This is a genomic window from Mycobacterium sp., from assembly GCF_965230835.1.
Taxonomy (GTDB): Bacteria; Actinomycetota; Actinomycetes; order Mycobacteriales; family Mycobacteriaceae; genus Mycobacterium.
The window spans coordinates 1,211,104-1,268,774 of sequence record NZ_CBDDLW010000002.1; the positions used below are offsets into that span (position 1 = coordinate 1,211,104).

Below are 57,671 nucleotides of genomic sequence, written 5' to 3' on the forward strand. Positions count from 1 at the left end.
CGCCCTTGTTCGCGGAACCGCGGCAGGCCGCCAATGTAGTAGTCCGTGACTATGAGGGAATTTCTGAGACCGTCAGTAATATGCGGCAAGTTGTTTCTCGGTCCGAGTCGGCATTGGATCAGATCGGCCAAGCTCAAAATGCCCTGGCCGAAAGCGCGGAAGGGCAGACTAGGGCCGCTTCTCAAGCGCTACTGACCCAACTAACACAAACAAACCGCCGCATTATCGATGTGACCTTACGTACTCTGGGCTACCTCGACCTAGCGAATACCGAATTCAGAGGCTTCGAGGGCGACCTCGCTCAACGATTCTTCGCCACGTAGCACCCATCAAAAAACTTGGTTTCGAACACATCCTGCGACGCGCAGCCGCAGCGTAACGACAACGCGGTCCTGCCCTGGAAACTCAAGCTAGAAAACATCGCACCGTCTGCAACGCAGGCCATCCTCGCCCAAGGCGAAGGAAATTCAATCACCTGCCGGATCATCGTCGATGACAAAGTCAAAACCGAGAGGACCGTAACCGGCGTGAACGGGTGTTACTCGCGATTATCAAGTCGTGTTGTGTATACCCCGACGCAGGGGTCGGAAACCCTTGATTGCAGTAGCGTTTGGGTAAACATTCAGCTGTGGCGTGGCGGTTTTTCTTCTTAAATCCGGAAAAGGGTTTGTTTTTCGCTGTCTGCCGGTGGTGGGGTGTCGATTCTATGCGGGCATCTTGTTGTGGGGTTTTCAGGGGTTTCTCGCAGTCTGGTTGGGTTGGCGGTGGGCGGGCGTCTGTGGTTACGCTGCAGGGTATGGTGGGCGCGTCTGTGGTGTCGACGCCACCCACTCGTGGTGACCGTGGACTGCTTGAGCAGTTGACCCGCCCAGAGTTATGTGTCCGCGTTCGCGAACAAGCTCAGCACATTGTTGCGTTGTCTGCGCGGATTGATGACCTGACCGCCCGCAATACGGACTTGGCTGCTAGTAACGCGCATCTGGGGGCAAAGCTCGATGCGGTGACTGCGCGCAACACCGATTTGGCGACCACAAATGCGGCTCTGGTCGCCACGAATGCGCAGCTGGTCTCCACGAATGTGGAGTTGACTGCGGCTCATGAGGACCTGTCTGCCCGGTTGGCCCGGTACAAGTATCTATTTTCGCGGAACAGTGGGAATTCGTCGCTGCCGCCGTCGAGTGATGACATGGTTGGCCGCACACCGCCAGTCAAACCCACACCGCCGCTGATCTGGAAGCGGCATCGCGGCAAACAGCCTGGTGCTGCGGGTAAACATTTGGGCTGGACCGATAAACCTGACCGGTTCGTGGATCGGTTCCCGACCGGGGTGTGTGGCTGCGGTCGTGACCTGGGTGAGGCGATGGATGTGGGAATCACCGATTCCTATCAGCAGCATGATATTCCCCGGGTTACGGTGGCGATCACCCAATACGACCAGCATCGGGTGTGTTGTGGCTGCGGGAGGGTGCACATCGCCGCCCGGCCCGAGGGGCCTGGGGGTGGGCTGGTGGGTTATGGGCCGAACCTGCAAACCTTGGCCGGCTATCTGCTGGTTTATCAGCATCTTCCGGTTAGCCGTGTTGCAGCGGTGTTGGCGGCGCTTACCGGTAGGTCCCCGAGTGTGGGGTTCATCCACGGGCTGTTGGCGCGCATCGCTGCTGGTCTGGAGGGCGCTGAGGCGCGTATCCGCGCGTTGATCACCCACGCCGATGCGGTGTGTGTTGATGAGACCCCGATCCGGGTCGGCCCAGCTCAACCGGCGCCGGGGCGTAAAAAAGCGCAGAAGTATCTTCTGGTGGCGGCAACGGAGAAATACACCAGCTATGTGGTGGGGGATCGTGACCTGGACACGTTTACGCATACGGTGATTCCCGATCTGGGCGTGAACACGGTCATGGTCCATGACCGGTATGCAAACTATGACTCCTCGGTCTTGGGGTTGCATACCCACCAGTTGTGTATCGCCCATTTGTTGCGGGATCTTGCTGGGGTTGGCGAGGTTTACCCCGCGCAGAAGTGGCCGTCACAGATCGGTTGGGCGCTGCAAGCGTTGGTTCATCAGGCGAAATTGGCTCGCACCGCCGGTGCGGAAAGTATTGATGCTGCGGTCCGCGACAGGTGGGTGACAGTGTTTCGTGATGGTGTGCACATGGGTCTTCACCACACCACCACGAAAGCCAACCGTGGTGGCCGACACCGGCCTGGGGTGCGTAAGGCGCGGCTGCTGCTGGAAGTTTTGCGTGACCGCGAGGTTGATGTGCTGCGGTTTGCCCACCATCTTGGAGTGCCGCCGACGTCGAATCAGGCTGAGCGTGACCTACGCCCGGCCAAAATCCAGCAGAAGATTTCGGGCCGGTTAACCAGTCTGGCCCGCACTCGCGAGCGTTACCGTATCCGTGGTTACCTGTCCACCGCAGCCAAACACGGACACAACCCCTACGATGTGCTGTATCAGGCGATTACCGCAACACCCTGGATTCCGCCTGATCCAGCCCCGACCTAATCGCTTACCACCAGCACAACGTTTTCCGGCGAGGAGCCGCGTTGATGATCACGCCATCGAGCCTCGGTTCAACATCCCGATGGAGTATTTATAAGTCCGTCATCCCTTCAACGACTATGAGGGGCGTGGACAGAAATCGTCGGTTAACGGTTACCCGTGCTGGATTCATCAGGATAAACGTTCTGAATCATGATCGACGGTGGTAGGACGAGGCGGGCATGGCGACACATGACGGGGATGTAGCCAGGGCCACTAGTGGTGCGATAAGCGATGCCAGCGGCTCTTCTCACGGCCCGTCCGGTAAGGGCAGCTTTTTTCAGAGTCTCGACGGTACGGGCGGTGGTCTTGCCGATCAGGCAGCCCGCGACACTCTTGACGGTGGTGGCAGCTTTTTTCAGGGTATCGGCGGTATGGGCGGTATGGTCCCTGGCATGGTCGGCGGGATGGCCGGCAGTATGGCTGGCGGCGCCATCGGAAATGAGATCGGCGGTTCCACTGGTTCCATGGTCGGCAGCATGGTGGGCATGATCGGCGGTCAAATGGCCGGAGAGGCGATTGGCCGCTATTTTTTTGGAGGTTCTCCTGATAGCGGGGCTTCCACTAAAAAGCCGCCCGCCACGCCCGGTTCCGGTGGTGGCACACAATCTGCCAATAGTGGTGAAACCGAAGTTAAAATGCCTGTCACCGCCTCGGGTTCCGGTGGGGACACACACTCTGCCAGCAGTGACGAAACCGCCGCTGACAGGCCTGCCGGTTCCGGTGGTGGCACACAATCTGCCAGCAGTGGTGAAACCGAAGTTAAAATGCCTGTCACCGCTTCGGGTTCTGGTGGGGACACACACTCTGCCAGCAGTGACGAAACCGCCGCTGACAGGCCTGCCGGTTCCGGTGGTGGCACACAATCTGCCAATAGTGGTGAAACCGAAGTTAAAATTCCTGTCACCGCCTCGGGTTCTGGTGGGGACACACACTCTGCCAGCAGTGACGAAACCGCCGCTGACAGGCCTGCCGGTTCTGGTGGGAAAGCTGTGGATCAACTGTCACCAGGGACGGTAAATATAGTGGATCAGCACGGAAACTCTATTGGAACCATACAAATAGAGAGCCCGCGTGCTTCAGATACGGTGGGGTTGGGTGCTGGTGGTCAGCCTGACGGAAATATGATGACCTATGATTATCAGGGAATTTCCAATGCGGAGAATGGCATGCGGAAATCGGTCTCACGTTCAGAATCAATATTAGGTGAGATCCGTAGCGCGCAAAGCTCTCTGGCGGATATGTCCCAAGGGCAATCTTCAGCAGCTGCCCAAAATCGTCTAGCGTATCTGATGCTCGCTAATGAAAAAACCATCAGTGCTACCAGTAAGGCCTTGGACTACCTCGATTTAGCATCAACGCAAATGCGGCACACCGAGCATCAGCAAGCCGTACAATTCGGGATATAACTATCGCAAAAATGCATCGTATATGAATACAGATACTTATTCAGGAACTGGGGGAAACAGGGTCGTTGGACCCGGCTTTAGAGTAGACAAGATAGCAGGCTAGAGGTGAATTCTAGGAATAGCGTATAAACAACTTTGAATAAGCCCCGATGATGAAAAGATGTCGCGCATATCCCGATGATCTACTCCGCATCCCGACTATTTTGCGTTAGAAACTGTTGCCGTTGATGCGGATCTTGAAACATTACGCGCCGCCTTTCACGTAAATAGCAGCGGCTTAAACCTGACTTTTATCACCGTCGGTGGTCCGCTGATTATGCAGGTCTGTGACCTGTGCATTCGCTGGATTCCTGGTGCGGATTTGTGCACTAGCCGGCGACCCGTAGGGTGCCGGCGTGGCCTATGTGCGCACCGTGAAGACGTCCTCGGGGGCGACGGCGGTGCAGGTCGTGTGGTCCTCGCGACGGGGGTCACGCAAGATCGAGCACCTGGGTTCGGTACACGACGAGGCCGGGGTCGCCGCTCTGAAAGCCGCCGCTGCTCAGCGGTTGGCCGCCGGGCAGACTCAACTCGACCTGGGCCTGGCCGAACGCTCAGCCTCGGAGCCGTTGCCGATCACGTCCTCGAAATCGGTGCTGCTGTGGGAGGCACTGTGCGCTGCCTATGCGCATCTCGGGTTCGCTGCTGCCGCTCATTTGAAAGTGACCACTCCTGCTCATCGAAAGTGACCACCTGTAGGCGACTCGCTATTTGAAGTCTGCCGGTTATAGGTGGGCCCCTTCCAGGCTCTGGGTGTCTAAGTACCAGAAGCCATAGGAAGGGGCCGTGCCTCGATGCTCGCATGGGAGTCAGTCGTGGAGATAGAAGCATTACGCAGTCAGGGATGGACGATCAGTGCGATCGCCCGCCACCTTGGAGTGACACGGGTAACGGTGCGCCGTTACCTGTCTAGCAAACAATCACCGGGGGTACGAGCCCCGTCGGGGCCGGATCGGTTCGCCGAATACGCGCAGTATTGCCGGTTACGGTTGGCCGCTGACCCGCACCTGTGGGCCACCACACTGTTCGACGAAGTCACCGCACTGGGCTATGGCGGTTCGTATTCGTCGTTTACCCGCGCGATCCGCCAACGAAACCTTCGCCCGGTCTGTGAGACCTGCAAGCAGTCCCGAACCGCTGATCGGGCCGTTATTGAGCACCCGCCCGGGCAGGAAACGCAGTGGGATTGGCTCGAACTTCCTGATCCACCGACAGGTTGGGGTTGGGGTGATAAAGCCTATGTGCTGGTTGGGGTGTTGGCGCACTCGTCACGTTGGCGTGGGTGGCTGGCCGAATCTACCGATCAACCCCACCTGATCGAAGGCCTGGACGCGGTTGCGCACCGGCTTGGTGGGCTCACACGCCGGTGGCGGTTTGACCGGATGTCGACGGTGGCCCAACCGAAAACAGGGCGCCTACAAGTGTCGTTCGGGCCGATCGCGCGCCACTACCAGGTGGGTATCGACCTGTGCCCGTCCTATCACGCCTGGCGCAAAGGAGCGGCCGAAAAAGCGGTCGGGGTAATCACCGGACGCTGGTGGCGCACCCTCGGTGACGACGTGACCCAAGCTCAAGCCCAAGACAGGCTTGATCGGCTCTGCCGACGCCTAGATGGGCGTAAACGTGTGGTCGGCGGTATCGCCACCACAGTGGGGGCGCTGGCCGACGCTGAGGCGCTACGCCCGGTCCCGTCTGCTTATTCCGCCGACCTGCAGGTGATACGTACGGTGAGTAATCAGGCGCGGATAGCGTTTCGTGGCAACATCTATTCGGTGCCGCCTGGCCATACCGGCCACCGGGTGCTGATACGCCACCGTCTTGGTGGGCTGGACCTACAGATCGTTACCGAGACCGGGGTGGTGCTGGCCGCTCATCGCCGCGCACCCGATGGGGCCGGTACGGTCGTCTGCGACCCATCCCATGTGGACGCGATGCGCAAAGTGGTGCTAGCCAACTTCGCCGATAAACCCCAGTGCAGCGGCAAACACCGCCGCCCACCAACCGCAGAAGCCCTCGCTGAAGCGCAACGTCTTCGCCACGCCAACCAGCAACACAGCCCCGGTGAGCAGGTGGTGGCTGATTTCGCCCGCTACGCTGCAGCAGCCCGCCTGCTGGGTTCCGGGGACCACGAACAGGGGGCGGCTCGATGACCAGCAGTCCTACCAGCCAAGCCGCTACCTACCAGCGGCTACGCGCTCACCTGAGTTTCTTGAAGCTGGCCGCTGCCGGTGAAGCTCTCTCCGGTGTGCTTGATGCCGCCCGCACTGGCGAGCACACCACCGTCGATGTCCTCGAAGAACTGCTGGGGATCGAAGTCACCGCCACCACACAGCGTCGGCTTGCCACTCGGCTGCGGTTTGCGTGTCTGCCCACCCACGCACGCTTGGAGCAGTTCGACTTCACCGCACAACCCGGCGTCGATGCCAAACTCATCACCGAGTTGGCGTCGCTGCGGTTCCTCGATGATGCCGGCAACGTCATGTTCGTTGGCCCGCCGGGCACCGGAAAAACGATGCTGGCGATCGGGTTGGCCCGCGCAGCTGCCGAAGCCGGGCACCGGGTGTACTTCACCACCGCCGACGATCTGGCCCACCGCTGCCGCAAAGCCGCCACCGAAGGCCGCTGGGATAGCTGTATGCGGTTTTTGACCGGGCCGAAATTGTTGGTGATCGACGAATTCGCCTACGCACGAACCCATCCCGACCCTGAAGCCAACACCGCCCTATTCGAGGTGATCACACGGCGCTACCTGAAATCCTCGACGATCATCACCACCCACACCGGGATTGCCGGATGGGGCGAACGCCTCGGGGACCCGATGCTGGCCGCGGCAATCCTTGATCGTCTGCTCCACACCGGAGTTGTGGTCTCTATCGACGGGCCGTCCTATCGGATGCGGGCCCATCAACAACGCAGCGACTCCCTACGGCGTGCGTTACACCCCACGGACCAGCCATGAACACCGACACCACCTGCCACACGTGTGGACAAGCGATCACCGTCACGACTCGCAACCCCAACCGACGCTACTGCTCGCCCCGCTGCCGCAAAGCCGCCTGGCAAACACAACAACGCAACAGAAAAACTGTCGAAAAGCGCCCTGATACAGCCCCCGTCGCCGTCGCCAACGACGTCGGCGCCGCCGTTGGTGCCGCCAACGGAACGACCCGATGCCCGAACTGCCGACACGAACTCGCCGTCATCGCCGTCGTCATCCCCGCCGACGCCGCCCACGTCCACACCCCGGAGGTGATCACATAGCGCTACCCTGAACACACCGCCAGGGTGGTCATTTTCAATGAGCAACTCTGGTCACTTTCGGTGAGCGCCAGCATCGCCACGGCCGCCGATGAGGATGAGGCGTTTCGCCAGCTGGTGCTGGCGCGGATCATCGAACCGACCAGCAAGGCCGACTCACTGCGGGTCATCGACGAGACTGGCGTGGCGCCGGTGTCCTACCCGACTTTGAATCGTCGCCTGCCAGTATTCGCCAAACCCGCTTTCCGGCAGGCACTGTCGACCGCGTGTGCGATGCATGCGCAGCTGGGTCCAGCCAGCCTGGTGCTCTACGACGTGTCGACGCTTCACTTCGAGACCGATGCCGGTGACGGCTTCCGTGAGCCCGGATTCTCCAAGGAAAGACGGCTGGACCCGCAGATCACGCTGGGGTTGTTGACTGATGCTGCTGGGTTCCCGCTGACGGTCGCGGCCTTCGAAGGCAATAAGGCAGAGACCGCGACCATGGTGCCGGTCATCAACGCGTTCAAGACCGCCCACCAGCTCTCCGAGGTCACCGTCGTTGCCGATGCCGGGATGATCTCGGAAGCCAACCAGATCGCCCTGCAAGCCGCAGGGCTGTCCTACATTCTCGGCGCGAGGATTCCGTTGCTGCCTGATGTGGTGCGCGAGTGGTGCGACAAACACCCCGATGAGGCGATCCCCGACGGCCTGATACTCACGCAACCGTGGCCATCGACCAGCGGCGAGAAGGCCCGCGGTGTCCCCGATCGGGTGATCCACTACCAGTACCGCCACGACCGGGCCCGGCGCGCGCTACGCGGAATCGACGAACAGATCGCCAAGGCCCAACGAGCCGTCGACGGTCACGCCCCGGTCAAACGCAACCGCTACATCCAGCTCACCGGTGCCACTAGGACCGTGAACAGGCAGTTGGAGACCAAGACCCGCGCCCTGGCCGGCTGGAAGGGTTACACCACAAACCTGGTCAACCAGCCTGCGTCGTTCGTCATCGATGCCTACCACCAGTTGTGGCGCATTGAGAAGGCCTTTCGGATGTCTAAGCACGACCTGCAAGCCCGCCCGATTTATCACCGCACCCGCGACTCCATCGAGGCCCACCTCAGCGTCGTCTTCGCTGCGACGGCCGTCTCGCATTGGATCGAGCACCAGACTGGTTGGAGCATAAAGAAATTCGTGCGCACCGCGCGCCGCTACCGCACCGTCACCATCCAAGCCGGCAACCACACCCTGACTGCCGCCGAACCCCCACCACCCGACCTCGCCGAAATCCTCGCCAAGACCCACGACCTACGTGCGCACTAGCCTGATAAAAGTCAGGTTAAACGGCCACCTGAATTATTACGCGTTTGGGGCGCGTTGACCCGCCAAGGCCAATTTCAGGTCACGGGTCTTGTCGCCTCGGGTTGGACGTGCTGAATCCGGGGATGCTTCTGGGGAAAGCGAGATGTGGCTTCCCTCCAGATCATCGAGGTGAACTGCCCTGGTTCTGGTGGAGGCTCGTGCTATTGAATTTCGACCAGGGGTTGGCCGGTCCGTTTTGGAGCGTAGAACGTGGAGTCGAACTCTGCAGATGGTAGGTCGCCGAGGCAACTGTGCAGTCAGCTGGTGTTGTGCCAGTGTATCCACCCGAGCGTGACCAACTCGACATCGGCGATGGTTTTCCACGGGTCGGTTTGTCTCGGCCCGTAGATGAGTTCGGACTTGCAGGCCGGCCACTTGCAGCGGACTCTGAAATCATCCAGTAGCAAACTAGCCACCAACCTCAACCGGGCCACGGCCAAGTCCACCTACCCCGTGTGGACGATGAACGCCATTGGCGACATCAGTTTCCACCATGCTGGTGCTGATCCGCTGCCCCGTTGGTATCAGGCGGTTGGGCGGCTGTTCGATCAGTTCCTCGGAGCCGCCGAGACCGATCCCGCTCTCGCCGAGTGGCTTCTGCGCCGCTTCTCGCTTCTCGACAGCCTCTACCTAGCGCCGTCGGCCCCGATGATCAGTCGCGCCATCGCTCACAATCTGCGGCTCTGGCTGAAAGAGCTGCGCAACCACCAGCGCGATCGACGAACCGCTATAGCCCGACAGTAGCCCTGAACAACTTGGCCGGCCGCCGCGCGACCAGCCGTATCGGACCGTCGTCAGCCGCCACCCAGGCAGCCGCACCACGTTCCAGCGTGAGCGACCCGGACTTGCCATGCACTGTCGTCGAACCTTCGGTGCATAACAAGATCTGCGGGCCCTGACACAGACCAGAGCCCGGCGACGCGTCCACCTCGTGACCAAGGCGATCACCATCAAGCACCAACAACGCGACCGCAAACTCGTCGGTGGGGGTCTCATAAACCAGCCCCAGCCCGTCCCGGCGGACCGGCGGGCGCAGTGCCGCCTCCGCAGTCGGAGTGAAGTCCAACACTCGCAACAACTCGGGTACATCGACGTGTTTCGGGGTAAGCCCACCACGTAACACGTTGTCAGAGTTGGCCATTACCTCTAAGGCGAAGCCACGTAGATACGTATGCAAGTTTCCGGCCGGTAGGAATATCGCCTCGCCGGGCGCGAGGCTGATGCGATTTAGTAACAACGCGGCGAGCACACCCGCGTCGCCGGGATAACGTTCGCCAAGCTCCAGCACGGTTTTGGCTTCGGCCGCAAATTCCGTTGCGCCGGAGCTGACATACTGGATGGCGCCGTCTAGGACTGCGGGCACGAGCACATCAATGTCGGGCTGGGGCGCGGTGATCCACGTCGTGAACAGAGCGCGCAGACCGTCGGCATCGGACTGGTCACTCAGCAAGTCGATGAACGGGTCGAGGTCAGAGACCGCCAACGCCTGCAACAGCTCGGCGGTGCGGGCTGCCTGACGAAATCCGGCCAGCGCTTCGAATGGCTGCAGCGCCACCAACAGCTCAGGTTTGTGGCTCGTGTCGCGGTAGTTGCGGACCTGAGAAGACACCGGAATTCCCAAGCGTTCTTCACGTAGATAACCCTCGACCGCCTGCGCGGCGCTCGGATGAGCCTGCAGCGACAGCGGCTCGTCGGCTGCTAGCACCTTAACCAGGAACGGCAACACGTCACCGAACCGCGCTCGAGAACCGGAGCCGAGCTGGCCATCCGGATCAGCGACCAGCGCCTCGAGCAGCGAGATCTTCCCAGTCGTCGTTTCCAGCCAGGCCGGGTCGCCCGGATGCGCTCCGAACCAAAGTTCGGCCTCAGGGTGCGCGGCCGGCACTGGCCTCCCGGTGAACTCGGCGATTGCGGTGCGCGATCCCCAAGCGTACGTGCGTAGCGCTCCGCTGAGCAGTTCCACCGTCTGTCTATCCCCGCATTAGTCGCAAATACACCGCAGCCATCTCCAGCCGAACGGCCAATACTGCCAGCTGCAACTCAGCGCGTTGGACGCCGGTGGAGGTCATTAATCCGACCGACCCAGTCAAGCCCCCGCGCGAGTCGAGCGCCTTCGGCGCGTCGGCTGCGACCAAGCTAGCGTCGTCCAGCCCGGCGATCCGGGCGGCCACCACCGTCCGGTCACCGGCCAGTGCCAGCGCCAATACCCGAAGCCGCTCGGGCAGCGGTCCATCGATTTCCTCGTCGTGGAAGAGAGCGTCCTCCGAAGAGGAGGCGTAGCCGGCATTGTGTGGGCCACCCGGCAGCCTGGTACGCAGGGCCACAATGGCATCCACCAACCCGGTGGCGGCGGCCACTCGTTGCGCGACCCGCAGCAGCACCGAACTACCATGTCGGGCCAGCGCCAGCGTCGCGGCATTATCACCAGCCAGAACAAGGCGGCTACCGGACACCCGCGAAGCTAGTGTCTTGGCGGGATTGGTAAACACCTCGCGACCAGCACTGTTATGCAACACCTCGGCGTCCAACTCGTCGGCAAGCGACTCAAGGTCGATGCTCAACCTGGGGTCTACGGCTTGCAAAGTGGCCAGACCCGCAGCCAGGTACCGGCACAATCCGAACTCGTCGGGGACGAGCAGCCTGGGCGCCATCACCGCCACCCGCCCTGCCGTGGAATCGCGCAGCGGACCCTCAAACGGTGCCACCACAACAACTCGGGCGCCCCGGCGCACTCCAGTCGCGGCAGCGCTGACCAGAGTGGGATCTCCGGGGTCGTCGCCAGCGACGATCAGCACGTCCAGCGGCCCAACCCATGGAGGCACATCACTGGCGACAGCTATCGGCGTCGAGGCCGCCGACCCCAACGTCGCGGCCAGCATGACCCCGGCAGTCTCGGCTGTTCCCCGGCCTGCCACCCAGGTCACTGTTCGCGGGCGACCAACGCCGCTCAGCGCATCTAGCTCACCCTCGTCCCGGCCCGCCGCAACAGCGCGCACCTGTGCACCAGCAGTCGACGCGGCACGAAGCAGGCCGTCCCTATCGGCAACAATCAAGCCGTCGCTGTCTTCGAGATCGACCGCCTGTGTCGCCTTCACGGTCCCGTCTCCTCCCGCGCCGCGAACCGTTCGTCCTGACCGTCAGTGTGGGCTGCGATTTGAGCACTAACCTGAGCGACGACCGCATCGACCTCCTCGGCACTGCGTGCTTCCACATTAAGCCGCAGCAGCGGCTCGGTGTTGGAGCTGCGCAGGTTGAACCAACTGTCGTCACCCAAATCCACGGTTACCCCGTCCAGGTGATCAATGGAACGAACCCGCCCACCGAACGACGTCAGCACAGCTTCCACGCAACGCGAAGCGTCGGCGACGGTGAAGTTGATCTCGCCAGACGATTCATAGCGCTGATAGTCGACCGTCAACTCAGACAGCGGCCTGCTCTGCTCCCCAAGTGCGGCCAATACATACAGTGCCGCCAGCATTCCAGAATCGGCGCCCCAGAAGTCGCGAAAGTAGTAGTGGGCCGAATGCTCACCACCGAAAATCGCCCCGGTTTCGGCCATCAGCGCCTTGATATAGGAGTGTCCGACCCGCGAGCGCAGCGGGGTGCCGCCACGCTCGGTGACCAGCTCCGGTACCGCGCGGGAAGTAATCACGTTGTGGATCACAGCAGCACCGATCTCGCGTTTGAGTTCCCGGGCGGCCACCAACGCAGTCACTGTCGACGGCGAGACCAGCAAGCCACGCTCGTCGATCACAAAACACCGGTCGGCATCCCCGTCAAAAGCCAGCCCGATATCGGCACCCGTCTCACGGACGTAAGCCTGCAGGTCCACGAGGTTCGCCGGGTCAAGCGGATTCGCCTCATGATTGGGAAATGATCCGTCGAGCTCGAAGTACAAGGGCAACAAGGTAATCGAGTCAATCACGCCGAGCACTGCCGGCGCGGTGTGGCCTGCCATGCCGTTGCCGGCGTCCACCGCCACTCGCAACGGACGCAACTCGTTTGTGTCCACCAGCGATCTCAGGAACTCCCCGTAATCACCCAGCACATCCCGATCTGTCACCGTCCCCGACTGACCCTCATATCGGGAGGAAGACCCGACTCCTTCGATCAGGTCGTCGCGGATGGCTATCAACCCGGTTTCCGCGCCCACCGGCTTAGCGCCCGCGCGGCACAACTTGATTCCGTTGTATGCGGCCGGATTATGACTTGCAGTGAACATCGCGCCGGGGCAATCCAACAGGCCCGAGGCGAAGTACAGCTGGTCGGTGGACGATAAGCCGATTCGCGTCACGTCGAGCCCTTGGCTGGCTGCCCCGTTCGCAAAAGCGGCGGCCAGCGACGGCGAACTGTCCCGCATGTCGCGGCCGATCACCAACTGCCGGGCACCCTCAGCACGCATCAGCCTAGCGAAAGCAGCGCCGAGGTCGGCTGCCAACGACTCGTCGATCTCCTCGCCGACCAGACCGCGTACGTCGTAAGCCTTGATGACACGGCGGACGGCCGCGGCGGGCCAAGACATGCGGGCGCTCCTGACGACCTAGATTGTTTTTCTACTCTCTAGCCACAAGCCTATCGGTCCCACGAAGCTGCGCTCCGCAACGGTCGTCGACGACCCTCAGACCGAGGGCGCGGCGTTAGTCGGCGGGATCGGGCAGCACCCGCAGATGTCCGCGCCGACGCCCGGAGCGATGATCGGGCGGCGCAAGCAGGTCACCGCTGGGCGCGGTGGCATGGGCCCCGGAGTTGTAGCTGCCCGAATCCGCGGGAGCACCGCCTACCTGCTGTGGGAAGCCATTCAGCACGGCGCCGGTCGCGGCCGCACAAGACACGTCCGGCGCACCTGGACTGCCCTCGCGGACCGCGTCCGCCAGAGCGACCAAGTCGTCCTCATCGGGGTGGCTAGGTAGCGGCCCGGCGTAACGCACGAGTTCCCATCCGCGCGGCGCGGTGATACGGCCGGCATGGCCGACACACAAATCCCACGAATGCGGTTCCCGCGCAATAGCCAGCGGCCCGACGACCGCCGTCGAGTCCGAGTAGACGAAGGTCAACGTCGCCACGGCATAGTGCGGACACCCGGGCCGGCAACAGCGACGCGGTACGTTCACGCTCGAAAGGCTATCGCGCGGAACGCCGCCGAAGCGCCGGACACGCGCAACCAATCAAGTCGGGATGTCCAACCGTTACCATCGGCACGTGAGCGATTCCCACAACTTCCCCGGGAACGGTCCGCTGGGGGGGCGCCGGGCAACGCGCCGGGGCCGCGGAATGCGCGGTCCGCTGCTGCCTCCGACAGTGCCCGGGTGGCGCAGCCGGACCGAGCGGTTCGACATGGCGGTGCTGGAAGCATACGAACCAATTGAGCGGCGCTGGCAAGAGCGGGTGTCCGAACTGGACATCGCGGTCGATGAGATCCCTCGCATCGCCGCCAAGGATCCCGAGAGCGTGCAGTGGCCGCCCGAGGTTATCGCCGACGGACCGATCGCGCTCGCCCGTTTGATCCCCGCTGGCGTCGACGTCCGAGGAAGTGCGACACGAGCGCGAATTGTTTTGTTTCGGAAGCCAATAGAGCGACGGGCAAAAGACACCGTCGAACTTGGCGAGCTATTGCACGAAATCCTGGTGGCCCAGGTGGCCACGTTTCTCGACGTCGAGCCTTCGGTTATCGACCCGACACTTGATGACTAGCGTATCTAGCCGCGCCGAGTCAGTCAGATAATGCCGCGCTTAAGACGGCGACGCTCGCGTTCCGAAAGGCCGCCCCAGATGCCGAAGCGTTCGTCGTTGGCCAAGGCGTACTCCAGGCACTCGTGCCGCACCTCGCACCCCAGGCAAATCTTCTTCGCCTCCCGGGTGGAGCCGCCCTTTTCCGGAAAGAACGCCTCGGGGTCCGTTTGCGCACACAGCGCGCGGTCCTGCCACTGGTCAGCGGTTTCCGCCAACGGTTCGGGTTCGATTGCGAGGTACGCATCGGAAACCAAACTCAAATGCGGACGCTCGGTTGCCACTTCCGGCAATATTGCCGCCTCGGCAGCGATGTGCGGTGCGCCTCCCATTACGCCCCGAAGGTGCTCATAGGACATGCCTCCGCCTCCTCATCTACTACTATCTAGATAGTGAATGGTTTCCCACTGTTTTGATGTACGTTCCACGCAATTCGAACAGGTGATCGAATCTCGGCCTGCGGTACCGGAACCGGCGACCAACCGGGAAATGACACTGATGTGATTAGACACGGGTCGCGCACCCTGGTCAAGCATCTTGGCGCATTTCAATACCATCTTGTGATCAAATTCCGGCGTTTCTGTTGCAGTTGGATACTGGCGTGTCACATGCGACTCATCGCGACGTGTTGACCCAAGACTTTCGCCAGCCCGCGGCCAGTCGTTGGGCGTAATCCATTTCTGTGACGAACACCCATGCGCGCCACCGAGGCCTACCCCACAACTGCCGCGCTGTACTGTCCTGCGATGTGAAGGTCACCGTTCTGGTCGGCGGAGTCGGCGGCGCCCGCTTTCTACTCGGGGCCCAGCGACTACTCGGCCTGGGGCAGTTTGGTGCAGACGAAAGCCACTCGAATCACGAACTCACCGCAATAGTCAACATTGGCGACGATGCCTGGATTCACGGGCTGCGTGTCACCCCTGATTTGGACACCTGCATGTACACCCTGGGCGGCGGGGTCGACCCGCAACGCGGGTGGGGCCACCGCGACGAAACCTGGCACGCCAAAGAGGAACTCGCACGCTATGGTGTGCAGCCGGACTGGTTCGAACTCGGCGACCGGGATCTGGCTACTCATTTGGTACGCACCCAGATGCTGCGGGCCGGCTATCCACTGTCGCAGATCACCGCGGCCCTGTGCGACCGCTGGCAACCAGGTGCGCGGCTGCTACCCGTCAGCGACGACCGCTGCGAAACCCACGTGGTGATTACCGATCCAGTCGACGACGCTCGACGAGCGATCCATTTCCAGGAATGGTGGGTACGCCATCGTACTCAGGTACCGACTCACAGCTTCGTCTATGTCGGTGCCGAAAAAGCCAGCGCTACAACCGAAGTAGTAGAAGCAATCACCGACGCCGATATTATTATTCTGGCGCCGTCCAACCCGATAGTCAGCATTGGGGCCATCCTCGCCGTCCCCGGCATTCGCGGAGCGCTTCGCGCAGCCAGCGCCCCGATTGTCGGCTATTCACCCATCATCGGCGGAAAGCCGTTGCGTGGCATGGCCGATGCATGTCTTGCCGTGATCGGCGTGGATTCCACCGCAGAAGCAGTAGCTCGCCACTACGGCGCGCGCCGCACCACCGGCATACTGGACTACTGGCTGGTGCATGAGGGCGATCACGCTGAGGTTGATGGGATCACAGTGCAGTCGAGACCGCTGATAATGAGCGAACCGCAGGCAACCGCCGAGATGGTTCGGGCCGGTCTGGATCTTGCGGGTGTGCCGGCGTGAACGACCGCAGGACCCGCAGACCCGGATCGCCGGTCGCTGAGCATGGCGCCGCCTCAGCAATCGAAATCCTGCCCGTTACCGGCCTTCCCGAGTTCCGGCCCGGCGACGAACTAAGTGTTGCACTCGCCGAGGCGGCCCCCTGGCTGCGTGACGGCGATGTCGTGGTCGCTACCAGCAAGGTTTTTTCCAAATGCGAAGGCCGCCTCGTCCGAGCACCGGAAGATCCTGAGCAAAGAGATCAGTTGCGCCGCAAATTGGTAGATGACGAGGCTGTGCGGGTGCTGGCGCGCAAGGGCCGAACATTGATAACCGAAAACCGGCTCGGACTGGTTCAAGCAGCTGCCGGAGTGGACGGCTCCAATGTTGGGCGGACCGAACTGGCACTGCTCCCCCTCGATCCCGACGCAAGTGCTGCAGCGCTGCGCACCGGACTTCGGGAGCAGCTCGGCGTCACCGTTGGCGTGGTCATCACCGACACCATGGGGCGGGCCTGGCGAAATGGGCAGACCGATGCCGCTGTTGGTGCCGCCGGTCTGCATGTACTGCACAACTATTCCGGGGCGGTAGACCAATACGGCAACGAATTGGTCGTCACCGAAATCGCGATTGCAGACGAGCTCGCTGCGGCGGCCGATCTCGTCAAAGGAAAGCTGACAGCGATGCCGGTGGCCGTGGTGCGCGGGCTCTGCAAATCGATGTCCGACGACGATGGCTCCACCGCCCGGCAACTATTGCGGCCAGGCAAAGAAGACCTGTTCTGGCTTGGCACAACAGAGGCCCTCGACCTCGGTCGCCGCCAGGCCCAACTGTTGCGAAGGTCGGTGCGCCGGTTCAGCCAAGAGCCAGTACCGTCCGACCTCCTTAGGGCCGCGGTCGCTGAGGCGCTCACCGCTCCTGCTCCGCATCACACGCAGCCGGTCCGCTTTGTGTGGTTGCAAACCCCCACCACTCGCACCCGGCTGCTGGACCGAATGAAAGACAAGTGGCGTTCCGATCTCGCCGGCGACGGCAAATCAGCCGAATCCATCGAACGTCGAGTGGCTCGCGGCCAGATCCTCTACGAAGCACCCGAAGTCGTCATCCCAGTGTTGGCCCCAGACGGCGCACACACCTACTCCGATGCCGCCCGCACAAACGCCGAGCACACCATGTTCACCGTTGCGGTTGGAGCAGCCGTGCAAGCTTTACTCGTTGCGCTGGCAGTGCGCGGTGTGGGCAGCTGTTGGATAGGCTCGACGATCTTCGCCGCCGACCTGGTCCGCGAAGAGCTAGAGCTGCCGACCGATTGGGAGCCCCTGGGAGCCATTGCGATCGGCTACGCCGAAGAGCCGGCCAAGCCACGCGACCCAGTACACGTGGCGGACTTGTTGATCAACAAATGAGACCACGCTCACCGAAGCTACGTGGCCCCAAGACGTTCGCGGGTAAGACCGCCGCGTCACCTGACAAAATTCGTGGCGGCTATTACACCCCGGTGCCCGTTGCCCGCTTTCTGGCCGGTTGGGTTCGGTCGGCCGGAGAAAAGATCCTAGAGCCGTCCTGCGGCGACGGCCGGATCCTTAGGGAACTGGCCGCAATCGGCACCCACGCACACGGGGTGGAACTCGTCACGCAGGAGGCCGCGAAATCGCGCGAGTTCGCACCGGTCGATGCGGAGAGTCTCTTCGACTGGCTAAGTAAGACCCAGACCGCGAGCTGGGATGGTGTAGCCGGCAACCCTCCCTACATCCGGTTCGGGAACTGGGCATCGGATCAGCGAGCACCCGCCTTGGACCTGATGAGACAGCAGGGATTACGCCCCACCAAGTTGACCAATGCATGGGTCCCGTTCGTCGTGGCGGCGACAACTCTGGTACGCGACGGCGGCCGGGTTGGCCTGGTGCTGCCGGCCGAACTGCTCCAAGTCACATATGCCGCGCAGCTGCGCGGCTATCTGATAAGCCGCTTCCAAGAAATCACCCTGGTGACTTTCGAACGATTGGTGTTCGACGGCGTCCTGCAGAATGTCGTGTTGTTTTGCGGTGTCGTCGGGGCAGGCCCGGCGCGGATCCGCACGGTCCACCTCAACAGCGCGGACGATCTGCCCGGTGCCGAACTCGACGTCGAATCCGCTCCGGCGCTGCTGCACGACAAGGAGAAGTGGACTAAGTACTTTCTCGACCCCGCTCAGATTCATCTGCTACGAACACTGCGAGAGTCACACACCATGACCCGGCTCGGCCAGCTGGCCGCCGTGGATGTAGGCATCGTGACCGGCCGCAACAGCTTCTTTACTTTCACCGACGCCCAGGCACGGGAATTGGGGCTGACGGCGCACTGCGTCCCGTTGGTATCGCGCAGCGCCCAGCTTGGTGGCGTCGTTTACGACATGGATTGCCGAGCAAGCGATGTCGCCACCGAGCACCGCACCTGGCTCCTTAACGCTCCACACACCCCCACCGACCCATCGCTGCTCGCACACATCAACGCGGGTGAGTCCGCCGGGGTCCACCAGGGCTACAAGTGTTCTCTCCGCAAACCGTGGTGGAGCACGCCGTCGCCGTGGATACCCGACCTGTTCATGCTGCGCCAAATTCATCGGGCGCCGCGCCTAACCGTCAATGCCGCGGCCGCTACCAGCACTGACACGGTCCACCGAGTAAAAATTGCGCCCAACCGAAACACCCAAATAGACCCGATCGCGCTTGCTACCGTATTCCACAACAGCGCGACTTTCGCGTTCGCTGAAGTGATGGGCCGCAGTTACGGAGGCGGCCTCTTGGAGCTGGAACCCGCCGAGGCCGAGCAACTGCCCATCCCGCCACCGGCATGTGCGCGCGCCAGCCTTGCCCAGGAAGTCGATCTGCTGCTGAAAGCCAACAAGATCGACAAGGCGCTCGACGTGGTGGATCGTCATGTGCTGATCGACGGCCTCGGTTTATCGCCGAACGTGGTAGCGCACTGCCGATCAGCGTGGACCACGCTGCGGGACCGCAGGACGAGGAGGTCCTCCCATTGAGCATCCCGCACCAATGAACGTTCGAGCCTCGGTGATCGAAATCCTGACCGACTGGCATGCCCCCGACCCAGCCCAGGAATCATTGCGCCATGCTGTTCTGGCTTTCGTGCACGGCCGTATCGATGCCTGCCGGCGGGAGTGCGCACCTGGCCATGTCACCGCCTCCACCCTCGTGCTGGACCACGCCGGCGATCACGTGCTCCTCACCCTGCATCCACGGCTTGGCCGCTGGGTGCAATTGGGGGGCACTGCGAAGCAGAGGACGAGACCATCCTTGCTGCCGCACTGCGCGAGGCCCGCGAAGAGTCCGGTATCGCCGATCTGCGTATCGCATCCGAGCTGGTTGCCGTGCACGTCCATCCGGTGACCTGCTCGCTGGGCATCCCGACCCGCCATCTGGACTTGCAGTTCGTGGCGTGGGCACCACCCGGCGCCCACGCCACGATCAGCGACGAATCAGACGACCTGCAATGGTGGCCAGCCCATGAACTGCCGCGTGGGACAGATGACGCGCTCGCTCAGTTGGTCGCTCGGGCCATGAACAAATGAGGCGGCACATGTGATGTTCGATGCGGGGCGTGCCTAAACGTCGCTGGAATAGCGGATCCCACCGTCCGGAAGTGCGACGCCCGGCCAGACCCGCGCCCCACGCAGTAGTTCGCAACGCGCCCCGATATCGGCGCCGTCTCCGATCACGCCATCACGAATCAACGCCCGTGGGCCGATACGGGCGCCGAAGCCAACGATCGAACGCTCGATGACGCTGCCAGCCTCGACCCGCACACCGTCGAAGATAACCGCGCCATCCAGTCGCACACCAGGTCCGATCTCGGTGCCACGCCCGACGACCGTGCCCCCGATGAGCACCGCGCCAGGCGACACCGCCGCTCCATCATGGACCAGCTGCTCACCGCGGTAACCATGCAAGGCCGGCGACGGGGCGATTCCGCGCACCAGATCCGACGACCCGCGAACGAAGTCCTCTGGTGTTCCCATGTCACGCCAATAGGAGGCATCGACATAACCGCACACCTTTGTATCGGCGTCGGAGAGCAGCGCCGGGAACACTTCCCGCTCGACCGATACTTCGCGCCCGCGGGGAATCCGGTCGATGATGTTGCGGTCGAATACATAACACCCTGCGTTGATCTGGTCGGTCGGCGGATCTTGGGTCTTTTCGAGAAAGGCGGCAACCCGGCCGGTCTCGTCGGTCGGCACACAACCGAATGCCCGCGGGTCGCCCACCCGCACCAGGTGCAGGGTCACGTCAGCCTGGCTAGTCGCGTGAAAGTCCAGTAGTTGGCCCAAATCAGCGCCGGACAGCACATCGCCGTTGAACACCATCACGGTGTCGTGGCGCAGCTTGCCAGCGACATTGGCGATACCACCACCGGTCCCCAACGGAGTCTGCTCGGTCACGTAGTCAATCTGCAGGCCGAGCTTGGAGCCATCACCAAACTCGGCCTCGAACACTCCCGGCTGGTAAGACGTGCCAAGAATCACGTGCTCGATGCCCGCCGCGGCGATCCGCGACAGCAGATGAGTCAGAAACGGCAGCCCAGCGGTCGGCAGCATAGGCTTGGGGGCCGACAATGTCAGCGGCCGCAGCCGAGTGCCCTTCCCGCCGACCAAGACCACCGCGTCGACTTGTGGCGGCGCCAACTCAGTATCGCCCTTCTGGCAATTTCAGCTCTCCCCTTCGCAATCTGCGTAATGAACTGCGCACCATCAGGTGCGAACGCACCGCCAACGATCCCCGCAGCAACCAGCGCAGCGGAGCTCGCCACCAACCCGTATGCCGGTCAGCGAGGAAAATGTAGGTGCTCCGATGATGTGCGGCCAGGTGACTCGCCGGGTCGCGTCCGGTCGAGTGACCCTTGTGATGCAGAACTTCGGCTGACGGTACATAAACGCTGAGCCAGCCGGCTTTGCCGAGTCGGTCGCCGAGGTCGACATCCTCCATGTACATGAAGTAACGCTCGTCGAACCCGCCCACCTGGTTGAAAGCCGACCGTCGCACCAGCAGACACGAACCCGACAGCCAGCCCACCGGTCGCTCGGTGGGCTCCAGCCGCTCTTGGCGGTAAGCCGTCGTCCAAGGATTGTTGGCCCAGATCGGCCCGAGCACCGCATGCATGCCGCCCCGGACCAAGCTCGGCAAGTGACGCGCCGACGGGTACACCGACCCGTCGGGATCGCGTACGAGCGGGCCCAACGCGCCGGCGCGCGGCCAGCGAGCCGCAGCGTCCAGCAAGGCGTCGATGCTGCCTGGGCCCCATTGAACGTCGGGGTTAGCCACTATCACCCAGTCAGCCACCCAGCGCGCTTCTTCAGCGCGGTCAGCAGCTCCGCCATCCTCATAGAGCTGGGCAAGTGCGCGGTTCACGGCGGTCCCATACCCCAGGTTTGCCCCAGTAGGGAGCAGCCGCACATTGGGGTAACGCTGCACTGCGGCCTGCGGTGTCCCGTCGGTGGAGCCATTGTCGGCTAACAGAACGGTGACCGGCCGCTCGGTAGCCAGCGCCAACGAGGCCAGGAACCGCTCCAGATGCGGGCCCGGCGAGTAGGTCACCGCTACAACCGGCAGAACGTCAATCACGCGTCGAGGGTAACGGTCGATCGGTGGGAGTTCGGTTCTGAGTTGTCGTCAGCGCTGCGGCAAGCGCACGGCGCCAGGGCCGTAGCGGTGTCAAGCCCGCCGCAGCCCATTCACGCCCAGACAGCGCCGAATAACACGGCCGCGGCGCCGGCCTTGGAAAATACGCAGTACTGACAGGGCGCAACCGCTGCGGATCGGCGCCGCATTCTTCGAACACCGCGCGGGCTTGCCCGAACCGAGACACCTCGCCCTCGTTGGCGGCGTGCAAGACGCGCCCATAAACATCAGCATCGGCCAGCTCAAGCAATGCCGCAGCCAAATCGGCAACGTATGTCGGCGAGCCGATTTGGTCGTCGACCACATTCACCGGTCCTTCGCCGGCGGCCAGCCGGCGCATCACCGCGACGAAATCCTTCCCAGTACCGCCGGTGTAGACCCAGGCGGTGCGCACCACCACGGCCTCGGGTAGCGCCGCCAGCACGGCCACTTCGCCGGCACGTTTGCTACGGGCGTAGACGCCCTGCGGCCCGGTCTCATCGCTGGGCTCGTAGGGGCGGGGCGTCGTTCGGCTCGAACCCGAGCCGAACTGGCCACTGAACACATAGTCGGTCGAGACATGGATTAATCGCGCACCGACGCGGGCGCATGTGCGCGCGATGTGTTCAGGCCCGACTGCATTGACCGCATACGCCGCCGCCTCGTCGCTCTCGGCACCGTCGACATCGGTGTAGGCCGCACAGTTGACCAGTACATCGCCGCTTCGAATAATCCGCTGGGCGGCACTCGGATCAGTGATGTCCCACTCCGATGACGTCAATACCAGCGCATCGCGGTCCCAACGAGCGACTTGCGCGGCCACATGGCTACCCAGTTGCCCGGCAGCACCGGTGACAACGATCCTGCCCGACATGTCTCAAGTCTGGCACGTCTCAATCAGGTCTCGGGCACGCCGGCGCCGGCTAAGCACAAAACAGGTGTGTCGGAAGTAATCTACTGAGATGCCTGTGCAACGTGTGGTTCGTGCGGTCAGCACAGCGATGGCCGTAGCGATCATCTTCGGCACTGGACTGGCATGGAGCAACGTCCGCTCATTTGAAGGCGGCATCTTCCACATGTCCTCGCCATCGCTCGGGCAGGGCGCCGACGACGGCGCCATCGACATTTTGCTGGTGGGCCTGGACAGCCGTACCGATGCGCACGGCAACCCGTTGTCGGCTGAGGAACTGGCAACACTGCGAGCCGGCGACGAGGAAGCGACCAACACCGACACCATCATCTTGGTCCGAATACCAAACAACGGTAAATCGGCAACCGCAATCTCGATTCCGCGCGATTCCTACGTCGCGGCTCCCGGCCTGGGCAAGACCAAGATCAACGGAGTCTACGGCGAAACCAGAGAGACAAAGCGAGCTCGGTTGGTCCAGGCCGGCGCCTCCGCCGCCGAAGCCGAAGCGGCTGGCACCGAGGCTGGGCGCGAGGCGCTGATCAAGACAGTCGCCGACCTGACCGGAGTCACCGTGGACCACTACGCGGAGATCGGGCTGCTCGGTTTCGCGTTGATCGCCGACGCGCTCGGCGGCGTCCAAGTATGCCTCAACGATCCTGTCTACGAACCACTTTCAGGTGCCGATTTCCCGGCCGGCCAGCAGAAACTCAATGGTCCGCAGGCGCTCAGCTTTGTCCGCCAGCGTCACGAGCTGCCGCGCGGCGACTTGGACCGGGTGGTACGCCAGCAGGCGGTGATGGCGTCCTTGGCCCACCGGGTCATCTCCAGCAAGACGCTGTCGAGCCCAGCCACCTTAAGGCGTCTTGAACAGGCCGTCCAGCGCTCGGTGGTGCTGTCCTCCGGCTGGGACATCATGGATTTCGTCAAGCAGCTGCAAGAGCTTTCCGGCGGTAACGTCGCATTCGCCACCATCCCCGTGCTCGACCGGGCCGGTTGGAGCGACGATGGCATGCACAGCGTGGTGCGAGTCGACCCACGCCAGGTTCAGGAGTGGGTTGCGGGACTGCTTCATGAGCAGAACCAGGGCAAGACCGAGGAATTGGCCTACACCCCAGCCAAGACAACTGCCAGCGTGCTTAATGACACCGACATCAACGGGCTCGCGGCCGCGGTGTCAGAGGTGCTGACATCCAAAGGATTTGCCACTGGCTCTGTCGCGAACAACGAGGGGCCTCATATCGAGGGCAGCCAGGTGCGAGCGGCCGCGACTGACGACCTGGGCGCGCAGGGAATCTCACAAGAGTTGGGCGGGCTGCCGGTCGTCGAAGACTCATCTCTACCGGCGGGAGCGGTCCGAGTTGTGCTGGCCGAGGACTACAGCGGCCCGGGCTCCGGACTCGGCGGCGGATCCGTCACGCCAGCCACCTCGTCATACGCTGAACCCCATGACAGCACCGGCCAGCCCCCGTCGCCCATCCTTACCGCCGGCTCCGACAAGCCCGAGTGCATAAACTAACCACGCTCAGCGCAGCGATCCTGGATCCGATGCTGCGGGCCGACCCGGTCGGCCCGCGCATCACCTACTACGACGACGCAACGGGCGAACGGGTCGAGTTGTCTGCAGCCACCTTAGCCAACTGGGCCGCAAAGACCGGAAACTTGCTGCGCGACGAGCTGGCCGTTGGGCCGGCCAGCCGGATCGCAATCTTGCTGCCGGCCCACTGGCAGACCGCCGCGGTTCTATTCGGGGTGTGGTGGGTTGGCGCCGAGGCGGTGCTGATCGCAAACGAACCGGGCAACCCTGCCGATCTCGCTGTTGATCTTGCTTTGTGTACCGCTGAACGGCTGGATGAGGCCGACGAGGTGGCCGGCGGCGAAGTGGTAGCGCTGTCGTTGGATCCGTTTGGCCGGCCAGCACCCGGCATGCCGGTGGGGGTCACCGACTATGCGACCGCGGTGCGGGTGCATGGCGACCAGATCATTCCCGAACGCCATCCAGGCCCCGCGTTGGCCGGCCGATCGGTTGACCACATCCTCGCCGACTGTGAGAGGTCCGCATCGGCGAGAAGCATCACATCAGCAGACCGGGCACTGTCCACCGCATCGTGGTCTGGACCCAACGAGTTGGTGGATGGCTTGCTGGCAATCATGGCCGTCGGCGCGTCGTTGGTGCAGGTCGCCCACCCTGATTCCAACCGCGATCAGGGTGTATGGGAACGCCGGATTCAGGCCGAAAAGGTCACCCAGGTCCTCTAGGGCGGGCGGCTATCGTCGATAGCGCACGATGGATAATATATGTTGATATCGCGATATTTCAATGTTAGCCTGGCGGCAGCGCAGTGCGGCGTGCCGACAACAGACCCAGAAGGAAGGTTCGGGCGATGGCCTTGTACGGACTCTTGGCAAAAACAGCAACTACGGTAGTAACCGGCCTGGCCGGAGTAACCGCCTACGAGGTGCTGCGCAAGGCCGCCGCCAAGGCGCCGCTCCGTGAGACCGCGGTGGCGACCGCGGAACTGGGACTACGCGGAACCCGCAAGGCTGAGGAAGCCGCGGAATCCACCCGACTCAAGATTGCCGACGTGATGGCCGAGGCCCGCGAGCGCATTGGCGAAGAGGCGCCCACGCCTGCGGTCAGCGATCTCCACGACCACGATCACTGATTCACCGAGACATGGTCCTCGCTATCGCACCAGACGCGGCCCAGCTAGACGAACCTTCGCTCCATGTGGTTTCAGATGCAGCCGGCCGCATGCGGGTCCAGGTCGCGTGGGTCCGTAACGATTGCCGCCGCGCGGTAGCAGTCGAAGAGGCCGTCGGCCAGCAAGACGGTGTTCGGGCGGTACATGCCTACCCGCGCACCGGCTCAGTCGTCGTTTGGTACTCCCCCAGACGCTGCGACCGCTCATCGCTGCTGACCGCAATCCGCGGCGCCGCCCACGTTCCCGCGGAGCTGATTCCAGCGCGAACGCCACATTCGTCCGAGATCCGCAACACCGACGTGCTCCGCATGGTCATCGGAGGCGCAGCGCTGGCCCTGCTCGGCGTGCGCCGATACGTATTCGCCCGGCCGCCCCTACTCGGACCAAGCGGCCGGCTAGTGGCCACCGGCGTCACCATCTTCACCGGCTACCCGTTCCTGCGCGGCGCACTGCGCTCGCTGCGCTCCGGCAAAGCCGGCACCGACGCGCTGGTGTCGGCGGCAACAGTCGCGAGTCTCATCTTGCGCGAGAACGTGGTCGCGCTCACGGTGTTGTGGCTGCTCAATATCGGTGAGTACCTACAGGACCTGACGCTGCGACGCACCAGGCGGGCGATCTCCGAATTACTGCGCGGCAATCAAGACACAGCCTGGGTCCGCTTAACCGACGGCGCGGACGCGGGAACCGAAGTCCAGGTGCCGATCGATACCGTGCAGATCGGAGACGACGTGGTCGTCCACGACCATGTCGCCATACCGGTCGACGGGGAGGTTGTCGAAGGTGAGGCGGTCGTCAATCAATCTGCCATCACCGGCGAAAATCTCCCGGTGAGCGTCGTTCCCGGAACACGGGTACACGCCGGTTCGGTTGTCATGCGTGGACGCCTGGTGGTGCGCGCCCACGCAGTGGGCAATCAAACGGCTATCGGCCGCATCATCACCAGAGTCGAGGAGGCACAGCACGACCGGGCTCCGATCCAAACGGTCGGCGAGAACTTCTCTCGCCGTTTCGTCCCCACCTCGTTCATCGTCTCGGCGATCGCACTAGCGATCACCGGAGATGTCCGACGCGCAATGACCATGCTGTTGATCGCCTGCCCTTGCGCAGTAGGCCTCTCCACCCCGACCGCGATCAGCGCGGCGATCGGCAACGGCGCCCGCCGCGGCATCCTGATCAAGGGCGGATCCCACCTCGAACGGGCCGGCAGGGTCGACGCAATCGTGTTCGACAAGACTGGAACGCTGACGGTAGGGCGCCCGGTGGTCACAAATATCGTCGCCATGCACAAGGACTGGGAGCCCGAACAGGTACTCGCCTATGCCGCCAGCTCGGAGATCCACTCGCGGCACCCGCTAGCCGAAGCAGTGATCCGCTCGACCGAAGAGCGTCGCATCAGCATCCCGCCGCACGAAGAGTGCGAAGTTCTTGTCGGATTGGGCATGCGGACCTGGGCCGACGGTCAGACTCTGCTGTTGGGCAGCCCGTCGCTGTTGCGCGCCGAGAAAGTGAAGGTGTCCAAGAAGGCGTCGGAGTGGGTAGACAAGCTGCGGCGCCAGGCGGAGACGCCGCTGCTCCTCGCGGTGGACGGCACGCTCGTCGGGTTGATCAGCTTACGGGACGAAGTACGCCCCGAGGCGGCAGAAGTGCTGACGAAGTTGCGGGCCAACGGCGTCCGCCGGATCGTCATGCTCACAGGAGACCATCCGGAGATCGCCCAAGTCGTCGCGAGTGAGCTGGGGATCGACGAGTGGCGCGCCGAGGTGATGCCGGAGGACAAGCTCGAGGTGGTACGCGGACTACAAAGTGATGGTTTTGTCGTCGGGATGGTTGGCGACGGCATCAACGACGCCCCCGCACTGGCAGCCGCCGATATTGGGATCGCCATGGGCCTAGCTGGAACCGACGTCGCCGTCGAGACCGCCGATGTAGCGTTGGCCAACGACGACCTCAACCGGTTGCTTGACGTACGGGACCTGGGCTCGCGCGCAGTGGACGTCATCCGACAGAACTACGGCATGTCCATCGCTGTCAACGCCGCCGGCCTGCTCATCGGCGCGGGGGGTGCATTGTCACCGGTGCTGGCCGCGATCATGCACAACGCCTCGTCAGTAGCGGTGGTAGCCAACAGCTCCCGCCTCAGCTAAGAGCTGGCCCACAGCTGCATTCGTCGCCACGCCACGCTCGAAAGCCCTGCCAGAATGCGATACCGGCAACGCCTAAGCCGATCATCGGGTCGAGCCACCAACCCTCCGGCCAGGCAGCCATAGCCGCAAGCCCAATCAGAACTCCGGCAGCCTGGATAGCGCAGAGATAGTTCTGGGTGCCTTCACCTGCGGTGGCCCCCGAGCCCAGACGCGCGCCAAGCTTGTGATTCGCCCAGCCGAGGAGGGGCATCAGCAGCAAGGCAATCGCCGTCAAGCCGATGCCGATCGCCGAGGTCTCGGCCCGATGTTGGTGCGCTAGGTGACGAATGGACTCGACGGCGATGTACGGGGCAGTAAGCCAAAACGACACCGCGACCCCACGTTGCGCCCGCCGCTCGGCAGTCTCCGACAGCGTGCGATCTCCGGTAAAACGCCAGAGCACCATCGCGCTGGCCAGGCCTTCCGATGCGCCGCCAAGCGCCCAACCGGTCAACGCGACGGACCCGACTGCCAAACCCTCCCACAAACCCACGGCACCCTCGGTTAGCAGCATGGCCAGGCTGATCCAAGCCAGGCGTCGCGCCCACCGGACATTCCGGTGCCACTCGGCATCGCGGGTAACCGACCTCGACGCAGCCAGTATGGATCCGTCGGATTCGCCGGTCATCGTCTCCATCCCGCCGATGGTAGAGCCATGACGCGCCGACGCCGAATCTCTCCAGTTCAGACGGTGCGCCGCGACCGTCATATGCTCGGCACTGATCCGCTTGGAGCAATTGCGGCGGATCTGGCCAAGCAACAACTGGCGGCTTCCGAGGAGATCGCTGATGTGGCGCATCTACAGCACCGGTGACCTTACGTCCGGGTCGGAAGCCACGGCGACCACTACGACCGCCGAAAGAGCCTGCGCGGGCAGGGACCCAAACAGCGCCGACGTCAGCTGACTAGGGAAAGGCTCCCATGATGCCGAACGACAACGCCACCAAACCCCTTGACCGGTTTCGCGTGCTCGATTTCACCCAGAATGTGGCCGGACCGCTGGCCGGACAAGTGCTCGCCGACCTGGGGGCTGAGGTAATCAAGATCGAAGCTCCCGGCGGGGAGGCAGCCCGGCACATCACCGCGGTCCTGCCCGGCCGGCCACCACTGGCCACGTATTTCCTACCGAACAATCGCGGCAAGAAGTCAGTGACGGTGGACCTAGGCACCGAAGACGCCAGGCAACAAATCCTGCAGCTTGCCGACACCGCCGACGTCGTGCTGGAAGGGTTTCGACCGGGGGTTATGGAACGAATGGGGCTAGGCCCCGACGACCTGCAATCCCGCAATCCCCGACTGATCTACGCCCGCCTGTCGGCCTTCGGCGGCAATGGGCCGCACGGCACACGGCCTGGCGTCGACCTCATGGTGGCCGCTGAGGCCGGCATGACTACAGGGATGCCAACGCCAGACGGCAAACCGCAGATCATCCCGTTCCAGCTTGTCGACAACGCCAGCGGCCATGTACTGGCCCAGGCCGTATTGGCCGCGCTTCTCAACCGCGAACGCCACGGCACAGCTGACACCGTGCGAGTCGCCATGTACGACGTCGCGGTTGGCCTACAGGCCAACCAACTGGCCATACACCTCAACCGCACCAGCGATGGCCAGCCGACGCCCCGTCCAGCACCCGAAACCAGGCGGCGAAAAAGGGTCGGCTTTGCCACCCAGCCGTCAGACGCGTTCCGCACAGCCGACGGCTACATCGTCATCAGCGCCTACGTACCTAAGCACTGGGAAAAACTGTGCAATCTGATCGGCCGGCCCGACCTGCTCTCCGACGAGCGTTTCAGTGACCAACGATCGCGCGCAGTCAACTACGCCGAACTGACCGACGAACTTGAATCGGCCCTGGCCGACAAAACTGCCCCGGAATGGGTCCAGTTGCTTCAAGAAAATGGCCTCATGGCCTGCCTCGCCTTTACTTGGAAGCAGGTCGTTGACACCCCACTGTTCGCCGAGAACGAACTTGCCCTGAAGATTGGCCGCGGCGACGACGCCATCACGCTGATTCGTACGCCAGCGCGCTACGGCAGTTTCAGCGCAACGGCGACCGATTACCCGCCTTCCGCCGGCGAGCACAACACCACTTTCTTGCCCAGTTTCGAATAGCCAACCCGGCAATCGGCACTGTCGGTAGGCTATTGGATGTGGCCAAGTCTGGGTCATTCAGGCGTAACCTGCGGCACGACTTTCCGGCCTCGCTGGTCGTCTTTCTTGTTGCGCTGCCGTTGTCGCTAGGCATCGCGATCGCCTCTGGAGCGCCGCTGATGGCCGGATTGATAGCCGCGGTCGTGGGCGGCATTGTCGTCGGGGCAGTTGGCGGCTCGTCAGTTCAGGTCAGCGGTCCAGCGGCGGGCCTCACCGTTGTGGTCGCCGGACTGATCGATGAACTCGGTTGGCCCATGCTGTGCCTGATGACCATCGGCGCGGGTGCCCTGCAGATCATGTTCGGCCTGAGCCAGATGGCTCGCGCTGCGCTGGCCATAGCGCCAGTTGTGGTACATGCCATGCTCGCCGGCATCGGTGTCACCATCATGTTGCAGCAGGTTCATGTTTTGTTGGGCGGTTCCTCGCACAGTTCTGCGTGGCAGAACATCGCGGCACTGCCGGACGGTGTTTTCCACCATGAACTGCATGAAGTGATCGTTGGCGGAATTGTCATCGCCATCTTGTTGATGTGGTCCAAAATGCCCGCCAAGGTGCGCATCGTTCCTGGCCCACTCGTCGCCATCGCGGGGGCAACCGTGTTTTCGCTGATGGTAGAACTGCACGTGGAACGCATCGCCCTCTCAGGCAACTTCTTCCAGGCCATCGGTTTACCCCAACTGCCCCAGCTGGCCCCCAGCGGGCAGTCCTGGGCTCATGAGACGAGCGCAATAGCCGTCGGTGTCATCACGATCGCCCTGATCGCAAGCGTTGAATCGCTGCTGTGCGCGGTCGGTATCGACAAGCTGCACCAAGGGCCGCGGACGAACTTCAACCGGGAAATGATTGGGCAAGGCAGCGCAAACATGCTGTCCGGTTTGCTCGGTGGGCTGCCGATTACCGGTGTCATCGTGCGCAGTTCGGCCAATGTGGCAGCGGGTGCCCGCACCCGCATGTCGGCGGTGCTGCACGGAGTTTGGATCCTGCTGTTTGCGTCGCTTTTCACCGGCCTGGTGGAACTCATTCCCAAGGCCGCTCTGGCCGGCCTACTCATCGTAATCGGTGGCCGGCTGGTCAAACTGGCCCACATCAAAATCGCCTGGCGCACCGGGAATTTCGCGATCTATGCCATCACCATCGTGTGCGTTGTGTTCCTCAATCTGCTGGAAGGCGTGCTTATCGGACTTGCCGTCGCGATCCTGTTCCTTCTTGTCCGGGTGGTGCGCGCGCCCGTCGCGATCAGGCCGGTCGGCGGCGAGCTGTCGAAGCAGTGGCGCGTCGATATCGATGGCACGGCGAGTTTTCTGCTGCTGCCCCGCCTGACCAAGGTCTTGTCGACACTGCCGCAGGGCGCCGCGGTGACGCTAAACCTGAACGCGGATTACATCGACGACTCCGTTTCCGAGGCCATTTCCGATTGGCAACGCGCCCACGAGGCAAGGGGCGGAGCGGTAGCGATCGTTGAAACGGCGCCTGGAACCCTGCAGCACGCGCACACCGGCCCGCCGAAGCGCCACTTCATGCCTGATGCCACCGGACTGGCCCCGTGGCGATCAGTGAACGGCAACCACCACAGCGGCGCCAATGCTTCGATTCGCGACGGCATTGACGAGTACCACCGCAACAGTGCCGCCGCCCTGCATCCGCATATCGCTGGCCTCACTGATTCACAGGAACCGTATGCGCTATTCCTCACCTGCGCCGACTCACGAATCTTGCCGCATGTTATTACCGCCAGCGGCCCAGGCGACCTGTACACCGTCCGCAACTTCGGCAACCTGGTACCCAACAATCCCGCCGACGCATCCGTCGACGCCGCGATTGACTTCGCCGTCAATCAACTAGGGGTGAGTTCGATTGTGGTGTGCGGGCACTCATCGTGTGGCGCGATGACGACGCTCCTCGGAGACGCGAAACCCGCTGCCACGCCCATCGATCGCTGGCTAGAAAATGCACGCGACAGCCTCCGCGCGCATCAGAATCACCATCCTGCCCGCCGCAGCGCCGAATCCAGCGGGTTCAACGACGTCGACCAGCTGAGCATCTTGACTGCTCCCCCGCATAAATGCGGGGGATTCCGCAGCTCGGGTTGCCTAGCGCAGCTACGCCGCGTCGGGTCTTACACCGTCTACGCCGCCGGGGTTCAGCCCTGCCCGGTTTAAAACCACCTGCGCCGCGTTTCGATCCCTGTCCGCGACTGTGCCGCACGTGGCACAGGTGTAGATGCGTTGCGACAGCGGCAGGCGGTGCGTGGCTCTTGCCCCGCACTGTCCGCAGTCGGTGCTGGTGTACTTCGGGTCCACCATCACAACACAACGGCCATGCTTGCCCGCCATGTTCACAAGTTCTGTTTTCGCGATACGGATACCCGCATCGGCGGCCTTACGCGCCATCGTCGACTTCGCCAAAAACTTTGGCTTGAAGTCCTCGACTGCTACCGCATCGAAATCATTGACCAGGTTTTTCGCCCACATTCGTGCGTCCTGCTGGCGTTGACGCGCAACCTTCTTGTGCGCCTTGGCCGCCAACCTTTTAGCCGCCCGGTAGCGCCGACTACCTGGCTTCCCTTTTCCGGGGCGCCGTCGCGCCATGGCCCGCTGATAGCGGGCCAGCTTGTCGGATCCGGTTTTACCGTGCTGCGGGTGCGCCAAATCATGCTCAGCGCTGGTGGTGGTAGCTATAGCCTTCACACCCCAGTCGATACCAACTACCCGGCCCGTGACTGGTAGCGGCTCGGCTTGGGCTTTCACCACAAACGAGGCATACCAGTGCCCCAGACTGTCGCGGTAGACGCGCACACTCGACGGCGCAGTAGGCAGCTCCCGCGACCACACCGGCCGCACCACAACACCTTTCGCCAAAAACAGCACCCGGTCTACGAGCCGGAAGGCGTTGCGGTTGTAGTTGAGGGTGGGCGCGGCGAGTTGCTTCTTCTTGAATGTGGGGAATCCAGCACGGGCTCGCATCGGCAGCCGGTTCCGGATGTCCTTGAGCGCTTTTGCCCGCGATTTCGCGAAGTCACGCACGGTTTGTTGATGCGGTACCGCCGATCCAGCGGCCAGCCAATCCTGCTGTTGGCGCCAGCCAGTTAGTTGCTTGTCGAGTTCCGCGTATCCGCAGGTCTGGCCTGCCTGATGCGCTTTTTTCGATTCTGCGACACACTGGTTCCACACCCAGCGGCAGCGATCCCACTCGACCAGGAGAGCCTTTTCGGCGACGCCCGACATGCGCAGCCGGTAGGTGTAGCGGGCTTTGCCGCTACCCGCATCCTCACCAGCCCCGGCACTCATACCAGTCACGATAGTGCCGGGCACCGACAAGCGGCGGCCACGCCGCGACCCCAGGCAGTGGCCACCCCGGAAACAAAATTGATGCGCTCCATCCCCGCACTAAAGATGCGGGGCTTTCCCGCGCTACGAATTTTCGGGTAAACGTCGCCGTTCAGCTGGAAAGGCTCACTCATCATCCGATCATGTCCGCCGCCGCGGCGGCGGACCTGCAACTGGTGGGTGCGTTCTTCGACATTTCCACCGCCCGGGTGTACGAAGTGAATCAGAACGGCGTCGTCTGCCCCGAAGAACCCGATGGCACCCACCCGAACCACGAATCAGCGCAGCAACGCCCGTGACATCACCACGCGCTGAATCTGATTGGTGCCCTCGTAGATCTGGGTGATCTTGGCATCGCGCATCATCCGCTCGACTGGAAAGTCGACGGTATAGCCAGCTCCACCGAAAAGTTGCACCGCGTCGGTGGCGACTTCCATGGCCACATCCGAGGCGAAGCACTTTGATGCCGCCGAAATAAAGCCCAGATCCGGCTCACCGCGTTCGGCGCGCGCAGCGGCGGTGTAGACCATCAGTCGTGCCGCCTCCACTTTCATCGCCATATCGGCCAGCATGAACTGCACAGCCTGAAAGCTGCTTATCGACTCACCAAACTGCTTACGGTCCTTGGTGTATGCGATCGCGGCATCCAGCGCCCCCTGGGCGATCCCGACGGCTTGAGCACCGATCGTGGGACGGGTGTGGTCTAGGGTGGCCAGCGCGGTTTTGAAGCCAGTGCCAGGTTCGCCAATGATGCGATCTTCTGGGATGCGACAGTTCTCGAAATACAACTCGGTGGTAGGCGAGCCCTTGATCCCGAGCTTCTTTTCTTTCGGACCGACGACGAATCCATCGTCGTCTTTGTGCACCATGAACGCTGAGATGCCGTTGGCGCCCCGTTCCGGATCGGTCACCGCCATCACCGTGTACCAGGTCGATTTGCCGCCGTTCGTAATCCAGCACTTGGCACCGTTGAGTATCCAACTGTCCCCGTCAGCCTTGGCGCGGGTACGCATCGCTCCTGCGTCCGAACCGGCCTCACGCTCGCTCAATGCATAAGACGCCAGCGCACCTTCGACCGCCAGCGTAGGCAGCACCTGTCTCTTCAACTCGTCGGAACCCCGCAGGATCAAACCCATGGTGCCCAGCTTGTTCACCGCCGGGATCAACGACGCAGAGGCGTCTACGCGCGCCACTTCTTCGATTACGATGCACGCTGCCACCGCATCAGCGCCCTGCCCGCTGTACTCCTCGGGCACGTGGACGGCGTTGAAGCCGGAGGCATTCAACGCCGTCAGCGCCTCTTCAGGAAACCTAGGCTTCTCGTCCACGTCGGCAGCATGGGGCGCGATCTCTTTTTCCGCCAGTGCCCGGACCGCCGCCCGCAACGCCTGGTGCTCTTCGGGTAGTTGGAACAGATCGAACGCAGGGTTTCCGGCCCAAACAGCCATCCCAGCCTCCTTGCTAGTCGCGAGGTAACCTACCTGTAAGTCGCTGCAGCTCAGCATCTTTGGCTAACGCGGCCGCGGCCAACCGGTCCTGGAACGCGATAACCCGCGCCCGCAGCTGCGGGTCGGACGATCCCAGCATGCGAGCCGCGAGCAGGCCCGCGTTGCGGGCGCCGCCGATGGACACCGTAGCCACCGGGACTCCGGCCGGCATCTGCGCGATCGACAGTAGCGAGTCCAAGCCGTCGAGCCGAGCCAGTGGAACCGGCACCCCGATCACCGGAAGCGGTGTGGCAGACGCGACCATTCCAGGCAGATGCGCCGCGCCACCGGCACCGGCGATGATCACTTCGAGACCACGGTCGACCGCGCTGCGGGCATAGTCGAACATCAGGGCCGGCGTGCGATGGGCGGAAACCACCCGAACCTCGGCCGAGACCTCGAACTCAGCCAGCGCCTCAACTGCGTCCTGCATCACCGACCAATCGCTGTCGCTGCCCATGATGACCCCGACCCGCGGCTGTTCAGACCATCGGGATTGTTGAGTCATGTTTGCCGCTCCTCCCCATCGCTTCGCTCTGCATCGTCACCGGCAAAACCCATCAGCGCCGCTCCTCCCCATCGCTTCGCTCTGCATCGTCACCGGCAAAACCCATCAGCGCCGCTCCTCCCCATCGCTTCGCTCTGCATCGTCACCGGCAAAACCCATCAGCGCCGCTCCTCCCCATCGCTTCGCTCTGCATCGTCACCGGCAAAACCCATCAGCGCCGCTCCTCCCCATCGCTTCGCTCTGCATCGTCACCGGCAAAACCCATCAGCGCCGCTCCTCCCCATCGCTTCGCTCTGCATCGTCACCGGCAAAACCCATCAGCGCCGCTCCTCCCCATCGCTTCGCTCTGCATCGTCACCGGCAAAACCCATCAGCGCCGCTCCTCCCCATCGCTTCGCTCTGCATCGTCACCGGCAAAACCCATCAGCGCCGCTCCTCCCCATCGCTTCGCTCTGCATCGTCACCGGCGCAATGGGGATCCCAACCATCCGTCCACTCCCCGTACGACAACCAGTGCGCAGCCAGCTCCGCTCGTTCCCGCAGCCGACTCACGCTCGTCGTGTCCGCGCCAAGAAAGTTGATGTGCCCAATCTTGCGACCAGGGCGTTCCGTTTTTCCGTAAAGGTGAACCCGAGCGTCGGGCATCCGCGCGAAAAGGTGATGCAGCCTCTCATCAAGGGTCATCGCCGGCGTCCCCGTCGGCCGAGTAGCGCCCAAGACGTTAGCCATGACTGTCACCGGCGCGACCGTGCCCGTGTCGCCAAGCGGGTAGTCGAGCACGGCACGCAGATGTTGCTCGAACTGGCTGGTACGAGACCCATCCATCGTCCAGTGTCCAGAGTTGTGCGGCCGCATCGCGAGCTCGTTGACCAGCAATACCCCGTCGCTGGTTTCAAACAACTCAACGGCTAGCACGCCCACCACGCCCAGCTCGGCCGCTAATCGCAGACCCAACTGCTGCGCCGCTGCGGCCACGTCATCCGGCAACTCCGGCGCGGGCGCGACCACCAACACACAGATCCCGTCGCGTTGCACCGTCTCGACCACAGGCCATGCGGCACCTTGACCAAAAGGCGAACGCGCCACCAGCGCCGATAGTTCGCGGCGCAGTTCCACTCGCTCCTCGACCAACACCGGCACCCCACCAGCTAAAAATTCGCTGGCGATGTCACGTGCGTGCGCAAGATCACGTGCCACCCGTACACCGCGGCCGTCATACCCGCCGCGGACCGCCTTGACCACAAGCGGCGCACCACGTGAGCCGCTCAGGCAAGCAGCGAAATCGTCGATCTCGTCTAGCCTGTCCGGGCCGTCGATCCCCCGGTAACGAGGAACAGCGACGCCTAACGCTTCTAGCCGCTGCCGCATGGCTAGCTTGTCCTGGGCATACAACAGAGCCTGCGGTGGCGGCGCCACGTTCACACCTTCGGCCACCAATTTGTCCAACAGTGCAGAAGGTACGTGCTCGTGGTCGAAGGTCAGCACGTCTGCTCCAGCCGCTGCCCGACGCAGATCTTCGAATTCGGTGTGCGAACCGATCACCACGTCGGGGGCAACCTGAGCAGCGGGGTCGTCGGCGGCAGTTGCCAGTACCCGCAGAGTCTGCCCTAGCGCGATTCCAGCTTGGTGGGTCATCCGGGCAAGTTGACCGCCACCGACCATAGCCACCAGCGGCCTGCGTGTACTCTGCACGGGCATCATGGTGTCATGGCGCCTGACCGGCGTGTTTATCGGCTGTGATCCAGTCATCGGCCACATGTTTTGCGTCGATTTCGCGTCCATCCGTAGACTGGCGTCCTGTGTCCTTTGCCGATGCCACAATTGCGCGCCTTCCTGGGGTGATCCAACCTTTTGCAAAGCGCCACCACGAACTGATCAAGTTTGCCATCGTCGGCGGCACCACGTTCTTGATCGACTCGGCGATCTTCTACACGCTTAAGCTAACGATTCTCGAACCGAAGCCGGTCACCGCCAAGGTGATCGCCGGGATCGTCGCCGTCATTGCGTCCTACGTCTTGAACCGGGAGTGGAGTTTCCGCGACCGTGGCGGGCGCGAGCGCCATCACGAGGCACTGCTGTTTTTCGCTTTCAGCGGCGTCGGAGTGCTGCTCAGCATGGCGCCGCTGTGGTTCTCCAGCTATGTGCTGGAACTGCGGGTGCCGATGGTGTCACTGACCGCGGAAAACGTCGCCGACTTCGTCTCCGCCTACATCATTGGCAACCTGTTACAGATGGCGTTCCGCTTCTGGGCATTCCGACGCTGGGTGTTCCCCGACCAGTTTGCCCGCAACCCCGACAAGGCACTCGAATCCGCTCTCACCGCGGGTGGCATCGCCGAAGTCTTCGAGGACACCCTCAAGGGCGGCAACGTCACCCTCTTGGGGGCCTGGCGCACCCGCAAGAACCAGCTTGCTCAGCTAGACGACTCCTCCGAACCCAGGGTGTCGAAAACTTCGTGATATAGCAGAGCATGCACCTCACGCAGGCGCGGGATGTCGTAGAACTCAAGCGGGTCCTGGGACGCCGACTCGATAATCAGCGTCCCGCAGCGGAACATCCGGTCATAGATTCGGTCCCGAAACTCCACACTGTTGATCCGCGCTAACGGGATGTCAATTCCGCTTCGCGTCAATACTCCGCACCGAAACATGACTCGTCGGTTTGTGACCACGAAATGTGTCGTCAACCAGCTCAGGAACGGCCACAACGTCAGCCAGCCGACAACCACCAACCAAATCGCCCAGATAACACCGTGGATCACGTTCTTGGCCACCTGCTGCCAATCTTGCGAGTTGACGAAGCCAGACCCGAATGCCGCGAGCCCAGTCGCCAGGAGCAGCACAGAGATGGGCCAGACCAGACGTTTCCAATGGGGATGGCGGTGCAGGACAACCTGCTCGCCGGCAGCCAGCGCATTGTCGGGATATCTCATGCTCGCGACCCTAGCCGTCATGAGACACAGGCCGTGGCAAAGCTAGCGCAAATGCACCACGTCACCGGCTGAAACGAGGACAGTTTGGCCGACGGCACCTGCACCCGTCTCCGACGTCGGTTCCAACCCGGTTTCCAAGCACAGCCGGCCTTGATCGTCGATATCACGCGCGGTCCCGACAACCTCCTGTCCCCCGGGAAGCAAAGCGCGTACCCGCGATCCGATTGTCAGGCTGTGGGCGCGGTAGTCGGCAGCTAACTTCGGGTCGGCTCCGCGCGCGACCCGCCAGATCTCGATACGCTCTCCCAGTTTTCGCAGCAGCCGGCTGATAAGGCGATGCCGGTCGGGCGCCGCCACGCCAAGATCGAGCAGCGAGGTCGCCCCAGAACCGTCGACCTCCTCGGCCGCCTGCGTGACGTTGAGCCCAACGCCAATTACCGCGAATGGCCGAACGACTTCGGCCAGGATGCCTGCCAGCTTGCCGCCACCGGCTATCACGTCGTTGGGCCATTTGAGGCCTGCTTCGACCGGGACGCCTTCCAGCAGAGGGGTCACCGATTCAACCACCGCGAGACCAGTAACCAGCGACAGCAAGCCCCACGCCGACGCTGGGACATCCGCGACACGCACGCCGACTGACATCGTGATCTGGGCCCGCGGCGCGGCAGACCATCCGCGGCCATGCCGCCCACGCCCCGCGGTCTGATGTTCGGCGATGAGCACCACCCCGTCGATATCAAGCCCACAAGCCGCACGTTCCAGTAGGTCCGCGTTGGTGGAACCGGTGTGCTCTACGATGTCGAGTTGCCGCCAACCCGAGCCCGTACCTATCAGCTCATCGCGCAGCGCGCTCTCATCCAACGGCAGCCTGAGTAGATTGCGGTCCATCACCGCCTAGCCTAGAGACCACCTGACAACGGCGGCGCGCCAGCAAGGGTTCGATTCAGCGTCTGGCACTAACCCGCACGTTCACGCCCTATTGGCTCAGATATCAGGGCCGCGCAGGAGCAGCAGCAACACGAGTGAATGTCAACCACAGGATATTACCAAATCCGTTGCGGCACTTACCTTCCACGAGCGCCGCTGCTGCCGGGCTTTCCCGCATCCTTAGCGAGCGCTCGGCGTCAGGGGGCGTCGCACTGCAAATACCCACTGCGTGGCGGCACGAAAATTGCCCACGCGTGTGACAAACCAAGGCTTCCTGACAGCCGGCGGGATGGCTGCCGATAGCATCAACTCCCATGACAAGCGTTACCGACCACACCGCCGAGCCCGCCTCCGAGCACACCATCGACATACATACCACCGCGGGCAAGCTGGCAGAGCTGCACAAGCGGACCGAAGAATCGCTGCATCCGGTCGGTGAAGCGGCCGTCGAGAAGGTGCACGCTAAAGGCAAGCTGACGGCTCGCGAGCGCATCTTCGGGCTGCTTGACGAGGATTCATTCGTGGAGCTCGATGCGCTGGCCAAACATCGCAGCACCAATTTCAACCTGGGCGAGAACCGCCCGCTCGGCGACGGTGTGGTCACCGGCTACGGCACCATCGATGGCCGCGACGTGTGCATCTTCAGCCAAGATGCGACCGTGTTCGGCGGTAGCCTCGGCGAGGTCTACGGCGAGAAGATCGTCAAGGTCCAGGAACTGGCGATCAAGACCGGCCGGCCGCTCATCGGCATCAATGACGGCGCCGGCGCGCGCATCCAGGAGGGCGTCGTCTCGCTGGGTCTGTACAGCCGGATCTTCCGCAACAATATCCTCGCCTCGGGCGTTATCCCGCAGATCTCATTGATCATGGGTGCCGCCGCAGGCGGCCACGTGTACTCCCCCGCCTTGACCGATTTCATCGTGATGGTCGACCAAACCAGCCAAATGTTCATCACCGGGCCCGACGTGATCAAAACGGTCACCGGCGAGGACGTCACGATGGAGGAACTCGGCGGAGCCCACACCCACATGGCCAAGTCCGGCACCGCACACTACGTCGCATCAGGCGAGCATGACGCCTTCGATTACGTTCGCGAACTGCTGAGTTACCTTCCGCCCAACAATTTCTCTGACGCACCGCGATACCCTGCTGCTCCGTCCGAGGGCCCAATCGAAGAGAATCTCACCGACGAAGACATTGAGTTGGACACGTTGATACCCGACGCACCCAACCAGCCCTACGACATGCATGAAGTGATTACCCGAATCCTCGACGACGACGAGTTCCTCGAGGTGCAGGCCGGCTATGCCGCCAACATCATCGTAGGGTTCGGGCGCATCGACGGCCGGACGGTGGGCATCGTGGCCAACCAACCCACACAGTTCGCCGGCTGCCTCGACATCAACGCCTCAGAGAAGGCAGCCCGGTTTGTGCGAACCTGCGACTGCTTCAACATTCCGATTGTCATGCTGGTCGACGTCCCGGGTTTTCTGCCGGGCACCGACCAGGAATACAACGGCATCATCAGGCGCGGCGCCAAACTGCTCTACGCGTACGGCGAGGCGACCGTCCCCAAGATCACCGTCATCACACGCAAGGCCTACGGCGGCGCCTACTGCGTGATGGGCTCCAAAGATATGGGCTGTGACGTCAACATTGCTTGGCCAACCGCGCAGATCGCAGTGATGGGCGCCTCCGGCGCCGTCGGCTTCGTGTATCGCCAGCAGCTAGCCGAGGCCGCCAAAAAGGGCGAGGATGTCGACGGACTCCGGCTGCAGTTGCAGCAAGAGTACGAGGACACTCTCGTCAACCCGTACGTTGCCGCCGAACGCGGGTACGTTGACGCGGTGATCCCTCCGTCACACACCCGAGGCTATATCGGGACTGCGCTACGCCTGCTGGAGCGAAAGATCGCGCAGCTGCCACCTAAGAAGCATGGGAATGTGCCCCTGTGACGTCGAGTGAGCGGAACGAACGCAGTGAGCGACGGGAACGAGACGAACAGTTCAACACCTGTGACGTCGAGTGAGCGGAACGAACGCAGTGAGCGACGGGAACGAGACGAACAGTTCAACACCTGTGACGTCGAGTGAGCGGAACGAACGCAGTGAGCGACGGGAACCAGACGAACAATTCAACACCTGTGACGTCGAGTGAAACGAGTAAGTCCACGATGACCAATGACACGCAGCATTCGCACGATCCACATATCGAAATAGTCAAGGGACGACCTACGAGTCAGGAGATCGGCGCGCTGATCGCTGTGCTGGGTAGCATCGGCCGTCCAGCGGCCCCGATTGCGCACGAGCCTAACCGGTGGGGACTGCCTGTCGACAAGCTGCAGTATCCCGTCTTCAGTTGGCAGCGGATCACATTGCAGGAAATGGTGCATATGCGCCGATGACTCGGCTGGTGCTTGCGTCGGCCTCCGCCGGTCGACTGAAAGCGCTTCGGCAGGCCGGCATCGATCCGCTAGTGATCGTCTCCGGCGTTAACGAGGACGAAGTTAGCGCCGGGCTGGGTCCAGATGCCGCGCCCGCTGACGTGGTATCAGCATTGGCACAGGCTAAGGCCCAGCAAGTCGCTAAATCGGTGGACGGCGCACTGGCGGCCGATTGCGTTGTCGTTGGCTGCGATTCGATGTTGCACTTTGATGGCCGGCTATGCGGCAAGCCGCGTGACCTCGCCGAGGCACGACGACAGTGGCAGTCGATGGCAGGACGGGCCGGGCAGCTGTATACCGGCCACGTTGTTATCCGCTTGCTAGACGGCGAAACCGTCTACAGCGACGCCGCAACATCAATCACGACAGTATATTTCGGAAAGCCGTCGCCGGAAGAGCTTGAGGCATACTTGGCCAGTGGCGAATCTCTGCGGGTCGCAGGCGCATTCACCCTCGACGGCCTGGGCGGCTGGTTCGTCGAAGGCGTCGACGGCGACCCGTCGAACGTGATCGGCTTGAGCCTGCCACTTCTGCGCACAATGCTGCAGCGGGTCGGGCTGTCAGTCGCCGCGCTGTGGGCGCAAAACCCGTGACCGACCTGGGGCGTCCACCGGGTGTTGATCGGCGGGATTGCCTGCGCCGCTATTGAGGTCGGCGGTTCAGCTGCGCAGCGGCCTACCACTGAGAAGTCGTGAGACGTCGCCGACTTCAAGAATCTCCTGCTGGACAGGCACCGACTCGCATTTATACCGCCGACCGCACGACCCATCCCGCACAAAACGGGCTAGCTATAGTGACACGGAGTTCATCAATAAAGCCCATGGAGGGATACCCTTGACAACCGATTATGACAAAATTGCAGATAGGTACGGAGAGTGCGTGAACCTACCAATCAGCACGTGCGTGGAGATGTATTCTTTACAAAAACTAGTTGGCGATGTCAAAGGAAAAAAAGTATTGGATGTCGCATGCGGAGAGGGGCGTTTCACCAGACTTCTTCGCGACGCCGGTGCCGCGGAAGTTATTGGATTCGACATTTCCGAACGGATGATCAATTTGGCGCGCGAACAGGAAGCAGATAATCCGTTGGGAATAACTTATCTAGTCGAAGACGCTCGGACCGCCGCCGTTCCACATCAGGATTTTGACCTAGTCGTGGCCGCATGGCTGCTGTCCTGCGCGCGAGACCGCGCCGAGCTGCGGCGCATGTGCGAGGGTTTGGCAAGTCGCATCAAACCTGGGGGGCGCTTTGTCGCCGTCACCACCAACCCCGAAGTGTATTCGTTCAAGCGGCCACTTGATTACCAAAAATATGGCTACGAAAAAATCCAACTAGCGGACCACGCATTCGAAGGCGCCCCGATTAAAGTTACGCTACGACTCGAGGATACTTCACTCGATTTCGAGGACTACTACCTACCGATGGACGCTTGTCGGACGGAATTAACTGGGGCCGGCTTCCGGGATTTCGCGGTGCATTCACCCGAGGCGCTGCCGCAACCGGTAAATTCGAGCGATGATCACTTTTGGGACGATTTTGTCAATCACCCAGTTTTCGTGCTTATCGATTGCACAAAAACCTAGCCACATCAGGATTCGCGCGTCGAAACGCTCTCACGCCGGCTGATCGGCATCCGCCGTTTGCTGCGCATAGTGCTGGCCGTCCCGCGCGGGCGAGATCTTTTCGGGCGGCCCCAGTCTCGTGCGATCCGCCAGGTTGGACGGTGCGATGTTGACGGGTCGTTCGAGAAGTTCGCGTTGCTGAAAGCAGGCGCCATTGCGTACCCAGCGACGGCCAATCACCTTGGCGCATAGAGTGATCCCTCGATATAGAGACGAATGAGACCGTGCCACAGACCGGCAGCGAGCAACCCAAGAGCATCGACCGAACAGCAGTTTGCCGGTCACCGGTAGGCTCGTGGGTGTGCCGCTACCACCAGATCCAAGCCCCAGCTTATCCGCCTATGCCCACCCGGAAAGGCTAGTCACCGCTGACTGGCTGTCGTCCAAGATGGGTTCGCCCGGTCTGGTCATCGTTGAATCCGACGAGGACGTCTTGCTTTACGACGTCGGCCACATTCCCGGTGCCGTCAAAATCGACTGGCATACCGACCTCAACGACCCGAGGGTGCGCGACTACATAAGCGGTGAGCAATTCGCCGAACTGATGGACCGCAAAGGCATCGCACGCGACGACACCGTGGTCATCTATGGCGACAAGAGCAACTGGTGGGCAGCCTATGCGCTCTGGGTTTTCACCTTGTTCGGCCACCCGGATGTGCGGCTGCTCAACGGCGGGCGTGATCTTTGGCTCGCTGAACGCCGAGACACCACGCTCGCCGTTCCCACCAAGACGCTAACCGGCTATCCCGTCGTGGAACGCAACGACGCCCCCATCCGCGCCTTCAAAGATGACGTGTTGACCATTCTGGGCAACCAGCCGCTGATCGACGTTCGCTCCCCCGACGAGTACACCGGCAAACGCACCCATATGCCTGACTACCCCGAGGAAGGCGCGCTGCGGGCCGGCCACATACCGACCGCAAGGTCCATCCCATGGGGAAAGGCAGTCGGCGAGAACAGCCAATTCCGCAGCCGTAGCGAACTCGAAGAGCTCTACGGCTTCCTCGACGCAGACGACAAGACCGTGGTCTATTGCCGGATCGGCGAACGGTCGAGCCATACCTGGTTCGTGCTGACGCACCTTCTGGGCAAACCCGGCGTACGGAACTACGACGGCTCGTGGACCGAGTGGGGAAACACGGTGCGCGTGCCGATCGTCGCAGGCGAAAGCCCAGGAGCTGCGCCCACCTGATGAGCATGCCGACACCACTGGCCGAGGTGGTATCCGACTTCGCCGAAGTCCAGGGCCAAGACAAGTTGGCGTTGCTACTGGAATTCGCCAACGAGCTTCCAGCATTGCCGGCCGGACTGGCCGAGGCCGCGATGGAGCCGGTGCCCGAGTGCCAGTCCCCACTTTTCCTACACGTCGACACCCACGACCCCAACCGGGTGCGCCTCCACTTCAGCGCACCACCTGAAGCACCAACAACCCGCGGGTTCGCCGCCATCTTGTCGGCCGGCCTCGACGACCAACCCGCCGCTGATATCCTGGCCGTGCCCGAGAATTTCTACACCGAGCTGGGTCTGGCGGCCCTGATCAGCCCGCTCCGGTTGCGCGGGATGTCAGCAATGCTTGCCCGAATCAAACGCCGGCTGCGCGAAGCCACGTGAAGCGGTGAAATCCGGCACCGCCTGACTGGGCGCGCGGCGCAGCGCCTAGACTTCCCCCGACATCGTTGTAAGAAATTCTCTTAGACAAACCCGCGGAGCTACCCGCAGACATGGCAAACAGGAGGCGCAGTGGCCAGTCACGCCAGCACGAGGATCTCTAAGGTTCTGGTCGCGAATCGCGGCGAGATCGCAGTCCGAGTGATCCGTGCGGCTCGCGATGCTGGCCTGCCCAGCGTGGCGGTGTACGCCGAACCTGACGCAGATGCTCCGCACGTCGCCTTGGCAGACGAAGCGTTCGCGCTCGGCGGCCAAACCTCAGCGGAGTCATATCTGGACTTCGCCAAGATCCTTGACGCGGCGGCGAAGTCAGGCGCCAATGCCATCCACCCCGGCTATGGCTTCTTGTCGGAAAACGCCGACTTCGCTCAAGCCGTTATCGATGCGGATCTGATCTGGATCGGCCCCAGCCCGCAGTCCATCCGCGACCTAGGCGACAAAGTCACCGCGCGCCACATCGCCGCCCGCGCAAAGGCTCCGTTGGTGCCAGGCACCCCCGACCCGGTGAAGGACGCCGACGAGGTCGTCGCCTTCGCCAACGAGTATGGCGTGCCGATTGCGATCAAAGCCGCTTTCGGTGGCGGCGGCAAGGGCATGAAGGTGGCTCGCAGCATCGAAGAAATTCCCGAGCTGTACGAGTCGGCGGTACGTGAGGCGGTGGCTGCATTCGGCCGCGGTGAGTGCTTCGTGGAGCGCTACCTGGATAAACCCCGCCACGTCGAAGCACAGGTGATCGCCGACCAGCACGGCAACGTCGTGGTCGCGGGCACCCGGGACTGCTCACTGCAACGCCGGTTCCAGAAACTGGTCGAAGAGGCACCGGCACCATTCCTGACTGACGCGCAGCGCAAGGAGATCCACGAGTCTGCGAAGCGAATATGCAAGGAGGCCCACTACTACGGTGCCGGAACAGTTGAATACCTGGTCGGCCAAGACGGCTTGATCTCATTCCTAGAGGTGAATACCCGCCTTCAGGTCGAACACCCCGTCACCGAGGAAACAGCGGGCGTTGACTTGGTCCTACAGCAGTTCAAGATTGCCAATGGCGAAAAGCTAGATTTGACCGAGGATCCCACCCCCCGCGGCCACGCCATCGAATTCCGGATCAACGGCGAGGACGCTGGTCGTGGATTCCTACCTGCCCCTGGCCCGGTGACCAAGTTCCAGCCGCCGAGTGGGCCGGGTGTGCGGTTGGACTCTGGGGTCGAAACCGGCTCGGTGATCGGCGGCCAGTTCGACTCGATGCTGGCAAAGCTGATCGTGTACGGCGCGGACCGCCAAGAGGCACTGGCCCGAGCTCGGCGCGCGCTGGACGAATTCCAAGTCGAAGGCCTCGCGACTGTCATCCCGTTCCACCGAGCCGCGGTGTCCGACCCCGCGTTCATCGGCGATGAAAAGGGATTCTCTGTTCACACGCGGTGGATCGAGACGGAGTGGAATAACACCGTCGAACCTTTCACCGCCGGTGAGCCCCTTGACGAGGAGGACGCGCGACCTCGGCAGAAAGTTGTGGTTGAGGTCGACGGGCGCCGGATCGAGGTTTCACTGCCTGCTGATTTGGGGCTTTCCAACGGCGGCAGCGCCGATCCTGCCGGTGCGGTCCGCCGCAAGCCCAAGGCGCGCAAGCGGGGCGCACACGGCGGCGCGGCGGCCTCAGGCGACGCGGTCACCGCGCCGATGCAGGGAACTGTGGTAAAGGTCGCAGTCGAAGAAGGACAGGAAGTCACCGCCGGTGACCTGGTGGTAGTCCTTGAAGCGATGAAAATGGAGAACCCTGTCACCGCTCACAAAGACGGCACCATCACGGGGCTAGCTGTCGAAGCAGGCGCGGCCATCACCCAAGGCACAGTGCTGGCCGAGATCAAGTAACGCCGCACGGCCTGCTGCGTCCGCCGGTAGCCGGACGAATTTTGACTCACTTCTGACGAAGCGACGACACGACCGCACACATCACAGCTTTTGCGCGGCAGGCACATGGATGACATGGGTTTCTTCCGCGCTTGGGCACGCCATGGGCCACCGCCCCGTTGTGCGTGACGTACCCCGTCAACCTCGACTATCGACGCTCACCGCGCCCGCATCCGCGGTTTCTTCGACACCGTCGGAACTAACCCATGCGTCTTGTCTGGATACCATTTGCTCACTTCCCTAGAAGCGACGAGGTAGATGGACTAGATGACCAAGAAAATGAAGGCGCTCGTCTGCGGCGCTGGCATCACGGGCCTAACCTTGGCGAACCGGCTTTCGACGCTGGGCGCGGACGTGGTGCTGCTGGAGCGCTCGTCCGGGCCGCGGACGCAAGGTTACATGATCGATTTCCTGGGGGACGGCTACGAAGCTGCCGAGACGATGGGCGTGCTACCGGCAATCCAGAAGGTCGCGCACTACCTTGAGGAAGCCACCATGGTAGACGCGCATGGACGTCACCGGGCCAGCCTGCCAATGGCTCTGTTGGCTCCGGGTCCGCGGCTTGATGTGATGCGACCCGACCTTGAGTATGTGCTGCGCAACTCATTGCCGTCCTCGGTAGACCTGCGCTTCGGCACCAGCCCGACGGCCGTCGAGGACCAAGGCGGTACGGTTCGGGTCTTTCTCGACGATAGCTCCCAGCTCGATGTCGACGTTCTAATCGGTGCCGACGGACTGCATTCAACTGTCCGGCGGCTAACCTTCGGCGACGAGTCTGATTACCTGCGCTACTTGGGTTTTCACACAGCGGCGTTTACCTTCCATGACCACCAACTCCACGAAAAGCTCACCGGCCGCTTCTGGATGACCGACACCATAGACCGACTGCTAGGTCTCTATGCGATACGCGACGATCATGTTGCCATCTTCGCCATTCACCGCAGCCTGGATCCCACCGTGCCCGATGATCCCCGCGCGGCGCTCCGCGAAACCTACAGCGGCATGGGTTGGGTGGTTCCGGAGGTATTGAGCAAGCTTCCGCCTCCGCCGGACATCTACTACGACCAGGTTGCACAGATCCTGATGCCGCGCTGGCGCAAAGGGCGCGTGGTGCTGGTCGGCGACGCCTGCTTCGCGGTATCGGTGCTCGCCGGCCAAGGCGCATCAATGGGCATGGCCGGCGCCTACGTGCTGGCCGACCGATTAGCGCGCACGCCCTGTGTCGAAGAAGCGCTGGCCGACTACGAGAAGTTGTGGCGTCCGGTCGTCGAGCGAACCCAGCGGGCCGGCCGTGCATCGGGCGGCTTCTTCGTGCCCAGATCACGGCGGGGACTACTGGCGCGACGCGCGCTGCTGCGGGCGATCCAGCTGCCCATCATTGACCGAGCGGCAAGCGCTGCCGCAGCCCTGGCCGGCAAACCCAGTGGACTGATCTCAACGCTAGACAGCAGTCAATCAAACGCGACAGGGCTAGCACAGTAAGCGGCGAGTAAATCGGCGTTCTGCTACGAGGCGGGGTTCCCGCGCTGCCGCGATTGATTCGCGGCCGAAACCCACGTTGCAAAGCGATGCGAATACATGCCTTCAACCGCAACGCTTTCCGTTCGAACCGACGCTGCTCGTAAGTAGTTCGCGAGGCCACGACACCCCTGCTGATGATCGCTTGACTGGGGCAGCTTCTCTTGAGACCACTGTGGCGGCATTTTCATCCGTTACTGCCAACCCAGAGACGGTGTCGTCCCCCATCGCTTCGGCCAGTTGGCCGCCCGTCGCGCCGGTGTGGCGATGTTCGCGTTCCTGCTGAGATTCGTACGGATGAAGGGCCCAGCGGTCGCGGGTGAAGGGCGGCTCCGAATCGAGAACGAAGAGGTTCTGAGACGGCCGGCGGCGAGGATGGACCACCCCCGACCGCTGTGGGATATGACGACTTCCATCCGAATAGACTCATCTGGGTTATCGCTGCGAGCGTCTAGGCGTCGTCAGAGCTTGTCTCGACGAGCTGGTGTGAGTCCGCGGCGACAAGGTCGAGACCATAGACCTCTTTGAGATTGTTGATCGCGTCGAGCATGGGCGGGCTGAACTGCAGCGGCTTGTTTTCGAGAGCGTGGAGAATGATCCCCTCTAAGAGGTCACCCATGCTCATGTCGAGATAGTCGGCGAAGGCGCGCAGAACCTTCACCAGCCGTTTTTCCATACGGACCCCGGTTTGCACACGCTCAATTGCCAGTCGGTCAGATGCCATTCCCCATAGCGTAGCCACCATAGCGACGATGTACTAGCCATTCTCAGTACTAAGTCACTAAGCACTTTCCGTGCAAGGTACTATGTTACCTTGATACTATGAAGACATCACTTTTCTTCCTGTTGGACCACTACCCAGAACTGCCTTACTCCGTCGCCGACCGCTACCGCGCAACGATCGATCAATGCGTGGAGGCTGACGAACTCGGCTATGACACTGTCTGGATAGCCGAGCACCACTTCCACCAGTTGGGCACGGCACCCAACCCCGCCGTGCTGCTAGCAGCCATCGCAGCTCGAACCACCCGCCTGCGCGTCGCGCCCGGCGTCGCAGTGCTGCCAATGCGACCTGCGCTGTACACCGCCGAGAACTATGCGATGGTCGACGCAATCTCGGGCGGTCGACTGAATCTGGGGCTGGGGATGGGAAACAGCTCCTGGGAGCTAGCGGGGGTCGGAGTCGACACCGACGAACGACGTGACATCTACAGGGCCGCACTCGCCGAGATCGCCGACCGCTTCGAAGGCGCAGCAGCCGGCGAGTTCGACCGAGAATCGATCAACGTCGCCTGTACGCAGCAACCTGTCCCACCACTGTTCATCGCATCAACGAGCACCGATGGCGCCTACCAGGTTGGGCGAGCAGGATCGTCACTTTTGACGATCTCAAACCCACGAACGGCTAATACCGCTGAAGTTGGCGATCGCGTCCGCGCACACCGACAAGGACTCACCGACGCCGGAATTGATCCCGACACCAAACAAGCAGTTGTCGTCGCGTTCGGGTTCTGCGCGCCAACAGCCGAGGAAGCCCGCGAACACGGCGGCCAGGCACTCGCGCGCCTGGCCCACAATAAGACCGGAATCGAGCTAGATCCCAACGACTGCTACGACCAGCTCACAACGCAAGGCACCGCAGTACTGGGAGACCCCAACCAGGCCGCCACACTCATCGCGCGATTCGCCGACGAGGGCATCAGTCACCTCGCCTTCTTCAACGCCTTCGGCGGACTACCCGCCGAACTCAACACAAACAGCATCCGCCTGCTCGCCAGCGCTGCCCAACCCACACCTCCCGCTTCATACCCCCCTGACCCCGGCGAAAACCAACAACCACGCCAGCGATCGGAAAGCGGACTACGTGACATCCACCCCCAGCTCCACCCACGCCAGGAACCCACCACGACCGAGAGCAAGCCACGATGAACAGCGACGCACACCGCCTCGACACCGAGAAACACAACCAGCACATCAAGCGCCTGCGCAGAGCATTCATCGCTGGGGGGGTCGACGGGGCCGCGTTGATTCCGATGTTCTCGCCACCGCTTACGCACCTACTCTGAGGCCTCGAAGATCTATATCGGGGCGTATCGATTCGCGATGGGCTACGCCGCACCAGCAGAAGCAAGATGAACCATCCTCTTGCTCTGGGCGCGTGCACTTTCCGGCGTGGGTCGAGCGAAATATTCCGCTTCCAGTTGCAGCACTGCGCGCAGCACCGAGTCGACTACTCCTCGTCGATGCCTCGAAACTCGGCGGCTTCGTCCTGCCGCACCGGTTTCACCGCCAGACTGCGCCAACGCTGATCGGCCGCGCTTTGAAAAGCTCGGGATTCCGATGATCGATTCGGGTTCGCGGCACTTGCAGCGCAGCGCCCGCTTCTCCTCGCGCGGCACGCCCACCGCCTCACCGGCGTCGATCTCGGCCTGGCGCATCAACTTGCGCAGTGTCTCCGCGCTCATCCCCGGGCGCGATGAGACCGCTTCAACGCCGCATGGCCACACCGCCCTAGCCTTCGTGTTCTCGTCTCATACCCAATCATCGCGCCATCCTTCCCTCGAAAGGAATTGGGCACAAACCGGAGACGGTTCAACGCCGTGCCCAGATCAAACCGTCACACCGGGTCCAGATCAGATCTGCCGCATCCAATCACTAATGACGCAAACCCCAGAGGCGTTTCAACCTCGCCGACGGAGAATTAGGCATCCATGTGACGCGCCTCATGCGCTTGGGTATTGACTTAAAGTCAACTTCAAGTTTCAGGATAGCGATATGACTCAGCTGCACAACAATCACGAAAGCCAACGCCTCCACTGATTGCGGCGACAGGCCCGCCAACGCTGACTCAGCTGACTACCACCACCCCAGATCCGAGTAGTTGAGAAAGACATCTCACGAAGTTAAAAGTCAAGCCACGAGCGAGGGAGGAGGTGGAAAGGCTAGATGTTCGGTGTAGTGCTGGCCGGTTTGCAGGCAGTGGTGGAGTTGGCCGAGGAATTTGTTGAACAGATGTCGTTGGGCTTGGTGGTTCCAGTCTCCTGCGGCGCGGCGGGTGTCGTAGTGGCGACGGGCGCCCGGCGAGGCGCGCAGCGATGCCAAAGCCCAGATGGGACCCACGGCGGCCAGGCGCCGGTTCTTGATATGGCGGTGCAACACGAGGGTTTTCTTGCCGCTGGCGCGGGTGATCGGCGCGGCTCCGGCGAATGCTTTCAGTCCGCGGGCGTCGGTGAAGCGGGCGCGGTCATCACCGATCTCGGCGAGTACCCGGGCACCGGCCAGGTTCCCCAGTCCGGGGAAGCTGGTGATGATCGTGGAGTCCGGGTGCTGCTCAAAATGGGCGGTTGCCGCCTCGGCGAGATCAGCAGCAGTGGTGCAGGCAGCCTCGAACTGACCCAGCAGCCCTGCCAATTGGATACCCATCGCGTTCTCCACGACCGGTGGTTGGTGCAGGTAGGTGTCGGTGAACACCTCCCGCAACCGTTCGATGTCACGGTCGAGATGGCGGCGGCGGCCGGCCTTGGCCAGCAGTCGGCGCAGTCGGGCCGGGGTCAGCTTGGTCGCCTGGGTGGGGGTTGGTGCAGCAGCCAAGATGGTGCGCGCATCTCGACGAGCCAGCCCGCCCTCGGGCAGGTCGGCGAACGCGGTGATGGCCGCCGGGTAGAAATCTTTGAGCACATCGCGAATCTGGTTGCCGATGTGTTGACGTGCCCATACCGCGTCTTGCTGAGCGCGGGCCAGCACCCGGATCGCCTGGGCCAACTCGGTGTCGGCGGGCAATGGGCGGTGCGCGCCGGGGTCGGTGCGCACAATATTGGCCAGCAGCACCGCGTCGGCACCATCGGATTTGGCCCCCGACACCGCATACCGTGCCCGATACCGCGAAGCCGCCAACGGGTTGATCGGATAAATCACCCGGCCAGTTTCTCGCAGCGCCGCCACCCACAGGCCACGATCAGTTTCCATCCCCACTGGTATCGGATCAGCGGCACTGTCACCGGCCTCAGCCAGCAACGTCAACAGCTGCGCGAACCCGGCCGCATCATTGCCCAGCCGTGCACGGGCTACCACCCTCCCGTCGTCATCAACCACAGCAACATCGTGATGCTCAGTAGCCCAGTCGATTCCACAAAACAAGCCCAAGACGTCCTCACTTTTTCGTCGGTGGATGGTTGCGCCGTTACCGGTGGACTCACGCGGCGCCCTAATCGCGGGACTCCAAGGTCCGTCATCTCACTAGCCGTCCGTGACTCCAGCACATCGCAGGACTTCGTTCTGTCGAAGAGCTCAAGGCTCGAGAACAACCATCAGGAAGTCACCCCTGCGACGGGCTCGGGCAACGGAATCTCACCACCAACCCGACAAGACCTGCCGCCAGACGCGCCGCTCTTTCTCAAGTCGTCGAACGACGGGAACACCAGACGTCACCTGACGGCAGATCCCGCAAGAAACAGGCCCCGGTCACCAACACCCGGACCGGTAACCAATCCCTACTAAACGATTAGGGAAAACGATGAAGCAACTGCAACCCGATTTGTGGCAGAGCAGCCGGTATAGCTCTGGCGAGCTGAACACCTACGCCTACCTCGTGAAGCGACCCAAGGCGGGAAACATTCTGTTCTACAACACCGGAAACGAAGCGGACCTGGCCGCGATCGACAAGCTCGGCGGCATCGAGTACCAGCTGCTCAGCCACCGCGACGAGGCAAGCCCGTCGCTAGCACGCATCAAGGAACGCTTTGGCAACAAGCTCGGCTGCAGCGCACTCGAAGTTCCCAGCATCGGTGCGCACACCGAAGTCGACCTGACGCTTAAGCCAGGCGACCAACAACTCGGCGACGTCCAAGTCATCGAAACACCCGGCCACACAGATGGCAGCGTCTGCTTCTTCTACACATCACCGCACGGCAAAAGCTACCTCTTCACCGGCGACACAATTTTCCCCTGGGACGGCAAGCTTTCGACGCTGGCCTTTCCCCAAAACGGGGGCAGTGTCACATCGCTTGCCGCCAGCCTCAACCGGCTACGTGAGTTTGCCCCCGACATCGTCATGAGCAGCGCTTTCGTTGGCGATGTCGCCGAGATGAAGTTCACTGGAACCGAGTGGATTCAGGCCATCGACGACGCGATCTCGGACCTCCAGGTCGCACGATGAGCAGTAGGCCGCGAATGATGCGCAGCCGGCGATAGCCAAACCGGGTGACGGCGAGCAGACGGGCCAACCCCACCAAAAACCAACGAGTATGCACTTTTCCGTGAGCTGCGTTGCGCGGCAGAGCCTCTGGCGCGGTGCTGGGCTAGCAGCGAGTCGCGGCTACGTCGGTGATGATCACGTGGGTCGCGGCGTTAGCCTGGCCACAGCGCGGCGAGCGGTCTTGTATGTCGACAGCGTCGGCGGCCACGTGCAATGACCTGGCGAACTGGTCGAGCAGCTCGGCTGAGCGCAGCCGCACCTCACGCTCGACCTGTTGCAAAGAAGCCCGCGAGCGCGCGCTCACGGTGCCACCGAAATCGTTGAGGGAAAGTCGTTGCCACAAGGTAATCACCCAAAAAGCACAGTTGGAATACACCAAAGCTTACCACAAGTGCTAGCCGGTGCTTACTTTAGCAAGCATACTGCTGTGGCCCGGCTCACCCCATTGATTGAGAGAACTGGCTACTCAGAATGACGACCTAGGATCACCAGCCGCGCCGATCGACGCACCAGTGCCCGCGCTCGAACCCCGCTCAGAGACCTCTGCGCAACAACTTAGGCCGCGACCGCTCCCCCACCCGATAATGGCGGTTCGCGCCCATAACGTTGCCGTAGGCGCTCAGCAGGATCGTCAGCATTGCGCCGACCTTTGTCGAAAATCACTTCCATGCGTTCGATATCGACCCAGCAACGACGATCGGCGGAAACTCGCGCCCCGCGATCGTGTCGATGATCAGGCTGGCGCCATCGCGGTCTCGACAATTGTCAAGTGTTCGGGAAGCCCCGCGGCCCCGCGTATCTTGATGAACTCGGCGATCATGGCCTCGGTCACCTCATGCGGATCGTTGACGGTGGCACCGTCGGTCAGCACCGAGATGTTTAGCTGATCGACATAACTCCAGACGGTGATGTTCAAACCGCTTCCAGCAGTAAGGGGTCCCACCGAGTAGATCTCAGTGACCAGCGCGCCGCCTACCCTGCCGCGTTCGCGCGGACCTGGAACATTCGAGATCGGCACGTTAAGCACCTTGTTCCGCCCCTCCCAGTTGGCCGCCCACCGAAAAAAGGACTCCGACGCGGTAGGAGGCATGTAAGCCGACCAGCGGCTTACCAACTCCGGCCCGACAAGCTGGAAGGCATCTTTGGCGGAGACCGCATTGTCGTGACAACACCGCAGTCTCTCCATCGGGTCGTCAAGATCGACCGGTAACGCCACCATCATTCCGGTGAAGTAGTTGCCGGAGATCCGCTCCGGCGAGAAGTCGAAACTGACCGGGACCGACGCCAACAGCGGATGATCAGCGTTGCCGTCGTAGCTAAACAGCAACGTACGCAACGCGCCGCTCGAAACAGCCAGCACCACATCGTTAATCGTGACGCCGAGGCTTTTGCCGGTTTCCTTGACATCGGCCAGCGCCAATGTGGCTGTTGCGAACCTGCGTTCGGGGGTGATCCGGTGATTGATGAACGTCGGTGGCGGAGTGACAGGCCGAGTCAGTTCTGGTGAAAGCTTGCGCGAGCTGCGCCGCACCCGGCCCATGCCCTGCGCCGTGTAGCGAATCGTTGCGGGGATCCGCCTGATCTGGCGCAGGTGATCGACCGACGCTGAACGAATCAGCTGCCATGTGGTCGGTGCCGGGTCGGGCACATACGGGCCCCCGGCCGGCCCGGGCGCCAGGTCCATAGCGTGGGCCATCAGATTCGCAAAGGCGACGCCATCAGCCAGAGCATGATGGATCTTGCCGACCACCGCAATCCGGTTGTTGGCCAAGCCCTCGATAAAGTACATCTCCCACAGCGGGCGGCCACGATCCAGCGGAACACCAGCGATCTGCCCGATCGCCTCATCCAGCTCTCGGCGACCACCCGGGGCAGCCAACCGCCACGGCCGGATGTGGTAGGCGAGGTCAACCTCGCAATGCTCACGCCACATCGGGTGATGGAACTTGAACGGGATGTCGACCAGCTGATAGCCCAACGGCTCCAGCTTGCCCAGCCGGCTCTCGATGACCTGGCGAAACGCGTCGATGTCGAAGTCTCGGCGGTTCGCATCAAGCTCGATCACCGCAATTTTGAGGGTGTGCATGTGCACATTCGGTGCCTCGCTGTAAAGCAGCATCGCGTCCCAACCGCTCAGCCGTTTCACGGCTGCACCTTGCCCATAGGCAAATCCTAATAGGTTAGAAACGGGCTGGGCGTCAAGCCCGTCCTTGGTGAGGCGTATCACGTTGAGGTTGGCGAGGGTGCTAAACCTGCGATGGCTCATCTATGATCACGGATCGTGAAAACAAAGGGTGCACTGCTGTGGGAACTGAATTCGCCGTTTCGAGTAGACGAGATTGACGTCGGCGACCCAGTCGACGACGAGGTGCAGATTCGGCTGCACGCAGCCGGTATGTGCCATTCCGACTACCACGTGAGCACGGGCGCGACCCCGCTCGGATTGCCCGCTCTCTGCGGCCACGAGGGCGCCGGCGTGATCACCAAGACCGGAAAGAACGTCACCGACCTCGCCGAAGGCGATCACGTGATCCTGGCCTTCATTCCCGCATGTGGCCAGTGCCAGCCATGCCTGAAGAGCTATCGGTCGCTATGTGATCGCGGTGCGGTGCTGCTTGGCGGAAAGGCAATCGCGGACGGCACCTACCGCGTCACGGCCGGGGAGAGCGGGGTGTCGCCGATGAACCTGCTCGGTACCTTCGCCCCCTACATGACCGTCCACAAAGACAGCGTCGTCAAAATCGACTCTGACATTCCGTTCGAGACCGCAGCGATCATGGGCTGCGCGGTGCCGACTGGCTTCGGATCGGCGACCACCGTTGCCGACGTACAGCCCGGCGAAACAGTAGTGATTGTCGGCGCCGGCGGGATAGGCATTAGCGCGCTGCAGGGTGCTGTTCTCTCGGGCGCGAAGAACGCCATCGTCATTGATCCAGTCGACTTCAAACGTGACCAGGCGAGCAAGTTCGGTGCCACCCAAACCTATCCGTCAATGGCCGAGGCGATTGCACCCATCATGGACCTCACGCACGGAGTGATGGCCGAGAAGACGATCATCGCGGTCGGTGAGATGCGTGGCGAGTACATCGAAGAAGCCATGATACTGACAGCCAAGACCGGCACCTGCGTGGTGACCGGCATGGGCGCGATGACCGATGTTGACGTGAAGCTCAACCTGTTCTTGTTCGCAATGTTGCAGAAGACGTTGAAAGGCAACATCTTCGGCGGTGGTAGCTCTCACGTCGAGACACCGAAGCTGGCTGCGCTGTACAAGTCGGGGCTGCTCAAAATCGATGAGATGGTCACCACTTCCTACCGACTTGAGGACATCAACCAGGGTTTCCAAGACATGCTGGATGGCAAGAACGTCCGCGGCGTCATCAAGTTCGACGAGTCGGACTGGTAGGACATCCCGGAAACACTTCCGCACCGGCGTGAAGCCGACCCCGACGTCTCAAGCGATCACCTGTTGCTGGCGACCCGCCGCGCGGTCAGCATGATGCCGAAGACACTGCCGGCCGAGTCGGTCGCACAACCGTCCTGGAACGTCTGGACGTCGTCGGCCAGCGACGTCAGGACGTGCCAGCTGAAGCTGCCCCGAGCCACCACATCGTGGGTGGTGCAGGCGGTGTAAGCCTGCACCACCAGTTGCTCGTCGCGGGGATCAATCACCAGGCTGAGCGTGGCACCGGTAGTAGCGGAGCAGATCAACCGAGTGCACGCTTCGTCCACCGCTAGCCTTAGGTCAGCCACCGCGTCGACATCCAGATCCTCATGGGTGCCGATGGCACCGACCAACGCTCGCAGCATTGCCAGGTTTTCCAGACGAGCAGCAACATTCAGCTCGACGGCGCGGTGGCCCCTGGGGTGGCTGTTAGTGCGCAGATCCGCATCGGGCATGTGGCCTCCCGGCAATTTTCGACCGACACTACTCCCGATTTGGACCAGACCCCGAGTCCTGGCGTGAACTCTGTGCTCCTGCGGTTGGTCATGGATCACGATCACGACGGCGCCGTCGCGCCCTTGATAGACACGCCAGCACACATCGCTACACCTCAAACGCGCAGGACCAAGCGCGTCGCATTGAACGCCGGAAGCGGGGCTAGGGGCTAGCCGGCGAGCCGCTGCCTGCGGACTTCTGGGTGTTCGGCATACCAACGGTTGGCAACCCGACGTATCCGCCGATGCTCGATTGCGAGCCACACCAAGCCGATTACCGCGACGACAATCGCCGCGACGCCGGCGGTCATGCCTTCAGCGTGATGTCCGGTCCCGAAAGCAGCAAGGGAGCCGACACCACCGATCACGCCAGCAACGACCATGAGGTACCCCGGCCAGTGCCAGACGTCGATCAGCGACTCGCCCGCAAGTGGCCGCGTCGTCCGCAAGTGATCCACGGGGTCACGATAGGTATCCCCCATGGCTCCTCCTTTCCAGCTGTTGCTGCCCGTTGCCGGGCATTACCAACAACGTTAGAACTCGGGGTACCCGTTGTGGAGAGGAA

51 protein-coding genes and 8 pseudogenes (1 of these 59 running past the window's edge) are annotated in these 57,671 nt (G+C 62.5%); 35 read left to right on the top strand and 24 right to left on the bottom strand.

Translation table 11 applies throughout. The features are described from left to right. From ACO07W_RS06050 to ACO07W_RS06090, 9 genes and pseudogenes are all read left to right on the top strand, one after another. On the top strand, positions 1-323 hold the end of the coding sequence (locus ACO07W_RS06050) for a WXG100 family type VII secretion target (RefSeq protein WP_421841634.1). It extends 1,054 nt beyond the left edge of the window; only the last 323 of its 1,377 coding nucleotides appear in the window; its start codon lies off the left edge, out of view; the stop codon is at positions 321-323. Positions 324-359: 36 nt separating this feature from the next. Beyond that, positions 360-533 (top strand): annotated as a pseudogene (locus tag ACO07W_RS06055) (MmpS family transport accessory protein); the annotation flags it as partial. 263 nt (positions 534-796) lie between these two features. Then, complete coding sequence (tnpC, locus tag ACO07W_RS06060; protein WP_421841636.1) at positions 797-2,503, top strand: IS66 family transposase; 1,707 nt, start codon at positions 797-799, stop codon at positions 2,501-2,503. Positions 2,504-2,721: 218 nt separating this feature from the next. Then, entirely contained in the window at positions 2,722-3,948 is a 1,227-nt protein-coding gene (locus ACO07W_RS06065; RefSeq protein WP_421841638.1) for a hypothetical protein, read from the top strand. Positions 3,949-4,343: 395 nt separating this feature from the next. After that, positions 4,344-4,637: pseudogene (locus ACO07W_RS06070) on the top strand (IS1634 family transposase); the annotation flags it as partial. 165 nt (positions 4,638-4,802) lie between these two features. Then, entirely contained in the window at positions 4,803-6,137 is a 1,335-nt protein-coding gene (locus ACO07W_RS06075; RefSeq protein ID WP_421841640.1) for a Mu transposase domain-containing protein, read from the top strand. Next, positions 6,134-6,946, top strand: a complete 813-nt coding sequence (istB, locus tag ACO07W_RS06080) for an IS21-like element helper ATPase IstB (RefSeq protein ID WP_421841642.1) — start codon at positions 6,134-6,136, stop codon at positions 6,944-6,946. Before ACO07W_RS06075 ends, istB begins: the two co-directional genes overlap by 4 nt. Then, positions 6,943-7,248, top strand: coding sequence for a hypothetical protein (locus tag ACO07W_RS06085; RefSeq protein WP_421841644.1), 306 nt, complete (start codon positions 6,943-6,945; stop codon positions 7,246-7,248). Before istB ends, ACO07W_RS06085 begins: the two co-directional genes overlap by 4 nt. 81 nt (positions 7,249-7,329) lie before the next feature. After that, positions 7,330-8,550 (top strand): annotated as a pseudogene (locus ACO07W_RS06090) (IS1634 family transposase); the annotation flags it as partial. Positions 8,551-8,750: 200 nt separating this feature from the next. Here ACO07W_RS06090 and ACO07W_RS06095 read toward each other — a convergent pair. Next, positions 8,751-8,951: pseudogene (locus tag ACO07W_RS06095) on the bottom strand (IS3 family transposase); the annotation flags it as partial. On the opposite strand from ACO07W_RS06095, the pseudogene ACO07W_RS06100 reads away from it, so the two are divergent. After that, positions 8,944-9,333: pseudogene (locus tag ACO07W_RS06100) on the top strand (oxidoreductase); the annotation flags it as partial. The pseudogenes ACO07W_RS06095 and ACO07W_RS06100 sit on opposite strands and share 8 nt — an antisense overlap. On the opposite strand, the gene manA reads toward ACO07W_RS06100, so the two are convergent. The 4 genes from manA to ACO07W_RS06120 all read right to left on the bottom strand — a co-directional run bounded on the left by manA (position 9,317) and on the right by ACO07W_RS06120 (position 13,700). Then, positions 9,317-10,552 (bottom strand): mannose-6-phosphate isomerase, class I, encoded by a 1,236-nt coding sequence (gene manA / locus ACO07W_RS06105; protein ID WP_421841646.1) that lies wholly within the window; start codon positions 10,550-10,552, stop codon positions 9,317-9,319. The pseudogene ACO07W_RS06100 and the gene manA overlap by 17 nt on opposite strands. 7 nt (positions 10,553-10,559) lie before the next feature. Next, a complete protein-coding gene (locus ACO07W_RS06110) occupies positions 10,560-11,684 on the bottom strand; it encodes a TobH protein (RefSeq protein WP_421841648.1) in 1,125 nt (374 codons plus the stop codon). Further along, positions 11,681-13,111, bottom strand: a complete 1,431-nt coding sequence (locus ACO07W_RS06115) for a phosphomannomutase/phosphoglucomutase (protein WP_421841650.1) — start codon at positions 13,109-13,111, stop codon at positions 11,681-11,683. Before ACO07W_RS06115 ends, ACO07W_RS06110 begins: the two co-directional genes overlap by 4 nt. A gap of 115 nt (positions 13,112-13,226) precedes the next feature. After that, the gene (locus ACO07W_RS06120; RefSeq protein ID WP_421841652.1) at positions 13,227-13,700 is read right to left on the bottom strand and encodes a DUF3499 domain-containing protein; all 474 of its coding nucleotides are present in this window, start codon (positions 13,698-13,700) and stop codon (positions 13,227-13,229) included. Between the two features lie 160 nt (positions 13,701-13,860). On the opposite strand from ACO07W_RS06120, the gene ACO07W_RS06125 reads away from it, so the two are divergent. Further along, on the top strand, positions 13,861-14,280 hold the full coding sequence (locus ACO07W_RS06125; RefSeq protein ID WP_421845833.1) for a metallopeptidase family protein: 420 nt from the start codon (positions 13,861-13,863) through the stop codon (positions 14,278-14,280). Positions 14,281-14,303: 23 nt separating this feature from the next. Here ACO07W_RS06125 and ACO07W_RS06130 read toward each other — a convergent pair whose 3' ends face one another. Beyond that, positions 14,304-14,648 (bottom strand): WhiB family transcriptional regulator, encoded by a 345-nt coding sequence (locus ACO07W_RS06130; protein ID WP_421845834.1) that lies wholly within the window; start codon positions 14,646-14,648, stop codon positions 14,304-14,306. A 416-nt stretch (positions 14,649-15,064) separates the two neighbouring features. Here ACO07W_RS06130 and cofD point away from each other — a divergent pair, with 416 nt between their 5' ends. The 4 genes and pseudogenes from cofD (at position 15,065) to ACO07W_RS06150 (ending at position 19,601) form a co-directional block, all read left to right on the top strand. Further along, positions 15,065-16,054 carry a 2-phospho-L-lactate transferase gene (gene cofD / locus ACO07W_RS06135; RefSeq protein WP_421841654.1) on the top strand — a complete coding sequence of 330 codons (990 nt, stop codon included), beginning with the start codon at positions 15,065-15,067 and terminating at the stop codon, positions 16,052-16,054. Next, positions 16,051-17,436, top strand: coding sequence for a coenzyme F420-0:L-glutamate ligase (locus ACO07W_RS06140; protein ID WP_421841656.1), 1,386 nt, complete (start codon positions 16,051-16,053; stop codon positions 17,434-17,436). Before cofD ends, ACO07W_RS06140 begins: the two co-directional genes overlap by 4 nt. Then, positions 17,433-19,052, top strand: coding sequence for an Eco57I restriction-modification methylase domain-containing protein (locus ACO07W_RS06145; RefSeq protein ID WP_421841658.1), 1,620 nt, complete (start codon positions 17,433-17,435; stop codon positions 19,050-19,052). The genes ACO07W_RS06140 and ACO07W_RS06145 overlap by 4 nt, the downstream gene beginning before the upstream one ends. 13 nt (positions 19,053-19,065) lie before the next feature. Next, positions 19,066-19,601: pseudogene (locus ACO07W_RS06150) on the top strand (NUDIX hydrolase). Positions 19,602-19,634: 33 nt separating this feature from the next. Here ACO07W_RS06150 and ACO07W_RS06155 read toward each other — a convergent pair. From ACO07W_RS06155 to rfbD, 3 genes are read right to left on the bottom strand one after another with little or no spacing between them, the layout of a single operon-like run. Further along, positions 19,635-20,714: a sugar phosphate nucleotidyltransferase gene (locus ACO07W_RS06155; RefSeq protein ID WP_421841660.1), complete on the bottom strand. Its 1,080-nt coding sequence runs from the start codon at positions 20,712-20,714 to the stop codon at positions 19,635-19,637. A gap of 1 nt (position 20,715) precedes the next feature. Next, the gene (locus tag ACO07W_RS06160; RefSeq protein WP_421841662.1) at positions 20,716-21,651 is read right to left on the bottom strand and encodes a glycosyltransferase family 2 protein; all 936 of its coding nucleotides are present in this window, start codon (positions 21,649-21,651) and stop codon (positions 20,716-20,718) included. Continuing rightward, entirely contained in the window at positions 21,644-22,561 is a 918-nt protein-coding gene (gene rfbD / locus ACO07W_RS06165) for a dTDP-4-dehydrorhamnose reductase (protein ID WP_421841664.1), read from the bottom strand. The genes ACO07W_RS06160 and rfbD overlap by 8 nt, the downstream gene beginning before the upstream one ends. A gap of 88 nt (positions 22,562-22,649) precedes the next feature. Here rfbD and ACO07W_RS06170 point away from each other — a divergent pair, with 88 nt between their 5' ends. From ACO07W_RS06170 to ctpC, 4 genes are all read left to right on the top strand, one after another. Next, positions 22,650-24,113, top strand: coding sequence for an LCP family protein (locus ACO07W_RS06170; RefSeq protein ID WP_421841666.1), 1,464 nt, complete (start codon positions 22,650-22,652; stop codon positions 24,111-24,113). Next, the gene (locus ACO07W_RS06175; RefSeq protein ID WP_421841668.1) at positions 24,101-24,853 is read left to right on the top strand and encodes a TIGR03089 family protein; all 753 of its coding nucleotides are present in this window, start codon (positions 24,101-24,103) and stop codon (positions 24,851-24,853) included. Before ACO07W_RS06170 ends, ACO07W_RS06175 begins: the two co-directional genes overlap by 13 nt. A gap of 125 nt (positions 24,854-24,978) precedes the next feature. Then, entirely contained in the window at positions 24,979-25,260 is a 282-nt protein-coding gene (locus ACO07W_RS06180; RefSeq protein WP_421841670.1) for a DUF1490 family protein, read from the top strand. 11 nt (positions 25,261-25,271) lie between these two features. Next, complete coding sequence (gene ctpC, locus ACO07W_RS06185; protein WP_421841672.1) at positions 25,272-27,443, top strand: manganese-exporting P-type ATPase CtpC; 2,172 nt, start codon at positions 25,272-25,274, stop codon at positions 27,441-27,443. Here ctpC and ACO07W_RS06190 read toward each other — a convergent pair. Then, positions 27,436-28,119 carry a cation transporter gene (locus tag ACO07W_RS06190; protein ID WP_421841674.1) on the bottom strand — a complete coding sequence of 228 codons (684 nt, stop codon included), beginning with the start codon at positions 28,117-28,119 and terminating at the stop codon, positions 27,436-27,438. The two genes, ctpC and ACO07W_RS06190, sit on opposite strands and share 8 nt — an antisense overlap. 18 nt (positions 28,120-28,137) lie before the next feature. Here ACO07W_RS06190 and ACO07W_RS06195 point away from each other — a divergent pair, with 18 nt between their 5' ends. The 3 genes from ACO07W_RS06195 (at position 28,138) to ACO07W_RS06205 (ending at position 31,792) form a co-directional block, all read left to right on the top strand. Beyond that, complete coding sequence (locus tag ACO07W_RS06195) at positions 28,138-28,296, top strand: hypothetical protein (RefSeq protein WP_421841676.1); 159 nt, start codon at positions 28,138-28,140, stop codon at positions 28,294-28,296. A gap of 110 nt (positions 28,297-28,406) precedes the next feature. Then, the gene (locus ACO07W_RS06200; RefSeq protein ID WP_421841678.1) at positions 28,407-29,594 is read left to right on the top strand and encodes a CoA transferase; all 1,188 of its coding nucleotides are present in this window, start codon (positions 28,407-28,409) and stop codon (positions 29,592-29,594) included. A gap of 38 nt (positions 29,595-29,632) precedes the next feature. Continuing rightward, positions 29,633-31,792, top strand: coding sequence for a SulP family inorganic anion transporter (locus ACO07W_RS06205; protein WP_421841680.1), 2,160 nt, complete (start codon positions 29,633-29,635; stop codon positions 31,790-31,792). Here the strand turns inward: ACO07W_RS06205 and ACO07W_RS06210 are convergent. After that, on the bottom strand, positions 31,733-32,920 hold the full coding sequence (locus tag ACO07W_RS06210) for an RNA-guided endonuclease InsQ/TnpB family protein (protein WP_421841682.1): 1,188 nt from the start codon (positions 32,918-32,920) through the stop codon (positions 31,733-31,735). The genes ACO07W_RS06205 and ACO07W_RS06210 overlap by 60 nt on opposite strands. A gap of 5 nt (positions 32,921-32,925) precedes the next feature. Continuing rightward, positions 32,926-33,093 (bottom strand): hypothetical protein, encoded by a 168-nt coding sequence (locus ACO07W_RS06215; RefSeq protein WP_421841684.1) that lies wholly within the window; start codon positions 33,091-33,093, stop codon positions 32,926-32,928. A 9-nt stretch (positions 33,094-33,102) separates the two neighbouring features. On the opposite strand from ACO07W_RS06215, the gene ACO07W_RS06220 reads away from it, so the two are divergent. After that, positions 33,103-33,258: a hypothetical protein gene (locus ACO07W_RS06220; RefSeq protein WP_421841686.1), complete on the top strand. Its 156-nt coding sequence runs from the start codon at positions 33,103-33,105 to the stop codon at positions 33,256-33,258. Here the strand turns inward: ACO07W_RS06220 and ACO07W_RS06225 are convergent. The 3 genes from ACO07W_RS06225 to ACO07W_RS06235 form a co-directional block, all read right to left on the bottom strand. After that, on the bottom strand, positions 33,238-34,407 hold the full coding sequence (locus ACO07W_RS06225; protein ID WP_421841688.1) for an acyl-CoA dehydrogenase: 1,170 nt from the start codon (positions 34,405-34,407) through the stop codon (positions 33,238-33,240). The two genes, ACO07W_RS06220 and ACO07W_RS06225, sit on opposite strands and share 21 nt — an antisense overlap. Positions 34,408-34,420: 13 nt before the next feature. After that, the gene (gene purE, locus ACO07W_RS06230) at positions 34,421-34,954 is read right to left on the bottom strand and encodes a 5-(carboxyamino)imidazole ribonucleotide mutase (protein WP_421841690.1); all 534 of its coding nucleotides are present in this window, start codon (positions 34,952-34,954) and stop codon (positions 34,421-34,423) included. Between the two features lie 423 nt (positions 34,955-35,377). Continuing rightward, positions 35,378-36,655, bottom strand: coding sequence for a 5-(carboxyamino)imidazole ribonucleotide synthase (locus ACO07W_RS06235; protein ID WP_421845835.1), 1,278 nt, complete (start codon positions 36,653-36,655; stop codon positions 35,378-35,380). A gap of 98 nt (positions 36,656-36,753) precedes the next feature. Between ACO07W_RS06235 and ACO07W_RS06240 the strand changes: the two genes are divergently transcribed. Continuing rightward, entirely contained in the window at positions 36,754-37,413 is a 660-nt protein-coding gene (locus ACO07W_RS06240; protein WP_421841692.1) for a GtrA family protein, read from the top strand. On the opposite strand, the gene ACO07W_RS06245 is transcribed toward ACO07W_RS06240, so the two are convergent. Together ACO07W_RS06245 and ACO07W_RS06250 are read right to left on the bottom strand one after the other, a co-directional pair. Continuing rightward, the gene (locus tag ACO07W_RS06245; protein ID WP_421841694.1) at positions 37,368-37,886 is read right to left on the bottom strand and encodes a PH domain-containing protein; all 519 of its coding nucleotides are present in this window, start codon (positions 37,884-37,886) and stop codon (positions 37,368-37,370) included. The two genes, ACO07W_RS06240 and ACO07W_RS06245, sit on opposite strands and share 46 nt — an antisense overlap. A gap of 42 nt (positions 37,887-37,928) precedes the next feature. Beyond that, positions 37,929-38,777 (bottom strand): biotin--[acetyl-CoA-carboxylase] ligase, encoded by an 849-nt coding sequence (locus ACO07W_RS06250; RefSeq protein WP_421841696.1) that lies wholly within the window; start codon positions 38,775-38,777, stop codon positions 37,929-37,931. Positions 38,778-39,127: 350 nt separating this feature from the next. Here ACO07W_RS06250 and ACO07W_RS06255 point away from each other — a divergent pair, with 350 nt between their 5' ends. The 8 genes and pseudogenes from ACO07W_RS06255 (at position 39,128) to ACO07W_RS06290 (ending at position 47,937) form a co-directional block, all read left to right on the top strand. Further along, entirely contained in the window at positions 39,128-40,768 is a 1,641-nt protein-coding gene (locus ACO07W_RS06255; RefSeq protein WP_421841698.1) for an acyl-CoA carboxylase subunit beta, read from the top strand. A gap of 6 nt (positions 40,769-40,774) precedes the next feature. Beyond that, positions 40,775-41,217, top strand: a pseudogene (locus tag ACO07W_RS06260) (acyl-CoA carboxylase subunit epsilon). Further along, the gene (locus ACO07W_RS06265; protein WP_421841700.1) at positions 41,214-41,849 is read left to right on the top strand and encodes a Maf family protein; all 636 of its coding nucleotides are present in this window, start codon (positions 41,214-41,216) and stop codon (positions 41,847-41,849) included. The pseudogene ACO07W_RS06260 and the gene ACO07W_RS06265 overlap by 4 nt, the downstream one beginning before the upstream one ends. Before the next feature lie 241 nt (positions 41,850-42,090). Further along, complete coding sequence (locus tag ACO07W_RS06270; RefSeq protein WP_421841702.1) at positions 42,091-42,840, top strand: class I SAM-dependent methyltransferase; 750 nt, start codon at positions 42,091-42,093, stop codon at positions 42,838-42,840. Positions 42,841-43,180: 340 nt separating this feature from the next. Continuing rightward, positions 43,181-44,071 (top strand): sulfurtransferase, encoded by an 891-nt coding sequence (locus tag ACO07W_RS06275; protein WP_421841704.1) that lies wholly within the window; start codon positions 43,181-43,183, stop codon positions 44,069-44,071. Continuing rightward, positions 44,071-44,490, top strand: coding sequence for a SufE family protein (locus ACO07W_RS06280; RefSeq protein ID WP_421841706.1), 420 nt, complete (start codon positions 44,071-44,073; stop codon positions 44,488-44,490). Before ACO07W_RS06275 ends, ACO07W_RS06280 begins: the two co-directional genes overlap by 1 nt. Positions 44,491-44,619: 129 nt before the next feature. Next, complete coding sequence (locus tag ACO07W_RS06285) at positions 44,620-46,416, top strand: acetyl/propionyl/methylcrotonyl-CoA carboxylase subunit alpha (RefSeq protein WP_421841708.1); 1,797 nt, start codon at positions 44,620-44,622, stop codon at positions 46,414-46,416. Between the two features lie 306 nt (positions 46,417-46,722). Continuing rightward, positions 46,723-47,937: an FAD-dependent monooxygenase gene (locus ACO07W_RS06290; protein WP_421841710.1), complete on the top strand. Its 1,215-nt coding sequence runs from the start codon at positions 46,723-46,725 to the stop codon at positions 47,935-47,937. Between the two features lie 487 nt (positions 47,938-48,424). Here the strand turns inward: ACO07W_RS06290 and ACO07W_RS06295 are convergent, their stop codons facing one another. After that, complete coding sequence (locus tag ACO07W_RS06295) at positions 48,425-48,697, bottom strand: hypothetical protein (RefSeq protein ID WP_421841712.1); 273 nt, start codon at positions 48,695-48,697, stop codon at positions 48,425-48,427. 98 nt (positions 48,698-48,795) lie between these two features. Between ACO07W_RS06295 and ACO07W_RS06300 the strand changes: the two genes are divergently transcribed. Further along, positions 48,796-49,902: an LLM class flavin-dependent oxidoreductase gene (locus tag ACO07W_RS06300; protein WP_421841714.1), complete on the top strand. Its 1,107-nt coding sequence runs from the start codon at positions 48,796-48,798 to the stop codon at positions 49,900-49,902. Between the two features lie 404 nt (positions 49,903-50,306). On the opposite strand, the pseudogene ACO07W_RS06305 reads toward ACO07W_RS06300, so the two are convergent. After that, positions 50,307-50,480 (bottom strand): annotated as a pseudogene (locus tag ACO07W_RS06305) (IS3 family transposase); the annotation flags it as partial. A 403-nt stretch (positions 50,481-50,883) separates the two neighbouring features. Beyond that, a complete protein-coding gene (locus ACO07W_RS06310) occupies positions 50,884-52,110 on the bottom strand; it encodes an IS110 family transposase (RefSeq protein ID WP_421845748.1) in 1,227 nt (408 codons plus the stop codon). Positions 52,111-52,486: 376 nt separating this feature from the next. On the opposite strand from ACO07W_RS06310, the gene ACO07W_RS06315 reads away from it, so the two are divergent. Beyond that, positions 52,487-53,128 carry an MBL fold metallo-hydrolase gene (locus ACO07W_RS06315; RefSeq protein ID WP_421841716.1) on the top strand — a complete coding sequence of 214 codons (642 nt, stop codon included), beginning with the start codon at positions 52,487-52,489 and terminating at the stop codon, positions 53,126-53,128. 142 nt (positions 53,129-53,270) lie between these two features. Here the strand turns inward: ACO07W_RS06315 and ACO07W_RS06320 are convergent, their stop codons facing one another. Both ACO07W_RS06320 and ACO07W_RS06325 read right to left on the bottom strand, forming a co-directional pair. After that, complete coding sequence (locus ACO07W_RS06320; protein ID WP_421841718.1) at positions 53,271-53,543, bottom strand: hypothetical protein; 273 nt, start codon at positions 53,541-53,543, stop codon at positions 53,271-53,273. A gap of 357 nt (positions 53,544-53,900) precedes the next feature. Then, positions 53,901-55,313: a WS/DGAT/MGAT family O-acyltransferase gene (locus ACO07W_RS06325; RefSeq protein ID WP_421841720.1), complete on the bottom strand. Its 1,413-nt coding sequence runs from the start codon at positions 55,311-55,313 to the stop codon at positions 53,901-53,903. 135 nt (positions 55,314-55,448) lie between these two features. On the opposite strand from ACO07W_RS06325, the gene ACO07W_RS06330 reads away from it, so the two are divergent. Next, entirely contained in the window at positions 55,449-56,573 is a 1,125-nt protein-coding gene (locus ACO07W_RS06330; RefSeq protein ID WP_421841722.1) for an NDMA-dependent alcohol dehydrogenase, read from the top strand. Between the two features lie 56 nt (positions 56,574-56,629). On the opposite strand, the gene ACO07W_RS06335 is transcribed toward ACO07W_RS06330, so the two are convergent. Continuing rightward, positions 56,630-57,067: an ATP-binding protein gene (locus ACO07W_RS06335; RefSeq protein WP_421841724.1), complete on the bottom strand. Its 438-nt coding sequence runs from the start codon at positions 57,065-57,067 to the stop codon at positions 56,630-56,632. A 209-nt stretch (positions 57,068-57,276) separates the two neighbouring features. Further along, a complete protein-coding gene (usfY, locus tag ACO07W_RS06340) occupies positions 57,277-57,588 on the bottom strand; it encodes a protein UsfY (RefSeq protein ID WP_421841726.1) in 312 nt (103 codons plus the stop codon). Positions 57,589-57,671: the final 83 nt, after the last annotated feature.

Excerpts from the sequence above, each read along its gene's own strand:
- tnpC (WP_421841636.1), top strand. The coding sequence starts at position 797 with ATGGTGGGCGCGTCTGTGGTGTCGACGCCACCCACTCGTGGTGACCGT.
- ACO07W_RS06065 (WP_421841638.1), top strand. The coding sequence starts at position 2,722 with ATGGCGACACATGACGGGGATGTAGCCAGGGCCACTAGTGGTGCGATA.
- istB (WP_421841642.1), top strand. The coding sequence starts at position 6,134 with ATGACCAGCAGTCCTACCAGCCAAGCCGCTACCTACCAGCGGCTACGC.
- ACO07W_RS06085 (WP_421841644.1), top strand. The coding sequence starts at position 6,943 with ATGAACACCGACACCACCTGCCACACGTGTGGACAAGCGATCACCGTC.
- ACO07W_RS06115 (WP_421841650.1), bottom strand. The coding sequence starts at position 13,111 with ATGTCTTGGCCCGCCGCGGCCGTCCGCCGTGTCATCAAGGCTTACGAC.
- ACO07W_RS06125 (WP_421845833.1), top strand. The coding sequence starts at position 13,861 with ATGCGCGGTCCGCTGCTGCCTCCGACAGTGCCCGGGTGGCGCAGCCGG.
- ACO07W_RS06130 (WP_421845834.1), bottom strand. The coding sequence starts at position 14,648 with ATGGGAGGCGCACCGCACATCGCTGCCGAGGCGGCAATATTGCCGGAA.
- ACO07W_RS06145 (WP_421841658.1), top strand. The coding sequence starts at position 17,433 with ATGAGACCACGCTCACCGAAGCTACGTGGCCCCAAGACGTTCGCGGGT.
- rfbD (WP_421841664.1), bottom strand. The coding sequence starts at position 22,561 with ATGTCGGGCAGGATCGTTGTCACCGGTGCTGCCGGGCAACTGGGTAGC.
- ACO07W_RS06170 (WP_421841666.1), top strand. The coding sequence starts at position 22,650 with ATGCCTGTGCAACGTGTGGTTCGTGCGGTCAGCACAGCGATGGCCGTA.
- ACO07W_RS06180 (WP_421841670.1), top strand. The coding sequence starts at position 24,979 with ATGGCCTTGTACGGACTCTTGGCAAAAACAGCAACTACGGTAGTAACC.
- ctpC (WP_421841672.1), top strand. The coding sequence starts at position 25,272 with ATGGTCCTCGCTATCGCACCAGACGCGGCCCAGCTAGACGAACCTTCG.
- ACO07W_RS06190 (WP_421841674.1), bottom strand. The coding sequence starts at position 28,119 with ATGGAGACGATGACCGGCGAATCCGACGGATCCATACTGGCTGCGTCG.
- ACO07W_RS06195 (WP_421841676.1), top strand. The coding sequence starts at position 28,138 with ATGACGCGCCGACGCCGAATCTCTCCAGTTCAGACGGTGCGCCGCGAC.
- ACO07W_RS06200 (WP_421841678.1), top strand. The coding sequence starts at position 28,407 with ATGCCGAACGACAACGCCACCAAACCCCTTGACCGGTTTCGCGTGCTC.
- ACO07W_RS06210 (WP_421841682.1), bottom strand. The coding sequence starts at position 32,920 with ATGAGTGCCGGGGCTGGTGAGGATGCGGGTAGCGGCAAAGCCCGCTAC.
- ACO07W_RS06215 (WP_421841684.1), bottom strand. The coding sequence starts at position 33,093 with ATGAGTGAGCCTTTCCAGCTGAACGGCGACGTTTACCCGAAAATTCGT.
- ACO07W_RS06220 (WP_421841686.1), top strand. The coding sequence starts at position 33,103 with ATGTCCGCCGCCGCGGCGGCGGACCTGCAACTGGTGGGTGCGTTCTTC.
- ACO07W_RS06225 (WP_421841688.1), bottom strand. The coding sequence starts at position 34,407 with ATGGCTGTTTGGGCCGGAAACCCTGCGTTCGATCTGTTCCAACTACCC.
- purE (WP_421841690.1), bottom strand. The coding sequence starts at position 34,954 with ATGACTCAACAATCCCGATGGTCTGAACAGCCGCGGGTCGGGGTCATC.
- ACO07W_RS06235 (WP_421845835.1), bottom strand. The coding sequence starts at position 36,655 with ATGATGCCCGTGCAGAGTACACGCAGGCCGCTGGTGGCTATGGTCGGT.
- ACO07W_RS06245 (WP_421841694.1), bottom strand. The coding sequence starts at position 37,886 with ATGAGATATCCCGACAATGCGCTGGCTGCCGGCGAGCAGGTTGTCCTG.
- ACO07W_RS06255 (WP_421841698.1), top strand. The coding sequence starts at position 39,128 with ATGACAAGCGTTACCGACCACACCGCCGAGCCCGCCTCCGAGCACACC.
- ACO07W_RS06265 (WP_421841700.1), top strand. The coding sequence starts at position 41,214 with ATGACTCGGCTGGTGCTTGCGTCGGCCTCCGCCGGTCGACTGAAAGCG.
- ACO07W_RS06280 (WP_421841706.1), top strand. The coding sequence starts at position 44,071 with ATGAGCATGCCGACACCACTGGCCGAGGTGGTATCCGACTTCGCCGAA.
- ACO07W_RS06290 (WP_421841710.1), top strand. The coding sequence starts at position 46,723 with ATGACCAAGAAAATGAAGGCGCTCGTCTGCGGCGCTGGCATCACGGGC.
- ACO07W_RS06295 (WP_421841712.1), bottom strand. The coding sequence starts at position 48,697 with ATGGCATCTGACCGACTGGCAATTGAGCGTGTGCAAACCGGGGTCCGT.
- ACO07W_RS06300 (WP_421841714.1), top strand. The coding sequence starts at position 48,796 with ATGAAGACATCACTTTTCTTCCTGTTGGACCACTACCCAGAACTGCCT.
- ACO07W_RS06315 (WP_421841716.1), top strand. The coding sequence starts at position 52,487 with ATGAAGCAACTGCAACCCGATTTGTGGCAGAGCAGCCGGTATAGCTCT.
- ACO07W_RS06335 (WP_421841724.1), bottom strand. The coding sequence starts at position 57,067 with ATGCCCGATGCGGATCTGCGCACTAACAGCCACCCCAGGGGCCACCGC.
- usfY (WP_421841726.1), bottom strand. The coding sequence starts at position 57,588 with ATGGGGGATACCTATCGTGACCCCGTGGATCACTTGCGGACGACGCGG.